The sequence below is a fragment of the Stenotrophomonas sp. Steno-Z4 genome (assembly GCF_056393145.1).
In genome coordinates this window covers 164,793-220,548 of record NZ_JBWJPC010000003.1, presented here as the reverse complement: position 1 = coordinate 220,548, position 55,756 = coordinate 164,793, and the positions used below count along the sequence as shown (strand labels likewise).

The 55,756-nt window shown below is 66.2% G+C and carries 55 protein-coding genes (1 of these 55 running past the window's edge); 33 read left to right on the top strand and 22 right to left on the bottom strand.

From position 1 onward, the window contains the following. Positions 1-129: 129 nt before the first annotated feature. From murD to AC06E7_RS09845, 3 genes are read right to left on the bottom strand one after another with little or no spacing between them, the layout of a single operon-like run. The gene (gene murD, locus AC06E7_RS09855) at positions 130-1,539 is read right to left on the bottom strand and encodes a UDP-N-acetylmuramoyl-L-alanine--D-glutamate ligase (protein ID WP_478064385.1); all 1,410 of its coding nucleotides are present in this window, start codon (positions 1,537-1,539) and stop codon (positions 130-132) included. After that, positions 1,520-2,872: a UDP-N-acetyl-alpha-D-muramoyl-L-alanyl-L-glutamate epimerase gene (murL, locus tag AC06E7_RS09850; protein ID WP_478064384.1), complete on the bottom strand. Its 1,353-nt coding sequence runs from the start codon at positions 2,870-2,872 to the stop codon at positions 1,520-1,522. The genes murD and murL overlap by 20 nt, the downstream gene beginning before the upstream one ends. A gap of 42 nt (positions 2,873-2,914) precedes the next feature. Next, positions 2,915-5,518, bottom strand: a complete 2,604-nt coding sequence (locus AC06E7_RS09845) for a bifunctional aspartate kinase/diaminopimelate decarboxylase (protein ID WP_068849933.1) — start codon at positions 5,516-5,518, stop codon at positions 2,915-2,917. 128 nt (positions 5,519-5,646) lie between these two features. On the opposite strand from AC06E7_RS09845, the gene AC06E7_RS09840 reads away from it, so the two are divergent. Beyond that, the gene (locus AC06E7_RS09840; protein ID WP_478064382.1) at positions 5,647-6,522 is read left to right on the top strand and encodes a PhzF family phenazine biosynthesis protein; all 876 of its coding nucleotides are present in this window, start codon (positions 5,647-5,649) and stop codon (positions 6,520-6,522) included. A 109-nt stretch (positions 6,523-6,631) separates the two neighbouring features. Here the strand turns inward: AC06E7_RS09840 and AC06E7_RS09835 are convergent, their stop codons facing one another. Continuing rightward, positions 6,632-7,066 carry an OsmC family protein gene (locus tag AC06E7_RS09835; RefSeq protein ID WP_068849927.1) on the bottom strand — a complete coding sequence of 145 codons (435 nt, stop codon included), beginning with the start codon at positions 7,064-7,066 and terminating at the stop codon, positions 6,632-6,634. Positions 7,067-7,450: 384 nt separating this feature from the next. On the opposite strand from AC06E7_RS09835, the gene AC06E7_RS09830 reads away from it, so the two are divergent. The 4 genes from AC06E7_RS09830 (at position 7,451) to AC06E7_RS09815 (ending at position 9,707) form a co-directional block, all read left to right on the top strand. Next, positions 7,451-7,849, top strand: a complete 399-nt coding sequence (locus AC06E7_RS09830) for an HU family DNA-binding protein (protein WP_068854576.1) — start codon at positions 7,451-7,453, stop codon at positions 7,847-7,849. A gap of 260 nt (positions 7,850-8,109) precedes the next feature. Next, positions 8,110-8,418, top strand: coding sequence for a DUF3861 family protein (locus AC06E7_RS09825; RefSeq protein WP_068849924.1), 309 nt, complete (start codon positions 8,110-8,112; stop codon positions 8,416-8,418). Positions 8,419-8,457: 39 nt separating this feature from the next. Then, positions 8,458-8,988 carry a hypothetical protein gene (locus AC06E7_RS09820; RefSeq protein WP_478064381.1) on the top strand — a complete coding sequence of 177 codons (531 nt, stop codon included), beginning with the start codon at positions 8,458-8,460 and terminating at the stop codon, positions 8,986-8,988. 122 nt (positions 8,989-9,110) lie between these two features. Continuing rightward, positions 9,111-9,707 (top strand): YceB family lipoprotein, encoded by a 597-nt coding sequence (locus AC06E7_RS09815; RefSeq protein ID WP_449325059.1) that lies wholly within the window; start codon positions 9,111-9,113, stop codon positions 9,705-9,707. 56 nt (positions 9,708-9,763) lie between these two features. On the opposite strand, the gene AC06E7_RS09810 is transcribed toward AC06E7_RS09815, so the two are convergent. Continuing rightward, positions 9,764-10,306 carry a type 1 glutamine amidotransferase domain-containing protein gene (locus AC06E7_RS09810; RefSeq protein ID WP_449325060.1) on the bottom strand — a complete coding sequence of 181 codons (543 nt, stop codon included), beginning with the start codon at positions 10,304-10,306 and terminating at the stop codon, positions 9,764-9,766. Positions 10,307-10,473: 167 nt separating this feature from the next. Then, positions 10,474-10,941 carry an SET domain-containing protein gene (locus AC06E7_RS09805; protein WP_068854575.1) on the bottom strand — a complete coding sequence of 156 codons (468 nt, stop codon included), beginning with the start codon at positions 10,939-10,941 and terminating at the stop codon, positions 10,474-10,476. Positions 10,942-11,114: 173 nt separating this feature from the next. Between AC06E7_RS09805 and AC06E7_RS09800 the strand changes: the two genes are divergently transcribed. The 5 genes from AC06E7_RS09800 (at position 11,115) to AC06E7_RS09780 (ending at position 16,400) form a co-directional block, all read left to right on the top strand. Then, complete coding sequence (locus AC06E7_RS09800) at positions 11,115-11,567, top strand: SUF system Fe-S cluster assembly regulator (protein WP_068849911.1); 453 nt, start codon at positions 11,115-11,117, stop codon at positions 11,565-11,567. A gap of 16 nt (positions 11,568-11,583) precedes the next feature. Then, positions 11,584-13,059: a Fe-S cluster assembly protein SufB gene (sufB, locus tag AC06E7_RS09795; RefSeq protein ID WP_478064378.1), complete on the top strand. Its 1,476-nt coding sequence runs from the start codon at positions 11,584-11,586 to the stop codon at positions 13,057-13,059. Between the two features lie 61 nt (positions 13,060-13,120). Further along, on the top strand, positions 13,121-13,885 hold the full coding sequence (gene sufC / locus AC06E7_RS09790; RefSeq protein ID WP_068854574.1) for a Fe-S cluster assembly ATPase SufC: 765 nt from the start codon (positions 13,121-13,123) through the stop codon (positions 13,883-13,885). Then, on the top strand, positions 13,885-15,147 hold the full coding sequence (sufD, locus tag AC06E7_RS09785) for a Fe-S cluster assembly protein SufD (RefSeq protein ID WP_478064376.1): 1,263 nt from the start codon (positions 13,885-13,887) through the stop codon (positions 15,145-15,147). The genes sufC and sufD overlap by 1 nt, the downstream gene beginning before the upstream one ends. Further along, positions 15,144-16,400, top strand: a complete 1,257-nt coding sequence (locus tag AC06E7_RS09780) for a cysteine desulfurase (protein ID WP_478064374.1) — start codon at positions 15,144-15,146, stop codon at positions 16,398-16,400. The genes sufD and AC06E7_RS09780 overlap by 4 nt, the downstream gene beginning before the upstream one ends. 189 nt (positions 16,401-16,589) lie before the next feature. On the opposite strand, the gene AC06E7_RS09775 is transcribed toward AC06E7_RS09780, so the two are convergent. The 8 genes from AC06E7_RS09775 to AC06E7_RS09740 all read right to left on the bottom strand — a co-directional run bounded on the left by AC06E7_RS09775 (position 16,590) and on the right by AC06E7_RS09740 (position 27,317). Then, complete coding sequence (locus tag AC06E7_RS09775; protein WP_478064373.1) at positions 16,590-17,141, bottom strand: hypothetical protein; 552 nt, start codon at positions 17,139-17,141, stop codon at positions 16,590-16,592. Positions 17,142-17,166: 25 nt separating this feature from the next. Then, positions 17,167-17,532 carry a hypothetical protein gene (locus AC06E7_RS09770; protein ID WP_478064372.1) on the bottom strand — a complete coding sequence of 122 codons (366 nt, stop codon included), beginning with the start codon at positions 17,530-17,532 and terminating at the stop codon, positions 17,167-17,169. Positions 17,533-17,801: 269 nt separating this feature from the next. Next, on the bottom strand, positions 17,802-18,353 hold the full coding sequence (locus AC06E7_RS09765) for a hypothetical protein (RefSeq protein ID WP_478064371.1): 552 nt from the start codon (positions 18,351-18,353) through the stop codon (positions 17,802-17,804). A gap of 11 nt (positions 18,354-18,364) precedes the next feature. Next, positions 18,365-18,850 carry a hypothetical protein gene (locus AC06E7_RS09760; RefSeq protein ID WP_478064369.1) on the bottom strand — a complete coding sequence of 162 codons (486 nt, stop codon included), beginning with the start codon at positions 18,848-18,850 and terminating at the stop codon, positions 18,365-18,367. Between the two features lie 914 nt (positions 18,851-19,764). Next, positions 19,765-20,055: an immunity 53 family protein gene (locus AC06E7_RS09755; protein ID WP_478064367.1), complete on the bottom strand. Its 291-nt coding sequence runs from the start codon at positions 20,053-20,055 to the stop codon at positions 19,765-19,767. A 613-nt stretch (positions 20,056-20,668) separates the two neighbouring features. Next, on the bottom strand, positions 20,669-21,040 hold the full coding sequence (locus AC06E7_RS09750; RefSeq protein WP_478064365.1) for a DUF7668 domain-containing protein: 372 nt from the start codon (positions 21,038-21,040) through the stop codon (positions 20,669-20,671). A gap of 2 nt (positions 21,041-21,042) precedes the next feature. Next, a complete protein-coding gene (locus tag AC06E7_RS09745; RefSeq protein ID WP_478064363.1) occupies positions 21,043-21,975 on the bottom strand; it encodes an RHS repeat-associated core domain-containing protein in 933 nt (310 codons plus the stop codon). 11 nt (positions 21,976-21,986) lie between these two features. Continuing rightward, a complete protein-coding gene (locus AC06E7_RS09740; protein ID WP_478064361.1) occupies positions 21,987-27,317 on the bottom strand; it encodes a wall-associated protein in 5,331 nt (1,776 codons plus the stop codon). A gap of 403 nt (positions 27,318-27,720) precedes the next feature. Here AC06E7_RS09740 and AC06E7_RS09735 point away from each other — a divergent pair, with 403 nt between their 5' ends. Next, complete coding sequence (locus AC06E7_RS09735) at positions 27,721-28,515, top strand: energy transducer TonB (RefSeq protein WP_478064360.1); 795 nt, start codon at positions 27,721-27,723, stop codon at positions 28,513-28,515. A 17-nt stretch (positions 28,516-28,532) separates the two neighbouring features. Here AC06E7_RS09735 and AC06E7_RS09730 read toward each other — a convergent pair whose 3' ends face one another. Then, positions 28,533-28,958 carry a hypothetical protein gene (locus tag AC06E7_RS09730; protein ID WP_478064358.1) on the bottom strand — a complete coding sequence of 142 codons (426 nt, stop codon included), beginning with the start codon at positions 28,956-28,958 and terminating at the stop codon, positions 28,533-28,535. A 121-nt stretch (positions 28,959-29,079) separates the two neighbouring features. On the opposite strand from AC06E7_RS09730, the gene AC06E7_RS09725 reads away from it, so the two are divergent. From AC06E7_RS09725 to AC06E7_RS09670, 12 genes are all read left to right on the top strand, one after another. After that, on the top strand, positions 29,080-29,616 hold the full coding sequence (locus AC06E7_RS09725) for a GNAT family N-acetyltransferase (protein WP_095363751.1): 537 nt from the start codon (positions 29,080-29,082) through the stop codon (positions 29,614-29,616). Beyond that, complete coding sequence (locus tag AC06E7_RS09720; protein WP_068849893.1) at positions 29,613-29,945, top strand: non-heme iron oxygenase ferredoxin subunit; 333 nt, start codon at positions 29,613-29,615, stop codon at positions 29,943-29,945. Before AC06E7_RS09725 ends, AC06E7_RS09720 begins: the two co-directional genes overlap by 4 nt. Before the next feature lie 139 nt (positions 29,946-30,084). Beyond that, positions 30,085-30,483 carry a hypothetical protein gene (locus AC06E7_RS09715; protein WP_478064356.1) on the top strand — a complete coding sequence of 133 codons (399 nt, stop codon included), beginning with the start codon at positions 30,085-30,087 and terminating at the stop codon, positions 30,481-30,483. Between the two features lie 142 nt (positions 30,484-30,625). Next, a complete protein-coding gene (locus tag AC06E7_RS09710; RefSeq protein WP_478064615.1) occupies positions 30,626-32,956 on the top strand; it encodes a catecholate siderophore receptor Fiu in 2,331 nt (776 codons plus the stop codon). An 18-nt stretch (positions 32,957-32,974) separates the two neighbouring features. Then, positions 32,975-33,661, top strand: coding sequence for a Fe2+-dependent dioxygenase (locus AC06E7_RS09705; RefSeq protein ID WP_095363750.1), 687 nt, complete (start codon positions 32,975-32,977; stop codon positions 33,659-33,661). Between the two features lie 94 nt (positions 33,662-33,755). Further along, a complete protein-coding gene (locus AC06E7_RS09700; protein WP_478064354.1) occupies positions 33,756-34,184 on the top strand; it encodes a hypothetical protein in 429 nt (142 codons plus the stop codon). A 148-nt stretch (positions 34,185-34,332) separates the two neighbouring features. Next, a complete protein-coding gene (locus AC06E7_RS09695) occupies positions 34,333-36,759 on the top strand; it encodes a TonB-dependent receptor domain-containing protein (protein WP_478064352.1) in 2,427 nt (808 codons plus the stop codon). A 300-nt stretch (positions 36,760-37,059) separates the two neighbouring features. Then, positions 37,060-37,701 carry a PepSY-associated TM helix domain-containing protein gene (locus AC06E7_RS09690; RefSeq protein WP_478064613.1) on the top strand — a complete coding sequence of 214 codons (642 nt, stop codon included), beginning with the start codon at positions 37,060-37,062 and terminating at the stop codon, positions 37,699-37,701. A gap of 36 nt (positions 37,702-37,737) precedes the next feature. Next, positions 37,738-38,256 (top strand): DUF2271 domain-containing protein, encoded by a 519-nt coding sequence (locus AC06E7_RS09685; RefSeq protein ID WP_068849877.1) that lies wholly within the window; start codon positions 37,738-37,740, stop codon positions 38,254-38,256. A 54-nt stretch (positions 38,257-38,310) separates the two neighbouring features. Then, a complete protein-coding gene (locus AC06E7_RS09680; protein ID WP_307107337.1) occupies positions 38,311-39,117 on the top strand; it encodes a DUF4198 domain-containing protein in 807 nt (268 codons plus the stop codon). Further along, the gene (locus AC06E7_RS09675) at positions 39,117-40,094 is read left to right on the top strand and encodes an FAD:protein FMN transferase (RefSeq protein WP_478064611.1); all 978 of its coding nucleotides are present in this window, start codon (positions 39,117-39,119) and stop codon (positions 40,092-40,094) included. The genes AC06E7_RS09680 and AC06E7_RS09675 overlap by 1 nt, the downstream gene beginning before the upstream one ends. Then, positions 40,091-41,701, top strand: a complete 1,611-nt coding sequence (locus tag AC06E7_RS09670; RefSeq protein ID WP_478064349.1) for a sulfite reductase subunit alpha — start codon at positions 40,091-40,093, stop codon at positions 41,699-41,701. The genes AC06E7_RS09675 and AC06E7_RS09670 overlap by 4 nt, the downstream gene beginning before the upstream one ends. Here AC06E7_RS09670 and AC06E7_RS09665 read toward each other — a convergent pair. The 4 genes from AC06E7_RS09665 to AC06E7_RS09650 all read right to left on the bottom strand — a co-directional run bounded on the left by AC06E7_RS09665 (position 41,695) and on the right by AC06E7_RS09650 (position 44,795). Next, entirely contained in the window at positions 41,695-42,300 is a 606-nt protein-coding gene (locus AC06E7_RS09665; RefSeq protein WP_478064347.1) for a HutD/Ves family protein, read from the bottom strand. The two genes, AC06E7_RS09670 and AC06E7_RS09665, sit on opposite strands and share 7 nt — an antisense overlap. A gap of 14 nt (positions 42,301-42,314) precedes the next feature. Continuing rightward, positions 42,315-43,040, bottom strand: coding sequence for a murein L,D-transpeptidase catalytic domain family protein (locus tag AC06E7_RS09660; RefSeq protein ID WP_217538045.1), 726 nt, complete (start codon positions 43,038-43,040; stop codon positions 42,315-42,317). A gap of 24 nt (positions 43,041-43,064) precedes the next feature. Next, positions 43,065-44,120 (bottom strand): L,D-transpeptidase, encoded by a 1,056-nt coding sequence (locus AC06E7_RS09655; protein ID WP_478064345.1) that lies wholly within the window; start codon positions 44,118-44,120, stop codon positions 43,065-43,067. 345 nt (positions 44,121-44,465) lie between these two features. After that, complete coding sequence (locus AC06E7_RS09650; protein ID WP_419403619.1) at positions 44,466-44,795, bottom strand: ComEA family DNA-binding protein; 330 nt, start codon at positions 44,793-44,795, stop codon at positions 44,466-44,468. Positions 44,796-44,994: 199 nt separating this feature from the next. Between AC06E7_RS09650 and AC06E7_RS09645 the strand changes: the two genes are divergently transcribed. The 4 genes from AC06E7_RS09645 (at position 44,995) to murU (ending at position 48,605) form a co-directional block, all read left to right on the top strand. Then, on the top strand, positions 44,995-46,488 hold the full coding sequence (locus AC06E7_RS09645) for a M20 family metallopeptidase (protein WP_478064344.1): 1,494 nt from the start codon (positions 44,995-44,997) through the stop codon (positions 46,486-46,488). A 66-nt stretch (positions 46,489-46,554) separates the two neighbouring features. Then, positions 46,555-46,824: a GlsB/YeaQ/YmgE family stress response membrane protein gene (locus AC06E7_RS09640; RefSeq protein ID WP_068849858.1), complete on the top strand. Its 270-nt coding sequence runs from the start codon at positions 46,555-46,557 to the stop codon at positions 46,822-46,824. A 57-nt stretch (positions 46,825-46,881) separates the two neighbouring features. Further along, entirely contained in the window at positions 46,882-47,907 is a 1,026-nt protein-coding gene (locus tag AC06E7_RS09635) for an aminoglycoside phosphotransferase family protein (protein WP_478064342.1), read from the top strand. Next, positions 47,904-48,605 (top strand): N-acetylmuramate alpha-1-phosphate uridylyltransferase MurU, encoded by a 702-nt coding sequence (murU, locus tag AC06E7_RS09630; RefSeq protein ID WP_478064340.1) that lies wholly within the window; start codon positions 47,904-47,906, stop codon positions 48,603-48,605. The genes AC06E7_RS09635 and murU overlap by 4 nt, the downstream gene beginning before the upstream one ends. A gap of 74 nt (positions 48,606-48,679) precedes the next feature. On the opposite strand, the gene hda is transcribed toward murU, so the two are convergent. From hda to AC06E7_RS09615, 3 genes are read right to left on the bottom strand one after another with little or no spacing between them, the layout of a single operon-like run. Then, positions 48,680-49,390 carry a DnaA regulatory inactivator Hda gene (gene hda, locus AC06E7_RS09625; protein ID WP_068849849.1) on the bottom strand — a complete coding sequence of 237 codons (711 nt, stop codon included), beginning with the start codon at positions 49,388-49,390 and terminating at the stop codon, positions 48,680-48,682. Then, positions 49,387-50,556: an AI-2E family transporter gene (locus AC06E7_RS09620; RefSeq protein WP_095363738.1), complete on the bottom strand. Its 1,170-nt coding sequence runs from the start codon at positions 50,554-50,556 to the stop codon at positions 49,387-49,389. Before AC06E7_RS09620 ends, hda begins: the two co-directional genes overlap by 4 nt. Beyond that, positions 50,553-51,677 (bottom strand): DUF2066 domain-containing protein, encoded by a 1,125-nt coding sequence (locus tag AC06E7_RS09615; protein ID WP_179197325.1) that lies wholly within the window; start codon positions 51,675-51,677, stop codon positions 50,553-50,555. The genes AC06E7_RS09620 and AC06E7_RS09615 overlap by 4 nt, the downstream gene beginning before the upstream one ends. A gap of 138 nt (positions 51,678-51,815) precedes the next feature. Here AC06E7_RS09615 and purM point away from each other — a divergent pair, with 138 nt between their 5' ends. The 6 genes from purM to AC06E7_RS09585 all read left to right on the top strand — a co-directional run. Next, positions 51,816-52,841: a phosphoribosylformylglycinamidine cyclo-ligase gene (gene purM, locus AC06E7_RS09610; protein WP_208856136.1), complete on the top strand. Its 1,026-nt coding sequence runs from the start codon at positions 51,816-51,818 to the stop codon at positions 52,839-52,841. An 18-nt stretch (positions 52,842-52,859) separates the two neighbouring features. Continuing rightward, on the top strand, positions 52,860-53,318 hold the full coding sequence (locus tag AC06E7_RS09605; RefSeq protein WP_068849838.1) for a hypothetical protein: 459 nt from the start codon (positions 52,860-52,862) through the stop codon (positions 53,316-53,318). A 9-nt stretch (positions 53,319-53,327) separates the two neighbouring features. After that, the gene (locus AC06E7_RS09600; RefSeq protein ID WP_068849836.1) at positions 53,328-53,765 is read left to right on the top strand and encodes a hypothetical protein; all 438 of its coding nucleotides are present in this window, start codon (positions 53,328-53,330) and stop codon (positions 53,763-53,765) included. 47 nt (positions 53,766-53,812) lie between these two features. Further along, positions 53,813-54,424 carry a DUF2238 domain-containing protein gene (locus AC06E7_RS09595; RefSeq protein WP_478064610.1) on the top strand — a complete coding sequence of 204 codons (612 nt, stop codon included), beginning with the start codon at positions 53,813-53,815 and terminating at the stop codon, positions 54,422-54,424. Further along, a complete protein-coding gene (purN, locus tag AC06E7_RS09590; RefSeq protein WP_210131800.1) occupies positions 54,421-55,080 on the top strand; it encodes a phosphoribosylglycinamide formyltransferase in 660 nt (219 codons plus the stop codon). Before AC06E7_RS09595 ends, purN begins: the two co-directional genes overlap by 4 nt. A 67-nt stretch (positions 55,081-55,147) precedes the next feature. Beyond that, on the top strand, positions 55,148-55,756 hold the 5' portion of the coding sequence (locus AC06E7_RS09585; RefSeq protein WP_478064338.1) for a DUF3108 domain-containing protein. 171 nt of this gene lie beyond the right edge of the window; the window shows 609 of its 780 coding nt (coding positions 1-609); its start codon is at positions 55,148-55,150; its stop codon lies off the right edge, out of view.

Below are 55,756 nucleotides of genomic sequence, written 5' to 3'. Positions count from 1 at the left end.
AGCGGACTGACAGTCCGCTCTACCTTCGGCTGCGCCGTTGGCGCTTTGCCAGGGTGGGCCGCGAAGAGCAGCGGACTAACAGTCCGCTCTACCGTCCGCTCTACCGTCCGCTGCGCCTTTGGCGAAATGTCAGGCGATGCCGATGCCCGGGATCGCGGTGATCTGGTCCGGGTCGAACCCGGCCAGCTCGGCGAAATGGCGGCCGCGGGCGACGTAATCGCGGTACACGCCGTAGCTCGGTGCGCCCGGGGACATCAACACCACCCCACCCTGTTCGCCGAGCGCCGTGCGGGCGAGGCGCACCGCCTCCTCCAGGTCGCGGGCGGCATGCAGACCGAACCTCCCTGCATCAGCCAGCGGCTGCAGCAACGCATGGATGCGCGGGCCGTTGGCGCCCATGGTGACGATCTCCACCGGCGGCACGTCGTGCGCCATGTGGTCCACGAAATCGTGCCAGTCCAGCCCCCGGTCATGCCCGCCCACCAGCAGCGCGATGCGCTGGCCGGCGAAGCATTCCAGCGCCGCCAGGCTGGCGTGCGGGGTGGTGCTGATCGAATCGTTGACGAAGCGCAGCCCGTCGCGGATGCCGATGGTCTGCAGGCGGTTGGGCAGCGGCCGGAAATCCTGCACGGCAGGCGCCAGCGCCACCGCATCCAGGCCCAGCGCTTCGATCGCCGCCAGCACCGCGCACAGGTTGCCGCGGTTGTGCCGGCCCGGCAGCGGCGTGTTCGCGGTATCGAACACCCGCTGCTCGCCGCGATACACCCACTCGCCGCGCATGTGCCAGCCCTGCGGCTGGTTGAACCACACTACTTCGCTGTCCGGCAGCGAGAGCGCGGCCAGGTGCGGGTCGGCCGCGTTGAGCACCGCGATACGCGGTGCCGCGCCGGTCACCAGCGCCAGCTTGTCCTGGATGTAGCGCGCTTCGCTGCCATGCCAGTCCAGGTGCTCGGGAAACAGGTTCAGCACTACCGCCACCTGCGGATGCGCGCCACTGCGCGCCACCTCGCCGGTCTGGTAGCTGGACAGCTCCACCGCCCAGTACGCCGGCGCCGGCTGCGGGTCCAGCACCTCCAGCAGCGGCAGGCCGATGTTGCCGACCAGGCCGGTGCGCGCGCCGGAGGCGCGCAGCAGATGCGCCAGCAACGCGGTGGTGGTGCTCTTGCCCTTGGTGCCGGTCACGCACACGGTGTCGCGCACGGTGCCTTCGGCATCGGCATGCTCGGCAAACCAAAGCGAGGTTCCGCCGATGAACTGCGTGCCTTGCGCCGCCGCCAACACCGCGGCTTCCCCGTAGGGGCTGATCCCCGGCGACTTGATCACCACCTCGAAGGCGGCCAGGGATTCACCGTTGACATCCGACCGCACCTGCAGCGCATTGCCGGCCTCGGCCCGCGCAGCGGCAGCCTCGGCCTCGGGGCAGAACAGGGTCAGGGCTAGCGCCGGCAGGCGCTGGCGCAGGACGGCGAATGCCGCACGCCCCTCACGCCCCCAGCCCCACAGCGCTACGCGCTTGCCTTCAAGCTGCGAAATTCGCACGCAGGCGCTCCCAGATCGCCGCCGGAATCCGGTGCTCGCCTTCCAGCACCAGCAACGGTTCGATCTGCAGTTCGGCGCCGTCCAGCTGCGGCTGGATCTCCTGGATGAAACGCTTCACCAGCGCATCCTCGTTCCATTCCGGACGTGCCGCCAGGGTGGCCATCGCCGCACGCGATTCGCGGCCTTCGCCCACGCATTCGAACGGTTTGTGGTCCTGGAATTCCAGCAGCGCGTCGAAGCCGCCGGCCTGCTCCATGTCGTCCAGCAGGTTGCGGCCGAAGATGCGCACCAGCCGGGTCTTGGGCATGAACGGGGCCAGCGCCAGGAACACGAAGTGGCACTTCGGGCAGACCCCGCACCAGCGGTTCACCGGGCGCTCGCCCAGGATGTGGAAGTTGCGGTTGCAGCTGGAGAAATGCGCGTCGTAGAAATCGGTCCTGGCGAACTGGCGCGCCACGGCCAGCTCCGACAGCGGGCGCAGCAGCGAGTAGTAGTGCAGGTCCGCCGCCACGTGCTTCTCAAGGTGTTCGCCAAAGGCCTGCTCGAAGGCCCAGCCCTTGGACCACTGGTGGTTCACTTCACCGGTACCCGGAATCTGGCTGCCGTAGCTGGCCGAACGCTCGTTGGAGAACACGACCTGGTCCACGCCCTGCAGCAGCGCGGCCAGCACCATGATCGCCGAGTTCACGGCAGTGACCGGGATATGCCCGTTCCACGCGCCCTGGCGGTTGAGCTCGAACAGCTCGGGGGCCAGCGTGCGGCCGATGTTGAGCATCGGCAGGCCGGTGCGTTCGGCGCAGGCACGGATCAGCTGCGAACCGCCAATCCAGGTCACCGTTTCGGCGATGCCCAGCGTGCGCAGCGCTTCAATGCTGACCAGCGAATCCTTGCCGCCGCCGATGGCCACCAGTGCATGCTCGCGCAGGCCCACCGCCGGCGCGTTGAACGCCTCGCCGTCCACCGGCAGGCGGAACCGCCCGCGCAGGTTCAGCCCGTTGCGGTAGGCGAACTCGCCCAGCCCGTTGAGGTACACCGTTTCCACCAGCGCGGCGGTATCGGCATCGATGCTGTAGCTGTCGATCCGCACCTGCTCCGGCACCGCAGCCTTGTAATAGCTGACGCCCGCGAACAGGTGCAGCAGGCGCAGCGCCCGCTGCACGGCCTCGGCGCGGGCAGCGTCCAGCACGAACGGCGCGCCGGGAATGCTGACCGTCTCGACCAGCTCCGGACCATTGTCGAAGGCGTAGACCAGCTGCGCCACGCCGGTATCCGCGGCGAGGTCGCAGCGGACGAAGCGGAAGCAGGCAACCTGGTGTTTATCGAAAGCAGTCATGGCGTATCCGGTGAGGCAATAAGGGAAACCAACGGGAGGCGCTCAGGGCACATCGTCGATGATGTCCTCGCGCGGCAGCTCGCGCTGGTTGTAGGTGTTGGCCATGACGTACCCGTAGGCACCGGCATCGGCGATCAGCATCACATCGTCCGGCGCGGTGGATACCGGCAGCCGGCGGCGCTTGCCGAACACATCGCTGGATTCGCAGATCGGCCCGACCACGTCGAACAGTGCCTCGGCATACCCGCCCAGCCGGCTGAGGTTCTCGATGTCGTGCCAAGCGTCGTACAGCGCCGGGCGCATCAGGGTGTTCATGCCCGCATCCAGGCCCACGCGGCGGATGCCGTCCTTCTCCACCACCTGGGTGGCGGTAGTGAGCAGCACGCCCGATTCGGCCACCAGGTAGCGGCCCGGTTCAATCGCCAGGCGGAACGCCGGGTGCACCGCCTTGACCTCGGCCAGGCCGACGGCCCAGGCGTCCAGGTCGAACGGTTCATCGTCATCGCTGTAGGGAATGGGCAACCCGCCGCCGATATCGATGGTTTCCACGCTGCCGATCCGGCGCGCGAACCCGGCCAGTTCGTCGCACATCAGGCGCCAGTGCTGCGCCGTTTCCACGCCGCTGCCCAGGTGGGCGTGCAGGCCGACCACGCGGGTGCCGAGGTCTTCGGCCAGGCGCACGAACTCGTCCACGCGGGCGATCGGCAGGCCGAACTTGGAGTCCTTGCCGCCGGTACGGACCTTGGCGTGGTGGCCTTCGCCGCGGCCCAGGTCCACGCGCAGCCAGAGCTCGCGGTTGCGGAACAGGTCCGGCCACCGCTGCAGCGCTTCCACGTTGTCCACGGTGACGGTCACGCCAAGCGCGAACGCCGCTTCATATTCGGTGCGCGGCGCGAAGCTGGGGGTGAACAGCACCCGGCGCGGCGACAGCGTCGGCAGCACGTTGAACACATGCTTCAGTTCACCGTGTGACACGCACTCCAGGCCAAAGCCTTCCTGCTCCAGCAGCTCCAGGATGGCCGGGTGGCTGTTGGCCTTGATCGCGTAATACCGCTGGTCGATCGGCCTGATCGCGGCCAGCGCGCGGGCGCGGGCGCGCACCGTGGCCAGGTTGTACACATAGCGCGGCGTACCGGCCTGGGCCAGGTGCAGCAGGTGCTCGCGCTGGCCCCGCCACCACGCGGTTTCGCGCGGGCGGATGGTGCCGGCGATCTCGCGCCAGCGCGGGCCGAACACCTCGCCCTCTTCCACCGGCATCGCGCCGCTGTCGATCAGCTCGGCATGCAGGATCGGCAGCAGGCCGTCGGCGTCGGCTTCATCGATGACGAAGGTCAGGTTGAGGTCATTGGACGACTGCGAAATCATGTGCACGCGCTCGCGCCCGAAGGTCGCCCACACGTCCGACAACTTGTGCAGCAGCGAACGCATGCCGCGGCCGACCAGGGTGATCGCCGCGCACGGCACGATGATCTTGACCTTGCAGATCTGCGACAGGTCGGCCGACAGCGCGGCCAGCACATCGGTATTGACCAGGTTTTCGGACGGGTCCAGCGACACCGTGACGTTGGTTTCGGCCGAACCGATCAGGTCCACCGACAGTCCGTGCTTCTTGAACAGCCCGAACACGTCGGCCAGGAAGCCGACCTGTTGCCACATGCCGATGCCTTCCATCGACACCAGCACGATGCCGTTGCGGCGGCTGATCGCCTTCACCCCCGGCACCGGTGCGGCATTGCCGTCGATGCTGGTGCCCGGCAGTTCCGGGCGTTCGGTGTCCAGGATCGCCATCGGCACGCCGGCATCGCGGCACGGCTTGATCGAACGCGGGTGCAGCACTTTGGCGCCGGTGGTGGCGATTTCCTGTGCTTCGTAATAATCCAGGCGGGTCAGCAGGCGCGCATCGGGTACGTCCTTCGGGTTGGCGCTGAACATGCCCGGCACGTCGGTCCAGATTTCCACGCGGCTGGCGCCCAGCAGCGCGCCAAAGTAGGCGGCAGAGGTATCCGAGCCGCCGCGGCCGAGGATGGCGGTACCGCCATCGGCGTGGCGCGAGATGAAGCCCTGGGTGATCAGCATGCGGGTCGGCTGGGCGCGGAACGCCGCAGCCCACTCGGCATCCGAACGCCACTGGCAGTTCACCGACAGGCGCTGCGACCAGTCGCTCTGGTTGGGCTGCGGCGGCAGCGCCTGCAGCCACTCACGGGCGTCCATCCAGCCGAAATCCAGGCCGCTGGCGCGCAGGTAGGCCGCGCCGATGGTGGAGGACAGCAGTTCGCCCTGGCCCAGCACGTCGGCCTGCCACTCCAGCGGGCGGGCGGCCGCGCGCGGCTCGTCCAGAAGGCCCTGCAGCGCGGCCAGGCGCACATCCAGCGCACTGGCGTCGAGCTCGAGCTCGGCCAGGAACTCGCGGTGGCGGGCCACCAGCGCATCCACGCGGGCGCGGCTGTCGGCGGCGCCATCGGCGATCGCGGTCAGTTCATTGGTCACCCCGGACAGGGCCGACACCACCACCAGCACGCGCGCACCGGTTTCTTCCGCACGTTTTTTCGCCAGCTTCCCGATCGTGTCCCAACGGTGACGACGCGACACGGAGGTGCCGCCGAACTTCAGTACGATCCAGCGATCGACAAGGGGGGAAGCTGACATGGAGGTAAGAATGGGTAGGTAGTGGGGGGGTCGACCCGGCACGCCGGGCCGAACCTCTGATTCTATGCCAAGCCACGCCCCGGCAGGGCTTGTTAAGCTGCCCGACCGTTCCGCCAGACCGATCCGCCATGACCGCCCGCCGTTTCCTGCAGCTTGACGTGTTTTCCCCTTATCCCGGCGCCGGCAACCCGCTGGCCGTGGTGCTGGACGCGGAGGGCCTGGACGACGCGCGCATGCAGGCCATCGCCCGCTGGACCCGCCTGCCGGAAACCACGTTCGTTTTTGCCCCACAGGTGCCGGGCGCCAGCTACCGCATCCGCATGTTCAGCCCGCAGAAGGAAGTGCCGTTCGCCGGCCACCCCAGCGTGGGCACCGCGCACGCGGTGCTGGACGCCGGCCTGGCCGCGCCGGTCGACGGCGTCCTGGTCCAGGACGGCATCGCCGGCGCCCTGCCGCTGCGGGTGGTAGGCGAAGGGGCCGCGCGCAGCATCGCCATCCGCACCCCGCGCGCGGCGGTCGCCGAGGTGACCACGGCGGACGATCCGCGCCTGCAGGCGGCGCTGGCCGGCTGGACACTGGGCGGACTGCCGCCGGCACGCATGTCCGGCGGGCGCAGCTGGTGGGTGGTGGAACTGGCCGATGAAGCCACGTTGCGCGCCCTGTCACCGGACTGGGACGCGGTGGCTGCGCTGGCCGAAAGCACCGACAGCATGGGCGTGTTCGCGTATGCGCGGAGCTCGGCAGACGATTACCAGCTGGCCGTGCGCGCGTTCGTGGGCAACGGCCGGCGGTTCGAGGATGCCGCTTCAGGCGCGGCCAATGCGGTGTTGGCTGCGTGGCTGGACAGCCGCAACGCCCTGCCCGGCGTGGACGGGAGTTATGTCGTCAGCCAAGGCCGCGAGGTCGGCCACGATGCACGACTGACCCTGCATGTGGATGCGGAGGGCGAAGTCTGGTCCGGCGGCCAGGTGCAGACGGTCATCCAGGGCACGATCATCTGGTAGGGACACGCCACGCGTGTCCTGCGTGGAATCCGGGCCTACGTGGGACACGCATGGCGTGTCTCTACGGGTCACCCCAGGGTGCCGACTTTGCGTCGGCACCCTGAACATTTCAGCCAGCCAGCTCGGCTTCCATGCTGATCGGCACCGCGCTCAGCGCCTTGGATACCGGGCAGTTCTGCTTGGCATCATCGGCAATGGCACGGAACTGGGCCGCGTCGATGTTGGGGACCACCGCTTTGACCGTGAGCGTGATCTGCGACAGCTGCGGGCCACCTTCCATCGACAGGTCGACCTTGGCTTCAGTGTCCAGCGAGGTGGGCACGAAACCGGCCTCGGTGAGCTTGGCCGACAGCGCCATGGTGAAGCAGCCGGCGTGCGCGGCGGCGATCAGTTCTTCCGGGTTGGTGCCCTTCTCATCGCCGAAGCGGCTGCTGAAGGCATAGCGGGTTTTGTCCAGCAGGCCGCTCTGCGGCGTGCTCAATTGTCCCTTGCCTGTCTTGAGGTCACCTTCCCAGTGCGCAGTGGCGTGACGCGAAATGCCCATCGTTGGATCCTTAGTGGGTGAATGGCAGCACCAGCGTAGACCGGCAGGCGTTAGCACCGTGTCTGGCCGTACCGGCCTGCGGCTTCCGGCCGCAGCCGCCCGCCCCCTTGCCAGGCATGCGTGAGCCTGGCCTCGTTGCAAAGTGCTGTTTTCAAGGCATTTCCGCACAATCCCTGCCCGCCCGCCTGGCCCGGCAAACCGCTTCCACCCCGCCGAACGGACCGTTTTTTTGGGCATGTCCTGATGCACTGCAGTAACCGCAAACGCAGAAAAGCCGAATATTTATGCGTTTGCCTATTGGCGGCGCCGCATTGTTGCCCTACATTTCGCTTGCCGATGGGTTCGGCGCGACCACACAACCAACCGATCACGGAACAGGAAACCATGGCAAAGACCGCTAAGAAGGCTGCCCCGAAGAAGGCAGTGAAGAAAGTCGCTACGAAGGCCGCCGCAAAGCCGGCAGCTCCGAAGCCGATCAAGGAAGTGCTGACCAAGTCCGGCCTGGTTGCACACATCGTCGAAGCCTCTGGCGTTGTCGCCAAGGACGTCCGCGCTGTGCTGGCCTCGCTGGAAACCGCCGTGGCTTCCTCGGTGCACAAGAAGGGCGCAGGCAGCTTCACCCTGCCGGGCCTGCTGAAGATCACCACCGTCAGCGTCGCGGCCAAGCCGAAGCGCAAGGGCATCAACCCGTTCACCAAGGAAGAGCAGTGGTTCGCCGCCAAGCCGGCCACCACCAAGCTGAAGGTGCGTCCGCTCAAGAAGCTCAAGGACGCCGCGCTGTAATCTGCGCGCTTCCTGCAGCACCCGAACGGGACGGCCTTGGCCGTCCCGTTCTTTTTTGGGGGCTCTCACGCGCAGCGAAACACAGCGTTGCCAAACCCTGCCTGCGCCCGGCAGGATCGCGCAGAGCCAGCCGCCACGGCCCTCGCGGCCACTACGTGCAACCCCGGAACGTACAAGGTGGAACACTGCGTGCGGCCGCGCCTGTCGTCCGGCCCGCCGGCCACGCCTAAGGTGGACCCACTCCCCCACAGTGCAGCGCCATGGCCAGCCCCTCGCAACGCTATCGCATCACCATCACCCCGATCGAAAAGGACGGGCTGCAGTGCAGCGGACGCTGCACCATCGAACTGGAACATCGCGCGCAGCAGGACTGGATGCGCCTGCTGGAGGTCGCCCGCCGGCAGACCGGGCTCGCCGGTGACGAGCGCGCCGCAGCCATCGTCGCGACCCAGCTGCTGCAGGACCTGGCCGCGCGCTACGCCGAACAGCCCGCGCATCCACTCACAACCCTGCAGCCGCAGCTGGGTCAGGTGCTCGACGCCCTGGATGCAATCCAACGCGCGCCCTGAAGGTGGTTACACTCACCCTTCCTCTGGGGAGAGTGAATCATGCGTCGAGCCTTGATCCTGTTACCGCTGCTGCTGGGAAGCTGTTCCTGCCAGCGCGATGCTGAGCCTGAGCACGCGCTGGCGGCCAGCGCCTCGGCGCCGGCCCCGGCGCCCATTGATGTCAGCGCAGCCGCGTCGCAGGGGATGACGGCCACAACCCCGCCGGCCCTCAGCGCGGTGGCACCCGACGCGCCGAGTGAGTCGATCACGGTTCGCAACTACATCTATGCCCTGCTGGGCAAGGACCGCAGCGCGTCCGATGCCTACTGGACGGGCGGACGAACCTCGTCGCGCCCGGACGATGCCGTGCTGCGCTCGATCCCGCAGCTGCGCAGCCTGCGCGTGGATACCGAAAGCCCCATCGCCCGCGACACCGCGCAGCCCTCGCGCCTGCGCGAGGTACCTGTGCGCGTCCGTGCCATCACCGCTGATGGCACGTTCAGATACGAGGGCTGGTACCGGCTGCAACCGCGCCCGGATGGGAGCGGCTGGGAAATCCTGAGCGCTTCATTGCAGCCCAGCCTGCAGTGACACGCCGACCAGAGCGCTGCGCTCCGGGGGAGGCACCATCGGTCCGGGTGTCCACGCTCATGAAGCGCTGATTCAGGCCGACGCGCTATGGTGTCACCACCTCCCTGCCGCGCCTGCCGATCATGACGCTACGCCCCCTGTTGACCCGCTTCGCCGCCTGCACCGTCCTCATTGCTGCCGCCGTCGCCGCACAGGCCGCGCCGAGCATTTCCGGCCGCGAACTGTCTGTCGGTGCCACGGATGTCCAGCAGTATCTGGACGGCAGCTTCCCGCGCACCCAGGACGCTCTCGGTGGCCTGATCGCGATGACCATGAGCCACCCCAAGCTGACCCTCCCGCAGGGCAACCGCCTCGACCTGGGCTTTGACGTGGCGCTGGCGACTGCCGGCGGTGCGCCCGCGCCACTTGGCAAGGTCAAGTTGAGCAGCGGCCTGCGCTACGACGCGCAGACCCAAGGTTTCCACCTGGACCAGCCGACCGTGGACGACTTCACCCCCGCCAACAACGGCGGCAGGCTCGACTCGCGCACCCGCGAGCTGCTGAACGCGTTCCTGGTCGATTACGCCCGCCGTGAGCCGATCTACAAGATCGACCCGACGGTCGGCGCGATGCTTGGCGCGCTGCAGGTGCAGTCGGCCCAGGTGCAGAACGGCAAGCTGGTGGTCACCTTCAACCAGGACCTCGGCACGCTGGTCCCCGCTGGCGTCCTCGGCCGGTAAACCGGACCCTGCCCGGCTGGCGTGGAACCGGGCACGGCCCGGCTCCACCCCTTCGTTCATCCAACCAGCGCCTTCGCCACGGCCTCGGAAAACGCCGGAATATCGTCCGGCTTCCGGCTGGTGATCACCCCGTTGTCCACCACCACTTCCGCATCGGTCCACTGCGCGCCGGCATTGGCGAGATCGCTTTTCAGCGACGGCCACGAGGTCACGTTGCGACCCTTGGCCAAGCCGGATTCCACCAGCAGCCAGGGGCCGTGGCAGATCGCCGCGACCGGCTTGCCGGCCGCCGCAAACGCCTTGATGAACGCCACTGCCGGCGCCTGGGTGCGCAGCTTGTCGGGGTTGATCACCCCGCCCGGCAGCACCAGCGCGTCGTAGCTGGCGGCGTCGGCGCCTTCCAGCGACTGGTCCACCGGCACGCTGTCGCCCCAGTCCTTGTCCTTCCAACCCCGGATCTGGCTGGCGTCACCCGGTGCGATGACCGAGACCTTGGCGCCCCAGGATTCCAGCAGGCGCTTGGGTTCCTGCAGCTCGGACTGTTCGAATCCATCGGTGGCGAGCAGGGCGACGCGCTTGCCGTTGAGATCATGTGCCATGTGGGGGCTCCTTCGAAAAGTGAGCCCCTACCATGCAGATCCGCGCATTGGCGGAGAGTGACTGGCATGTGGACGTAGCGTGGCCGGTGGGTACCGACCGTTGGTAGGTACGCAATGTCACCCGACCAACGGTCGGGTGCTACCGCGGTAAAGCGCCTGCGGGCGCTTTACCGCTTGGGCTGCAACATCGTCCCGGTGCACTTCTTCGAGCCGCAGCGGCATTCCCAGATCTTCTTCAACCGTGCGGTGTGACGCTCGGCCAGGGTGATGCCGTAGTTGTAGGTCAGCTCGTCGCCCGGCTTGATGTCCTTGATCGCCTCGATGAACACCTTGTCCTCGCGGCGGTTGTCGCCCTCCGCTTCCTCGATCACGGCCTCGCAGTTGGGGTCGCAGCTGTGATTCAGCCAGCGCGCATCGTTGCCCTTGTAGTTGGCATCGATGACGTAATCGTCGTTCAGGGTGAACAGGAAGGTGTGACCGCTCTCCACATCCCCGGTATCATCGGCATCCACATCGGCGTGGCTGCGCAGCAGCCCCTTGTACTGGATCACCCGCTCGCCCTTCTTGAGCGGCGCCAGCGCGAACACGCCATTGCCGTGAATGGTCGACTTGCGGGCTTGGATCTTCTTGGGCATGTGGCTGGCCATTACGTTGGGATGGTCGATTCTCGCTTAATCTTTGTGATTGCCCAACCACGTCTGCACCGCGCCCCTGCTGGCGCCCCGCGTCGAGCAGCTGAACAGGACGGGTTGGATGCCCGGGCATAAAAGCGTACAATTTCAGTCCGCTTTATGGTTCTGCCCTCCCCATGCTCCGCGTCACCAAGCTTACCGATTACGCCACCGTCGTCCTGACCGTCCTTGCCGCTCGCCCGGGCGAGGTCCTCAGTGCGACCGAACTGGCCGAATTCGCCAGCCTCGAACCGCCCACCGTCAGCAAGCTGCTCAAGCCCCTGGCCCAGGCCGGGCTGGTGGAAGGCCTGCGCGGCGTGCGCGGCGGCTACCGGCTGACCCGCCGCCCCGACCAGATCAGCCTGTTCGAGGTCGTCGAAGCCATGGAAGGCCCGTTGGGCCTGACCGAGTGCGCGCACGACCACAGCCAGTGCGGACGCGAGCTGCAGTGCGGCGCGCGCAGCAGCTGGCGGATGATCAACGACGTGGTGTCCGACGCACTGCGCAAGGTCACCCTGGCGCAGATCCTGCCCCCTCTTCCCCTTGTTGACGCCCCCCGCCGCGTGATCGCGGCGGATGTCGTCTCCTGATCCACAGGCAGCCCCCATGGCCACCGATATCCTCGACACCGTCGCCCCCGGCGACACCCCCAACCGCGAGATCCACGAGCAGCTCGGCCGCAAGTATTCGGCCGGCTTCATCACGGACATCGAATCGGATTCGCTGCCGCCCGGCCTGGACGAGGACACCATCCGTGCCCTGTCGGCCAAGAAGGACGAGCCGGAATGGATGACGCAGTGGCGCCTGGACGCCTACCGCCACTTCCTGACCATGCCGATGCCGAACTGGGCCAAGCTGCAGATCGCCGCGATCGACCTGCAGGCGCTCAGCTACTACTCCGCGCCCAAGGGCCCGAAGTACGCCTCGCTGGATGAGGTGCCCAAGGAACTGCTGGACACCTACGACAAGCTGGGCGTGCCGCTGCACGAGCGCGCCAAGCTGGCAGGCGTGGCCGTGGACGCAGTGTTCGACTCGGTCTCGGTCGGCACCACCTTCCGCAAGGAACTGGCCGAAAAAGGCGTGATCTTCTGCTCCATGTCCGAAGCCATCAAGGAACACCCGGAACTGGTGAAGCAGTACCTGGGCAGCGTGGTGCCGGTGGGCGACAACTACTTCGCCGCGCTGAACTCGGCGGTGTTCTCCGATGGCAGCTTCGTGTTCATCCCCAAGGGCGTGCGCTGCCCCATGGAACTGAGCACCTACTTCCGCATCAACGCCGGCCATACCGGCCAGTTCGAGCGCACCCTGATCATCTGCGAGGACAAGGCGTACGTGTCCTACCTGGAAGGCTGCACCGCGCCGATGCGCGATGAGAACCAGCTGCACGCCGCGGTGGTCGAACTGGTGGCGCTGGAAGACGCCGAGATCAAGTATTCGACCGTGCAGAACTGGTACCCGGGCGACGAGAACGGCGTGGGCGGCATCTACAACTTCGTCACCAAGCGTGCCGAATGCCGAGGCGCGCGCAGCAAGGTCACCTGGACCCAGGTCGAAACCGGTTCGGCGATCACCTGGAAGTACCCGTCCTGCGTGCTGCTGGGCGATGACTCGGTGGGCGAGTTCCACTCCGTGGCGCTGACCCACCACCGCCAGCAGGCCGACACCGGCACCAAGATGATCCACATCGGCAAGCGCACCAAGAGCAAGATCGTCAGTAAGGGCATCAGCGCCGGCCGTGGCCAGAACACCTACCGTGGCCTGGTCAAGGTGGACCGCAATGCCGATGGCGCGCGCAACTACACCCAGTGCGATTCGCTGCTGATCGGCAAGACCTCCTGCGCGCACACCTTCCCGTACATCGAGGTGAAGAACCCGAGCGCGACGGTGGAGCACGAAGCCACCACGTCGAAGATTTCCGATGACCAGATGTTCTATTGCCGCGCGCGTGGCATCGACCAGGAAAACGCGGTCTCGATGATCGTGGATGGCTTCTGCAAGCAGGTGTTCCGCGAGCTGCCGATGGAGTTCGCGGTGGAAGCCAAGAAGCTGTTGGAAGTCTCCCTTGAAGGTTCCGTGGGCTGACCGGTCGCGCCTTCGTTTGATTTTTTTGCCACGCATGGCGTGGCACTACTGGATTCGTATCATGCTGAAGATTGACAACCTCCACGCCCGCATCGGCGACAAGGAAATCCTCAAGGGCCTGTCGCTGGACGTGAAGCCGGGCCAGGTGCACGCCATCATGGGCCCCAACGGCGCGGGCAAGTCCACGCTGGGCAACGTGCTGGCCGGCCGCGAAGGCTATGACGTCAGCGAAGGCGGCGTGCAGTTCGAAGGCCGCGACCTGCTGGAGCTGGCGCCGGAAGAACGCGCCGCCGCCGGCCTGTTCCTGGCCTTCCAGTACCCGGTGGAAATCCCCGGCGTGAACAACACCTACTTCCTGCGCGCCGCGCTCAACGCCCAGCGCAAGGCGCGCGGCGAGGAAGAGCTCGATTCCATGCAGTTCCTCAAGCTGGTGCGCCAGAAGCTGGCCGTGCTGCACCTGAAGGATGAGCTGCTGCACCGTGGCGTCAACGAAGGCTTCTCCGGTGGCGAGAAGAAGCGCAACGAGATCTTCCAGCTGGCCGTGCTCGAGCCGAAGCTGGCGATCCTGGACGAGACCGACAGCGGCCTGGACATCGACGCGCTCAAGAGCGTGGCCGACGGCGTCAATGCGCTGCGCTCGCCGGACCGTTCCTTCCTGGTCATCACCCACTACCAGCGCCTGCTCGATTACATCAAGCCGGACGTGGTGCACGTGTTGGCTGACGGCAAGATCGTGCAGAGCGGCGGCCCCGAACTGGCCCTGGAACTGGAAGCCCATGGCTACCACTTCCTGAAGGACCGCGTGGTGCCGGAGGCAGCGGTCTGATGAGCGCCCTGCTCGATTCCCTCGCCGCCGGCTTCTGCGGCAGCGACGCCCGCCGCGCCGAGCTCGACGCCGCCCTGCAGGCCGGCCTGCCCGGCCCGCGCAGCGAAGCCTGGAAATACACCTCGCTGCGCCAGCTCGAACGCCGTTCCTTCCAGCCCGCGCCGCTGGCCGCGCCCGAGATCGACCCTGCCCTGCTGGCCGACATTCCGTCGCCGCGGCTGGTGTTCGTCAACGGCCGCCCGTCCGCCGCGCACAGCGATGTGTCGGCGCTGCCGGCCGGCGTGCAGGTGCAGACCCTGTCCTCGGCGCTGGCTGCCGGCGAGGAAGCCCTGCGCTTCCTGGGCCGCCGCTTCGAGCGCAGCGAAGAAGTCTTCGCCCGCCTCAACGCCGCCCTCGCCGACGAAGGCGTGCTGGTGCGCGTGGACGACGGCGTGCAGGTTGAAGCCCCGCTGCAGCTGGTCTTCATCAGCGCCGCCGGTGGCAGCGACCTGGCCTGGCATCACCGCCATCTGATCGAACTGCGCGCCGGCGCCGCGCTCGGCGTGGTCGAGCATCACCTGGATGCCGGCGACGCCGCGCATTTGGGCAACACCCTGGTGCACGTGCACCTGGCCCAGGACGCCGTGCTCTCGCACGCCCGCGTGCAGGCCGATGGCAGCCGCGCCACCGCCCTGCTGCGCACCGATGCCGTGCTGGCCCGCAACGCGCAGTACCGCCGCGTGGACCTGGAGCTGGGCGCCGCGCTCAGCCGCCACGAACTCAACGTGCGCCTGGAAGGCGACAACGCCCAGCTGACCGCCAACGGCGTGCTGCTCGGCAACGGCCGCCGCCATGTCGATACCCGCCTGGGCATCGAACACATCGCGCGCGATACCGCCTCGGAAATGGTGTGGCGCGGCGTGGCCGCCAACCGCAGCCGCGTGGTCTTCCACGGCGGCATCCACATCCGTGCCGGCGCCGATGGCACCGACGCCAACCTCTCCAACAAGAACCTGCTGCTCTCGGCCGACGCCGAAATCGATACCCAGCCCACGCTGGTGATCGACGCCGATGAGGTGAAGGCCGCACACGGCGCCACCGTCGGCCAGCTCGATGCCAACGCCCTGTTCTACCTGCGCTCGCGCGGCCTGCCGGCCCAGCAGGCGCAGCAGCTGCTCAGCGCCGCGTTCTGCCACGAGCCGCTGAACGTACTCGACGCGCGCCTGACCGAACAGCTGCGCCGCCAGCTGGACCTCGCGCTGGCCAAGGCAGGCGTGGCATGAACCTCTCCACCCCGCGCCCGGTGGCCGACACGGCCGCCGCTCCCGACTGGGACCGCGTGCGCCTGGACTTCCCGCTGCTGATGCGGGAAGTGCACGGCAAGCCGCTGGTGTACTTCGACAACGCCAACACCGGCCAGAAGCCGGTGCAGGTGATCGGCGCGGTGGATGAGTTCTACCGCCGCTACAACGCCAACGTCAGCCGCGCCGTGCACGCGCTGGGCACCGAGGCCACCGACGCCTACGAAGGCGCACGCAGCAAGCTGGCGCGCTTCCTCAACGTGCGCGCCAGCGAACTCATCCTGTGCAGCGGCACCACCTTCGCCATCAACCTGGTGGCCTATTCGTGGGCCCTGCCGCGGCTGAAGGCCGGCGATGTCATCCTCGTCTCGCGCATGGAACACCACGCCAACATCGTGCCGTGGCAACTGGTCGCCCAGCGCACCGGCGCCACCATCCGTGTGGCCGAGATCACGCCGGAGGGTGCGCTGGACCTGGACGCCCTGCGCAAGGCCATGACTCCCGAGGTCAAGCTGCTTGCCGTGGCCCACGTCTCCAACGTGCTGGGCACGGTCAACCCGATGCGCGAGATCTGCCGGGAAGCGCGCAAGCGCGGCATCATCACCGTGGTGGACGGCTCACAGGCCGTGCCGCACCGCAAGGTCGACATTGCCGCCATCGGCTGCGATTTCTACGCCATCACCGGCCACAAGATGTGCGGTCCTACCGGCACCGGCGCACTGTGGGCGAAGCGCGAGCATCTCGATGCCATGCCGCCGTTCCTCGGTGGCGGCGAGATGATCAAGGAAGTGAGCTTCGAAGGCACCGTGTTCAACGACGCCCCGCACAAGTTCGAGGCCGGCACCCCCAACATCGCCGGCTTCATCGGCCTCGGCGTGGCGGTGGACTACCTCGAATCACTCGGTCTGGAACACGTGGAAGCGCGTGAAAGCGAGCTGCTGGCGCACTTCACCGAAGAACTGAACAAGATCGACGGCCTGCGTATCTTCGGCACCACCCCGGACAAGGCGGCAGTGGTTTCTTTCCTGATCGAAGGCGCGCATGCGCACGACCTGGCCACCCTGCTGGATCTGGAAGGCGTCGCCATCCGCTCCGGCCAGCACTGCGCGCACCCGCTGCTGCAGTACTACGGCGTGGCGGCCACCTGCCGCGCGTCTCTCGCGTTCTACAACACGCATGCGGAGATCGAGCGGTTCATTGCGGCGTTGAACAAGGTGCGCAAGTTGCTGGGCTGACGCCTGCCTCCTACGCTGACAACAAGACGCCGCGGACAACCGCGGCGTTTTGCATGGCGCGGACCCTTTACATCGAGCCGGTAGCGCACGACCGTTGGTCGTGCGCCACATACGTAAACCTTCGAAGCTCAATGCCCTCCAAGCCGCGCGCATTCACCTTTATGATTGGCTGAGCGCCATTCAGCTGAGCTACGGACGGGATGCAGATTCAACGAGTTCCTTGATCAATGAATCGACACCCAAAGAATCCGCAGCTCCATAGGCAACCGCAGTACTGGTCTTGCCACGCACGAACACCGTAAGAAAATAGCACTCACCATCGTCCATCTCACCTCCCGTGTGCTGCTTCGGCAACTCAGCCGCGTCGGCATACAAGCTGATGAGATGTCGACCGAGCGGTGTGGCCCCCAGGTCACGCTCAGGCCCGAAACTACTCTTCATCAGAGTGCCATCCACACGAACGTAACCATAGTTCGGGAACCCAGCACTCCCGATCTCAAGGAGCACGGCACCGGAATTACGCGCAGAACGGTCGGACAACTCTACCCGGTGCACGCGCGTCTCTTCCCAGTGTCGAATGCATCTCCTGAATTCAGGAACGAAAGCGTTCGAAGAGTGAGAACCGCTGACCAAGCCTGCATAGTTGGCAACCTCTGCAGCTGGCGCGCGACCCATCGAAAACATCAGGGCGATGCAGGTAGCGAGAGGAGCAATAGAACTGAAAACGTGCTTCCAATTCATGACTTAGTGTCCAAGCCGTGACCGGTCAACAGCGAACCCTTACCTCGACACTGGAGGTGAGCGTGAGTGATGCGTAGCCTGGAAGTTCAGCGAGCACAGTGTATACCTCCAAGAAGGAGAGAAAGCCACCTCGCACGAACAGAATGAACTCGACTCCAAAACCATCTGCCCCTGTAGCCGACAGACCCTCAATCTCAAAGTCCGCCTCACCTGAAAGCGGGATCGCGTCGTCCCCCAGAATAAAGTCGACGTACACGCCCACTCGACTTTCCGTTCGCACAGTAGCAATGACGCGGCCCAATTGAGCACTGAGTTCTTCCGGTATACCCTCAGCCTCAAGCAGATACTTGATTGCCGCTTGTTCCAGATCGGGAATATCAGAGAGCTTCATCAACGCTGCCCTCAATTGCAGCTGCCGCTGGCGACACTTTCATGCGCCGCGACGTTCGCACATCGGACAGTCCGGTGAGGCCCGAGCATAGACCACCGTCTTCGAAGACCAAGACACGACACGAGTACCCGTCGTGGCGATCCATCTCGTCTTCGGATCTGACCAGTTCCTTTGCAAGCGCAAGCGCCTGAGCCATATGTCCTTCCTCAAAGAGGCGAACCCCGATCATGAATTTTTGATGGACCTTTCTCATTGGTCGTCCCTGACTATCACAGCGGCGCAAGCAGCCCATCAATGTAGGTACCGAGACCGACCACATCGTCTGCATCACCGATGAAATCGTCGTCCATCATCTTCCTGACTTCCGCCACCCCGCCCAACCTGTCCACCACGGATCGCATGAAGTCCAATTTTCCCAGGAACAGTGTCGTATCCTGATCCAGTCGAATGATCCATTGCTGGTCGAGAGAGAAGACATAGTGGTCGCGCAGGAAACTGTAATTCTCATCCCAGTACGTGCGAATGGATTCCATATCCGGCTTGATGTGGACGCCGCTCAACAGATCAGAGGCGTTCCTGTATCTGACTGCACCGAGTCCCGAAGGATACCCGGCCGCCTGGTTGTGCACCGCCATCCAGCATTCCCACACGTTATCCGGTGCCAGATCCTCATAGGAAGTTCGGTCAAAGGCCATTCCAGCCCAGCCCTGGATCGCGAAGGGCAGATCAGGGGGCATCGTCGGCAATACGATGGACTCGATGAAGTTCAGCCAAGCAGCCGTCGGGGAGAGCCAAAGGGCTTCCGGGAAGTGATAAGCCATTCCGTCCAAGGTCATCGGTCGGGCTCTAGGTTAAGGTCTGGCGGCACCCCTGCTCCCTGGATCACCACGCTGAACTGTTCTTCGGCATTGTATCCATAGCAGTCCACGAGTATCACGACCCCAGCAGCTTCAGAGTGGAACAGGGCCGAATCACCAGTGGAGGCCGCAACCGCCACCATGGAGGTGACGGCAAACCCGCTCACGGGCGCGAATCCAAGATAGTCCTTCTCATGAAAGCCAATCTCGCCCTCAAGGGGACCCAGCCTGCGCTCGACGCAGCGCATGATCCTGAGTGCTTCGGCCAGGCCGACATAGGCTCGAACGAGACCCGGGGCATCGCGAATATCCTGCGGCCACACAATGTCCCGGTCAAATGACCTGGGCCGGAAGTCCTCGATACGCAGGCTACATGAGGCCGCTTCATTGATAGCCTGGACCAGAGCAGCGCCGTGGCGTAGCCGCAGATGCGCACGCTCCCTCTCATCGGCCAGCAACATTCGCCGCTTACGCACCTCATCCCAGCTTTTTCTCTCCACGCGTAGCGTCCTCGAATCAAGCTGATGTGACATCAACGTAGAGCGAGGTCAATAAGCCACCGGTCGCTGCTTGTTCAGAGTGTAACTAGAAGTCGGCTACTCCACCCTCTGCATCACATTGAGCTTCTTACGGCGCCCTCAGTCAGTTACGTCGACCACCCGACAGACTCCGCCTCCAATCTCAGCTTCCACACGCACGCGGAGATTGTTGGTGAAATACACATCCCCATCGCAAACTGCATCCTCGTTACTGTCTCTGTAATGGATTCGCAGAGACGAGTCACCCTTGATCTCCGGCCTCACCGACACTTTTTCACCGGCATCGAGAGACTTGATCTCGACATTTCCACCTCCTGCTTCCAATCGAATCTGATCCAACCGATGAGCTCCAACGTTTTCGACGGTAACCACAGCGCCAGTTAGCCAGCCACACGCGCTGGCACTGAATGCGAGCACCGCTACAATGCATGCTCGGTGGGCGCCGCGCCTCAGCAAACACTCACTCGCCCATATAGACTCCCAACTGATCATTTCTTGCGGCCTCCGCACAGTTCGCAAAGCAAGTACCTGGCAGGGTTGATAAGGCTCAGACGCTTCGTATCCAGACGGCCTTCGACGCCGCGCCCCTTTGAAATCACTCACCTTGAATCTTAGATCCTCCAGCGCTGCTACGACCTGAAACGAAATCCCTAAGGCTTTTCCTTAGGGGCCAAACGCCGGCCGAAACACGTGCCGAATCGCCACAACTTCATATTCACCCACCCAACCCTAGCCTTTCATCGCCGCGTTGACAGGGTGCGCAATCGTCTAAGCCGCATTCTTACGCCCTCTTCCCAAACCAACGCGGCGGAGGGAACCGCGGGCCTTTACGGGCATCATTCCTCGCCGGCGAATTCCAGAAACTGACGAATCATTTCCTGAAGGTTGAACACACCCCCACAGGCAATGTACGTATCACTCGAAACTTCGCACTGTATCCAATCGATATCGGACCGATCAATTCGTGACCTTGGCCAGGATCTTCCACTCAGCTCGGTGTCGACCAGGTCAACCGTCAACATCCACCCCGGATTATCCAGCGTATCTATTTTAACGCCGTAAGAATGCTCCCAATCTTCGTCGCATTGCCGCGCATACCATTTCTGCAACAACAGAAGCTCAGACATCACACTTGTACCTCATCTTGTTCTTGGAAGGTCCTCCGGCAATGCCGGACGGACGCCCTTCTGCCCAGCATCCTTTACGTGGGGTGTCGGCACAATTGACCCGTCAGGATTCGCGTGCGCCTTTCCAGCCACATCAACACGCTTGACCTCTTGAAATCCACTGGGGTTGTTTGAGTTTGGCTCATACGTCGCGGTACTGCTGATGTTCCCGTCTTCTCCGCGCTTGAAGGTGGAGTGCGCCCCAGCTGCATATGGATCTGCAGGTAGCTTGTTTGTATTTCGGCCTAGGCGTGTCCCCTCGACTGCCTTGTCCGTCTCGAGCGCTTCATCGCAGCGCTTAACAAAGTCCGCAAACTCCTCGGCTGAAACCGCCCCCCCCGCGGTAGCGCACGACCGTTGGGCGTGCGCCAACCCAACCCCATCCCGCACCCCATCATCAACCGACGTCCGGTAAAGCCGGCCGTCGGCCGTCCCTCGAGATGGCTGCCGCCCCGACCATCACAAAGAGCATCGTTAGCCCGCACTCCACTCAACTCGGGGCGACGGGCCGCCTATGGTACCTTAAGCACCTTTGACTCCTAATCGGCGCCGAAGAACCGGACGAGCTCATCCATTAAGGAACATAGACGAGAATGACCTCGTACATGAAACCGTTTTGGTCTCCCCGGACATGCACTTGAAGGACAAGATCGCTCCGCCCCTCCTCCTCGGTGTATAGATCCACCAATACCTCCCAAAACTCTCCGACCCAAATGCATACGGATGAATCCCACGACTCTTCCGGCAGCCCAATCAGATGGGCACCATAGTCTTGAAGATTTGACTTGATATGACCCCAAGTATCTGCCGTGCGAAATGAAACGTGAGGCAGCTGAGGCTCATCTCCTTTGACCAACGCGTCAACAATTGAGGAAAGGGTCGCGCGCCATACGCTTGGGACGCGCGACTCTCTCTCTCCATCCTTCACAACCTGCACTTCGTTCATGATCAATCCTTGTAATGCAATCGTGCATGACAATCCAGACATACTTCAGAGTGGTTGTCTGACGTTGTAGCGCCACCATCGGCATGTCGTTTGATATGGTGCCCCGCAGAGTTGCTCTTATCAATCGACGTTCCGCAGTTCGTCCCGCATTGCCCACCTTGTTCTGCACGTTTCGATTCTCGCGCCGATTCGGAGAACCTTCGCTGAGGGTCTCGCTGAGCCACTGGAACCGCCCCCGGTCCGGTCGGTGGCTTGGGAAGCTCGCCAACCATCGCCTGCGGATTAGCATCGGGCGATTTCACCACCTTACCGACGGGGCCTACGACCACCGAGGGCGTCTTGGGTGGCTGCATCCTCATCGCGGGCACACGCAACCCACCATGTGATTGTCCTCCGCGAACGATCCCCGCACCGGCAGCATATCCAAGCTGCTCGCTCCAGTTCGCATGCAGAGGAAAACCATGCTCATACCTTGATGCGTTGAGCGTGCCGTTTTCAAACCCCGTCTGAAATTCGTCCCAACTCTGCCTCCCGTCAGGATCAGTGAAGCGGTAGGGACTCCCATTCGCATACCGGTATCGGTTGAACTGATCCCCACCTCCATTTGCTGCCGACACGGGGTCAACCGACAGGAAAGCACCGATCTCCGGGTCCATGTATCGCTGCTGCATGTAACTCAGGCCAGTAGAAGCATCCAAGACGTGCCCGGCATAGCCAGGACCATCTTTCAGCGGCCGATCAATCACCGCCCCGTATGGCTCGTATATCGTCCGCTTAATCACATTCGCGCTAGCATCCGTCACAGCAACCGGCGACCCAAGCGCATCGGTATGGATGTATTCGACCGTCTCTACCGCAATAGCCGGCTGGCTCACCATCAGTGTTGAAAGTACGGCCAGGACACTGGCCCGGCATGCTTTTTTAAGTTCGTTCATGACTGTCATCCTCAGTCGTCACTCAGCACGCCACGAGTCACCGGATACGCGCCAGACCACCCCGAGCAGCCACCAGCGTTGCACGAGCGAACGCGATAGCTGTTCTTGCAATAGGTGCTGTTGCTCGAGGAAATGTAGGTCTGGGCACCGTTGTAGAACACAGCGGTGCCTTCCCCCGAATCCACCTCATACCGTGCGGCATCGGCAACACTTGTCCAGCCGACATCACATTGAACCCGGATGGGAGCCTTCTTTGTGGAGAGCCAGGTTGCCGTGTGGAATGCCGGCGTAGCGGGTGGCAACACGACCGTTACGGTTGCGATACCTGAGAACGGACTGCAGCCGACGAAGTTGCATGCCTGCACCCTGTAAGCATAACTGCCGTTGCCTCGATTGGCGCCAAACGAGTTGCTCCCGCCGCCCTGGACCGTAATCCAACCACCGCCATTGGCGCTTTCCTGAAGCACGAAGCTCTCTGTGTTGGCCGGCACGCTCCAGCTGATGCTGTACGTAGATACGTTCACCAGCCCTGGGGCACTGATCACAGGTTCCAGGGATGGCGCCGCAATGACCGACACACTTACCGTACCAGACCAACCGCCACAACCGGCGCCGTTGCACGCCGCAACACGGTATGCGTAGGTGCCTACCCCGCGTGCGGAGGTAGCGTATGACGTCGCATTGCCGTCCAGCAGGGTGACCCACCCGGCACCATTGGCGCTTTCCTGCAGCGTGTAGCGGTCTGCCCCACCGATGCCATTCCAGCCAATACCAATGCTGCCCGGCCCCGAGCGGGCAGGCAAGCTCAGCCCCGGCGCGGCGCCGGGCGGGTACACGACCGATACAGATGCAGTTGCGCTGTATCCCGTACATCCGATTGGATTGCAGGCGCGCACTCGATAGCTGTACGTACCTGCCGCCTTGCCGCCTATGCTTACCGAGAGCGGCGCAGCGTTGTGGATCAGGGCCCAGCCCCCGCCGTTGGCACTTTCCTCAAGCTGATAAGCCGTAGTGCCTGCCGACGCGGACCAGCTGACAGAATAGCTCCCGTTGTAAGCGACACCCGGAAGGCTCAACGCAGGTGCTGACGCGGGCGGAAGGTCGACCGCGACACTGGCGATATTGCTCCAGCTACCGCAGACCTCACGGCACCCCTGCACGCGGAACTGATAGGTTCCGGTCTGGAGTCCGCTCGCGGTATAGGCAAGAGCGCTGCCGCTGTAAACCGCGACCCAGTTGCCGGCTGTCGCCTGCTGCAGTATGTATCGGTTCGCACCACCGGAAGCCGTCCACGTGAGGCTCACGCTTCCCTGCGTGATGTAGCCCGGCGCGCTGAGCACCGGAACGCTGGGCGTGGCATCTCCGTTGACCTGTGCGACCAGGCTGCCAGACAGATACATGTAGTCAGTCTGCTTGCCGGTCCGCTCGTTGCGCTGGAAGCGCAGGACGCCGGCATTGTCGTAGAACGAATAGATGGCACCGCTCGATGCGGAGAGCGACTTGACCCGGCGTCCGTGGGCGTCGTACTCGTAGCTTTCCGCCTCTGCCACGCTGCGAAGGCGGTTGCCGTAGTCGAACGCAAATGCCTGACCGTTGCGGACAGACAGGTTGCCCTGCACGTCATAACCCAAGCCGGTCACCGTGCTGCCGTTGGCCGTATCCATCACATTGACCAGCCGGTTGGCGGGATCGAAGTAATGCGTGCGGTCGCGACTACCGACCTTGGCTCTGCGCAGGTTATCCAGCGCATCGTATTCGTACAGCGCGTTGCCAAAGCTCGGGGCAGTTACGTTCCGCAGGCGATCCAGGCCGTCGTAGGTCATGTCCCGGTTGCCGGGCGCGCCGGGCAGTCCGTCCGAGATGGCCACCACGTTGCCGCTTGCGTCGTAGTCGTAGCTGTCATCGTGGACGGCACCAGCAGCGTTTGCGTCGCGGCTTCGCTCAGGGAGTCCGCGTGCATTCTGGACCATGGTGTGGGCAATGCCATTGCCATAGGTGAAGCCCGCCAGCGCGCCGTTGGCGTGGTAGGTGGCTTGCTGCGCGTACGTACCCACCTGGGTGGTGCGCCCCATGGCGTCGGGCGAGTAGGCAACGTCGCGCCAGTCGGGATAGGTGTGCCCTTCCAGGTTGCCGTTCGCGTCGTACCGGTAGAAGAAGCTGAGCGCTCCGAGACTGGAGTGCTCCATGCTCTCCCCTATCAGCAGGCGCCGCCGGTTGTAGTAGTACCGGTTGATCACCGGCAACATCGCGGGATCGTTTCGGGTGTACACCTCCACAGGCAGGCCATCTGGCGTGTAGTACCAGCTCTGGTTGCCGCGGCCGTCGGGAAACTTGAGCTCGAACAGACGGTTCACCGCGTCATAGCTGCGCGTCACCGCCCGGCCGCTGGCCAATGCCTCGGTCCGGCTGCAGTCGGTCGTGCTGGTCAACCCCGTGCCTGAGGCCGACCAGGCCACGTTGCCAGCTGCGTCGTAGTTCTGCACGGTCGCCCCTGTCTCCGGTTCGATCGTCTTGCACAGCTGCTGATAGCCGTCATAGACGTAGCGCCGGGTCAGGGTCTGGCTGCCGTCTGCGTTGCGCCGGGTAATTGCCAAGGGCTTACCCAGTGAATCCCTCTGGATCTCGGTAACCACGCCCTCAGGGTGCTGGATGGTCAGCGGCATCTCATAGGTCGGCTGGTCATAGGTCAGGTGCCGCGTCACGGTGGCAAGGCCGCGAGGATTGGTCGTCCTCACGGACAGGTTGCCGATGTAGTCCGTCGCGCTTACCAGGTCTCCAAGTTCAGAAGACTGCCGCGCGATCGTCGGGCGGCCGAGCGCGTCGTACTGCGTGCTGGTACCGGTAAGCGACTGGGTGATGTTCGAAAGCTGGCGCGTCGGGTACGAGGCGAACACCGCGCGGCCACTGCTGTCGTATCGCGTCACCACGGCGCTGTCCAACGCGTTGTTAACATTCTGCGTAACTAGTACGGGACGGAACATCGCGTCCAGGTAGGTATCCGTTCGCTGCCCTCCCAAGGTCCTGGAATGCTTCCACGCCCCGGCTGGCACGCCGAACTGTGCGGCTGCCAGCCGCTGCAGACTGAAACCTGCCGAGTTCCATGCGACCGTATCGTTCTCTGGGAACTGCTGCGAAAGCAGCCTGCCCATGCTGTCGTAACCGTAGCGGGTAGTGGCACCCGTTTCGTCGGTGAGTGCGGTGATCCAGCCGTTGTCGTCGACTTCAACCAGCCGGGTGGCACCATTGGGCGCCTCCTGGGTGGAGGGGAAGCGCAGCGACTGAGGCACGCCGCGCTTCCAGTTCGACAGGAAACTTACATTGCCACGTCCGTCCGCTGACGTCGCGGCAGTGCCATCGGCCGCATAGCTGACCGTCTGCTTCAGCTGACCAAAGGAGTAAGCGCGGAGTGGCAACCCAGTGGCAGCATCGAACTCGGTACGCGCCTGCTCAACACCGTTCAGCAGTGTGCGGGCAGTCTGGCCGCGCAACCACAGCTGCGGATTGTCGTAGTACTGGGTAGTGGTGCTGCGACTGAATCCAGCCGAGTTGGACTCGACCACGTCCACTTCGCGCACCGATGAATCGAACGCCTGGACCTGACGAGTGAACTTCACGCCATCCTGGCTGATCGCCGTGCTCTGCACCGGTCGGTTCAGGTGTTCACCCAGCTCGGTGGCGCCATACTTCAGGTTGCGTCCCGCCTCGCGTGGAAATGGTGCCGTTGCCAGCAGGGCATCCGGATAATAGTTGTTACGATCCACCCGCACGACCGTGCCGCCAATGGTCGTGGTGGTCGCCAACAGCAAGCCGTCGTTGTACGCGACCTCCTTGCCGAACTCATGGGTTCGGATCACGCCATCGGGCAGCGTTTCGATGGTGATCTTCGGCTCCGACTGACCGGCGGGGAGCAACGGCCAGTCCGCCAGCGTGATGTCGCGGTTATAGCGGCCCGCCAGGTTGGTGTACTGGTAGGTCCATTGCGCGGTCGGCATGCCGGGACCGCTGATGGTCTTGGTCACCAGCGACATGGCATCTCGGAAGATGGGGGTCATGTTCCAACCATCTGCCAGCAACTGTTCGTCGCCGGATGTCTGACAGTCGAACGGTACGTTCTTGCGCCCATGTCGGAAGGGGCGGAATGCAAACGTCCCGACTGCGCCCGAAGGGTGCGTGATGCTGACGGCCACTTCCGTCTGCACGATCTTGTTGACCTTGGCGCACAGCTCAGGGTTGTCCATGTACTCGGCTGGATTCTGCCCGGTGTACTCAGGACGTTTATGGGTGACCACCACGCCCGGCAGGTTGTAGGCCCACGAAGTGCCGTCCGGAAGCGTGACGCTCTGCAGCTTGCCTGCTGCCGAATAGCCATATGTCCAGGTGCGGTTCGCGGTGGCGGCGGTTGCAATGCGGCCTGCGGAATCGAAGGTCAGACTGATGCTGCGTCCGTCACTCGACGAGATCCGTTCCAGTCTCCCGCCGTTCCATTCGTAGCGCACCCAGTTCCCGAAGCGGTCCACCACCTGGGAGGGGTACAGATAGACCTTCTTGCGATCAAGGATGGCATGCGTGACCGTATCAAAGGGCTGCAGCGACGCCGACTTGTTGCTTCGTACGACCATCCAGTCAAAGTAGTACTTCGTACCGTCGGGCGCGTGGCCAAGAAAGCCTTCGCCCGGCTGGCCACTTTTCAGCGCGCTCAAGCATGAAAAGAACCAACCGCCCTTGGTGTTCCACGGAGTGGCTTGGCCCAACTGAGGCACCGGCTGCCGAGCGTCGCCGCTGCCGGCCAGTACTGTTTCACCATTGCCGCCGGGGATGGTCAGGCGGACGCCTTCCCAATAGGTATGCGGGTCAAAATTGATCTTCTGCGTACCCAGGTAGTTCCAGACCTTGAGTGTCGGCGGCGCGCTTACCGTTGAACAGCGTGCACTCGGTGTCCAGTAGCCGCCTTGCGCCGTCTCTGGAAGGTCACCGTAAACGCCGGACAACGAGGGCACATCCAGCAACCAGTCGCCAAACTGGTTCTCGGTCACGTTACCGGAGAAATCCTCCAGGTTCCTGCCAAGGGATACCGACAGCCCATTGTTGCCGGGCACTGAGATGTCAGTGGACGCCAGGCTGACGGAACCGTCATACAGGTTCACCTTCTCACCGAAGATGTCGCCCTTCAGCGGCTCCACCAGATCTCCGTACTTCAGGCGCTTCTCGTACTCCTCTCGCCACGTAGGCACGATCTGCGCCTGTGCGGCCAACGGTACCAGCACGCTCGCCGCAACAATCAAATGCGCCAGTCGGGCCATTGGCCCACGCAGGCAGGAACGGTCGTTCGCAGTCAATTGCATTCCCCAGTCCAAGGTTGTCGGTACGCTTACGCGTAACGCAGGTACAACCGAGTGACGCGAACGCGCAGCTCCGGCCCTCCCCATGGGCAGGGAAAGGAAAAGGTTTCCGGAGTGTCACGCCTTCGAATCCCCGAAGCGTCGACACGTCTTGCAGGCAGCTGTTATGCGGTACCCGCCGATTGCCAGTCAATAGGTCACTCAGAATTAATCGGGACGTTGAAGAAACCCTTAAAGAATCAAGGACGTCTCTCGGAGATGCTGTAAGACTTCCCCTACACATTAGCCCTGCGACAGAGGTACCGACTGACGCAAACGACACCAAGTGCGCAGAAGGCGCGCTCTTACCGTCCATGCGGCGGATCGCGCATGCCATAATGAGAACCCTTCTCATTAATGCCACTGGATGTCGTCGGTCGCCCCCAGTGCCGCGAGCACCCCACCACTGCACGCTTACCTGCAGGGCCCGCACCAGGGTGCCCCGGGCCGTGCGCGGGCACGCGCCTCGTTCACCGAACGCCATGCGCGCACGCTCGCTGGCAGCCTGACCGCGCTGGCCCACGCTGCCGTCATCGCGCTGCTGCTCTGGACCCACGTTGCCAGCGCGCCGGTATTGCCGCCCCCGCCGGCCGACCGCACCCAGCTGGTGCTGCTGCCGCCGCGAGCACCGGAAGTGCCGCTGGAAGACATCGTGGCGCCTACCCCCAGCAAGGCGGCCACGCTCCAACGGCAAAAGCCCGAACCCCCGCGCGACCTGCCCAGGACGCCGCCGCGCGAGACGGCCCACTTGGTTATCCCGCCACCGACCCCGCCGCAGCCCAAGCCGGATTCGCCGGCGCCCCTGCAGCAGCAGGCCTCCGTTGCCGCCTCGCCGCCCAGCCCACCGCTGCCGCCCGGCCCCAGCGAGACCACGCCCGGCCGCGACAGCTGGGAAGGCCGGGTCATGGCGCGGCTGGAACGCTTCCGTCGTTACCCCCACGCCGCGCGGGCGCGCCGCCATGAGGGCGTCGTGCAGGTGCGGGTGAGCCTGGCCCGCGATGGCCAGCTGCTTGCGCTGGCGGTGGAGCAGAGCTCGGGCTACGCGATGTTGGACCAGGCTGCGCTTGATACCTTCCGCCGGGCCGCGCCGTTGCCGGCCGTGCCCGACGACCGGCCGGCACCGGTGGAACTGTCGTTCCCGGTGGAGTTCTTCATCCGCTGAGCGCCCGCGCAGGCGTGCTATTCGGTCAGCGCCGTGCGCATCTCGCGCTCGATCTGTTCGACCAGCAGCAGGTTGGCATGCTCCGGCGCGCGCTCATAGGCGCGCTTGGCCGCGTCCCGGGCTTCGGCCAGCAGACGGAAGCGCACCTCGGCACTGTCCGCCACCCGCGCGGAAGCGAAACGCGACGCCGCCTGGTAGTAGAGCTCCTGGACATCGCCCAGGTCGCGCGCGCGCTGCCGCCAGCGCGCGGCCGGCACGTCATTGCCGGGGGTGGCTTCGTAGTGCGCGATGAGCCGCTTGATCGCCACCAGGTTGTCATCCTTGGCGGCGGCGGTCACCACGGCCAACTGGCGGGGCGACAGGTAACGGTCGTCCGTCGGGGGCCCTTCGCCGCAGCCGGGCAGCGCCAACAGAAACACGCAGGACAGGAGAGTGGACTTCATAGCCGCACGATCCTGCCAGTGCCCGATCCGCACGGCCAACGCACCGTTCCTATCAAAAAGCGGCATTACATAGGCAACGTCACTGCTACCCGCCACCGGCGCCCCGCTCTAGAATGACGGCATGAGCACCCTGACCTTCCGTGCGGCCACGCTGGCCGACATTCCCGCCCTGATCACCCTGGTCACCTCGGCCTACCGCGGCGACGCCAGCCGCGCCGGCTGGACCACCGAAGCGGACATGCTGGACGGCGCGCGCATTGACGCAACCGGCCTGCAAGCCGATATCGAGCGCCCGCGCAGCACCGTCCTGCTGGCCGAACGCGACGGCCAACTGCTGGCCTGCGCGCATGTGGCCGACGACCACGGCAAGGGCTACTTCGGCATGTTTTCGGTGGACCCGGCCCAGCAGGGCGGCGGCATCGGCAAGCAGGTGATGGACGCGGCCGAAGCCCACGCCGCGCGCGAATGGGGCGTGCCGGTGATGCAGATGACGGTGATCGACATCCGCGATGAGCTGATCGCCTTCTACGAGCGCCGTGGCTACCAGCGCACCGGCATCAAGAAGCCGTTCCCGTACGGGGACGAGCGCTTCGGCATTCCCAAGCGCGACGACCTGCGCTTCGAGATCCTGGAAAAGCCGCTGGCGGCCCACGCATGAGCGAGACCTGGACCTTCGTCTGCGCCACGGCCGAACTGCTGCCGGGCGAGATGAAGAGCACCTTCGACGAGGTTACCGGGACGCCGATCGTGGTGTTCAACCTGGACGGGGAGCTGTTCGCCCTGGAAGACCAGTGCACCCACGAGGAATTCGAACTGTCCTCGGGCACGTTCGATACCGAGGAAGGCAGCATCGAATGCGTGCTCCACAGCGCACGTTTTGACGTGCGCGATGGCCGTGCCCTGTGCGCCCCGGCCTATACGGCGGTGCCGAAGTTCCCGGTGAAGCGCGAGTTCGACGGCGTCTGGACCCGCGACGACCGCGACTGAGTCTCACCGAGCCGATAGAAAACTTGAATCGGCCCCTGGCCGGTTCTGTGACTCCCGCCGCACGGCGGCGGATGCGAATCATTATCGTTTCTGTTAATTTATCGGTATTCGCCTTCCCGGCCTGACCGACTACCGCCTCATGGCTGCCGCCAGTGATGCCACCGCCAACCGCTGCTGGACCCCATTGCTGGTGACCGCAGCGGTGCTGCTCTGCCTGCTGGCCGTGGTGGGTGGCCTGGGCAGTTCGCCGGGTTCGATGGATCGTGCGGGAACGGTGGCCGCGATGGCCGCTGCCGAATCGCTGCAGGTGTCCGGCATACCTGCACCAGACCGCGCCCCGGTCGCCGTCCACGCCTGCGCCGCAGCGGAAAAGGAAGCCGAGAACGGCCGACCCGACCCTGCCGAACGTGCCACGTCGCTTCCGTCGTGCATGGCAGGCACGCGCACCGCAGCGTCACCCGCCGCGTGGGCCATGCCGGCCATCCGATCGCGCCCACTGCGTTCGCATCTGTCGCAGGCGCCGCCCGCGCGCGCCTGACCGCTGCTGCCCAGGCACCTCGCCACGCAGGGCGCCCAACGCCCCCTGCACATCGCATCTCTTTCGCTCGACCGTCCATGCCCCTGCGTGCGCGCCCCACCCGTGCGCGCTCGATGGCATTCCTCTTCTCGTTTCCAGGTCCATCACCACCATGATCAAGAGCCGCAAGCATTCCTCCCCCGCCCGCAGTGCCGCCAGCCTGGCCACCGCCAGCCTCGTCACCGGCCTCAGCCTGGCCATCCTGCCGGTGGCCGCCCAGGCCGAGTCGGCCAGTGACTCCCCGCGCACGCTGGACCAGGTGCAGGTGCAGGCCGCCCGCGGCTTCAAGGTCGACAAGGTCGCCTCGCCCAAGTTCACCCAGTCCCTGCAGGACACGCCGCAGACCATCCAGATCATCAGCCGCGACCTGTTCACCCAGCAGGGCGCGACCACGCTGACCGATGCGCTGCGCAACAGCCCGGGCGTGGGTACGTTCTATGTCGGCGAGAACGGCAACACCAACACCGGCGACAGCATCTTCATGCGCGGGTTCGATACCTCCAGCAACATCTTCGTGGACGGCGTGCGCGATGTCGGCTCGATCTCGCGCGATGTGTTCAACACCGAGCAGGTGGAGGTGTCCAAGGGCCCGGCCGGCACCGACAACGGCCGCTCCGCGCCCACCGGTTCGATCAACATGGTGAGCAAGCAGGCCAACCTGCATGACGCGGTGAGCGGCACCGTGTCGGTCGGCAGCGACAGCCAGCAGCGCGCGTCGGCCGACTGGAACCAGTCCCTCGGCGCCACCAGCGCGCTGCGCCTGAATGCCATGTGGCAGGACAGCGACCAGCCCGGCCGCGACCACGTGAACAACTCGCGCTGGGGCATCGCGCCGTCGCTGGCGTTCGGGCTGGGCACCAACACCCGCTACATCCTCAACCTGCTCTATGTGGACCAGCAGAACGTGCCCGATGGCGGCGTGCCGACGCTGGGCCTGCCCGGCTGGACCCCGCAGCCCACGCTGGAACCGCTGGCTGGCCATCCGGTGAACCCGGAGAACTTCTACGGCACCCGCGCCGACCATGACGACGTCACCGCGAAGATGGCCACCTTCCGCATCGAACATGACTTCAGCGACAGCGTGCGCCTGACCAACACGGCCCGCTGGGGCCGTACCGACCAGGACTACATGCTCACCGCCTTCATGGGCACCGGCACGCGCGGCGCCAACGGTGCGCCGACCGGCAACATCCGCTACACCGACCGCAACAACCTGGACACCTACACCATCGCGCGCAGCCTGCCGACCTTCAAGGACCAGCAGAACACCATCCTCACCGACCAGCTCAACCTGCGCGCGGACGTCAGCACCGGCGCCATCGTGCACAACCTGAGCACCGGCGTGGAGTTCACCCGCGAAGAACTCAAGAGCTTCGGCCAGGCCGCCACCAACGGCACCACCTGGTCGCCGGCCAACCTGTACAACCCGGACTGGAACGCCACCGGCCTGACCTGGGCACACAACGGTGCCGACAGCCGTGGCAAGACCACCACCTCGTCGGTGTACCTGTTCGATACGCTGAACTTCACCGACAGCTTCCTGGTCACCGCCGGCCTGCGTGCGGACCATTACAAGACCGAGTATCAGAGCGCGGTGGTGTGCGGCGGGCGCGGCCCGGCGTGCGGCAGCAACCCGGTGGGCACGGTGATTCCCAATCCGTCGCTGGAGCATTCCGACACCCTGCTCAACTGGAAACTGGGCGCCGTGTACAAGGTCGGCGACATCGTCAGCCTGTACGGCAACTACGCGCTGTCCCAGCAGCCCCCGGGCGGCAGCAACTTCCAGCTGAGCAGCTCGGCCAGCAGCGCCGACAACCCCAGCCTGGACCCGCAGAAGGCCAAGACGCTTGAAGTGGGCACCAAGTGGGCCTTCCTCGACGATGCACTGGCCTTCAACGTCGCGCTGTTCAAGACCGAAGTCAGCAACGAGATCAACACCCAGGTGCTCGACGATGCCGGCAACCCGACCCAGACCGGCAAGAAGTCGGTGCAGGGCATCGAGGTGTCCACGGTGGGCCGCATCACCGACAACTGGTCGGTGTCGGCCGGCTACAGCCACCTGGACACCGAAGTCGAGGAAGGCGCCAACGTGGCCGCCGACGGCACCCGCAACCTGACCTACACCCCGGGCGCGACCTTCACCAGCTGGACCAGCTACACCTTCCCGTTCGGCCTGACCGTGGGCGGTGGCGTGCGTTACGCCGGCCGCATGCACCGCGGTACCGATGGCGCGGTGGGCACGCCGGCGTTCACCAAGTCGTACACGGTGTACGACGCAGTGGCCTCGTATGAAATCAACGAGCACCTGGTGCTGCGATTGAACGCCTACAACCTGTTCGACAAGGACTATGTGGCCGCGATCAACAAGAGCGGCTACCGTTACACCCCGGGCGCCCCGCGCAGCGTGCTGTTCAGCGCGGACTTCCGCTTCTGATCCACCAAGGACCCTGCCATGCTCCTGCACGTTCCCGATGTCCTCACCGCCGACGAACTGGCCCACCTGCAGCGCGCGCTTGCCGCGGCAGACTGGGCCGACGGCCGCGAGACCGTGGGCGTGCAGGGCGCGCAGGTCAAGCGCAACCAGCAGTTGCCTGACGCCTCACCGCTGAAGGCCGAGCTGGGCAGGATCGTGCTGGCGGCGCTGGAACGGCACCCGCTGTTCTTCGCCGCCGCACTGCCGCTGCGCATCCTTCCGCCGCGTTTCAACCGTTACCAGGGCGGTGGCGAGTATGGCTTCCATGTGGATGGCGCGGTGATGATCACCGACAGCCAGGGCGTGCGCAGCCACCTGCGCTCGGACGTGTCATGCACGTTGTTCCTCAATGCGCCGGAGGACTACGAAGGGGGCGAACTGGTCATCAGTGATACCTACGGCGAGCATGAGGTGAAACTGCCGGCCGGCGACCTGGTGCTGTACCCGTCCAGCAGCCTGCACAAGGTCAACCCGGTCACGCAGGGCGCACGGCTGGCGTCGTTCTTCTGGGTACAGAGCATGGTCCGCGACGATGGCGCACGGCGGATGCTGCTGGAGATGGATGGCGCGATCGAGACGCTGCGCGTGACCGGCGGCGATCCGGGGGCGGTGCTGCAGTTGACCGGCGTGTATCACAACCTGTTGCGTCGCTGGAGTGAGACCTGACGCTGTAAATCATTCCCATTTGCGTTTGTTACAACCGCTCTCTACAATCCCCGCGGCGCCAGACCTGCTGGCGTGCTCCGACAGGGATATCACCTTGCGCCACCCCCACCGCCACCGCCGCTTTGCCCCCGCCATGCGCGGGCAGCGCCCGGCGTTGGCGATGGTGTTGGCGTGGCTGGCCCTGCTCTCGATGTTGCTGGGCACGCTGCCGCTGCTGGAACAGCGCCTGCCCGGCACCGCCGCGCTGGTGCTGCAGCAGCCCGCCGAAGAACGTCCCGGCGGCGAGAATCGCCTGCAGGAAGAAGCACCGGCCAAGCCACGCCGGATGGCCAGTGCGCGCCCGGCGGCCACACCGCCGCGCCTGCCACCGCCGCCGCTGACCGAGTCGCTGGATGTACTGATGGCCACCCTGGCCGAGCTGCCGCCGCAGGTCGTCCCCACCATCGATTCCGCCCCGGCAACACCGCTGCCGGCGGCCCCCGGGTTGCGCGTCCAGCGCGGCCAGGCGCCCCCGCAGGGCTGATCCCGCCCGCGTCCGCGTCGCTGCGCCTGCACGACCGCCGCCGAGCGCCGCTGCTGCCTGCACTGCAGGCCCCCTGACGATTTTTCGATTGCGCTGCGGCCGCCGGCCACGGCGTTCCCGCGTTCGCATCCTTTTCGAGGTACTTCCCATGGCCCAGCGCCATCTTCGTCGCACGTCCCTGTCCCGCTGCTCGTTGAGCGTTGCCCTGCTGGGCGCGCTCAGCGGCCACGCCTTCGCCGCCGGCGATGTCGCGGGCGCCCCCAAGACCCTGGACCAGGTGGTGGTCACCGCCTCGGGCTTCGAACAGAAGATCACCGACGCCCCGGCCAGCATCAGCGTGGTCAGCCGCGAGGAGCTGGCCAAGCGCCCGTACACCAGCCTGGTCGATGCGCTGCGCGACGTGGAAGGCATCGACGTGGGCATGGAAACCACCGACAAGAACGGCCGCGCCACCATCTCCATGCGCGGCATGCCGTCCGAGTACACGCTGGTGCTGATCGACGGCCGCCGCCAGAGCAATGTGGGCCAGCTGTACCCGAACAACTTCGGCGGCGGCCAGTTCGCCTACCTGCCGCCGCTGGATGCGATCGAGCGCATCGAAGTGGTGCGCGGCCCGATGTCCACGCTGTACGGCTCCGATGCCATGGGCGGCGTCATCAACATCATCACCCGGCGCAACCAGGACAGCTGGCACGGCTCGGTCACCCAGGGCTTCACCGTGCAGCAGGACGACCAGTTCGGCGATGCACGCACCACCGACGTGTACCTCACCGGCCCGCTGGTGAAGGACCGCGTGGCGCTGGCCGTGCGGGGCAGCTACTACGACGCCAAGGCATCGAACCCGGAGTGGGACGACCTGCCACTGCCCGACGGCACCCTGTGGGAGCGCAGCATCGGCTTCGGTGGCGGCGGCAAGGCGGTGGCCAACACCAACTGGAACACCGGCGTGCGCCTTGGCTTCACGATCAATGACGACCATGACCTCTCGCTGGATTACGACGTGTCGCGGCAGAAGTACGACAACAGCGAAGGCCAGACCGGCACGCTGGACAGCGCTGCCAGCCTGTGGCGCGTGGGCAATGCCACCATTCCGAACCCGAACGGCACCGGCACCATCACCCGCCGCGTGGTGCAGCCGCGCGTGGGCTATACCGCCTACCAGCGCTATGAGCGCGACCAGCTGGCACTGACCCACCAGGGCCGTTATGCATTCGGTACCTGGCAGACCACGCTGACCCACACCAGGAGCAACAACCTGGGGCGTTCGCTGCCGCTGACCCTGGACGAACGGGCCGACCTGCAGACGCTGTGGAACGACGTGTGCCGCCGCACCGGCGCGGCCAACAACTGCGCCGCCGGCGCCCGTAACGGTCTCGCCGCGCTGAACCCCGCCGAGATGGCACGCCTGGAAGCATTCCTGCCACGCCCGCTGCGCACCATGGAGCTGGAAGGCTACGTGCTGGACACCATGCTGGACATGAGTTTCGACGCGCACAAGCTGACCTTGGGCGGCCAGTACACCGACACCGACATGATCGACGGCGTGTTCGGCATGGACGGCGCCGGCTACCGCGACAACGTCAAGCAGAAGCACCGCATGTGGTCGGTGTTCGCCGAGGACAACTGGGCACTCACCGACGCGCTCACCGCCACCTTGGGCGTGCGTTATGACGACCACAACATCTTCGGCAGCCACGTCAGCCCGCGTGCCTACCTGGTGTGGAACGCCAGCGATGCCTGGACCTTCAAGGGCGGGGTCAGCACCGGCTACAAGACCCCGCGCCCGGACCAGCTGTTCCCCGGCGTCACCGGCTTCGGCGGCCAGGGCGTGCTGCCGCTGGTGGGTTCGCCGAACCTGCAGCCCGAGACCAGCACCAACTATGAAATCGCCTCGTACTACGAGGGCGAGCGCTGGGGCTTCAACGTCACCGGTTTCCTCAACAAGTTCGACGACAAGATCGCCAGCGGCGGCACCTTCCCGAACTGCGAAGTGGCACCGGTTGGCGGCGGCTACTGCGTGGACGTGGGCCCGGGCTGGGCGGCGCTGGGCTACAGCACCTTCAGCCAGAGCGTGAACATCGATACTGCCGAGACGCGTGGTATCGAGGCGGCAGCGCATGTGGACCTGCTGCAGAACCTGCAGCTGCGAGGCAACTACACGTATACGAAGTCCGAGCAGACCAGCGGCGCCGCGAACGGCCAACCGATCGCCGGCAATCCCGCCAAGCACATGGCCAATGCCAGCCTGAACTGGCAGGTCAGTGAGGCGGTGAGCCTGTCGTTGATCGGCGAAGGACGCTATGACCGGTACCGCGACACGCTGGTGAGCAACGTGGCCGGTGTGAGTTCGTCGCAGGTGCGGTATTACGACGATTACACCATCTTCCACCTGGGTGGCAGCTGGAACATCAACGAGTGGCTGACGGTGAATGCGCGGGTCAACAACCTGTTCGACAAGGACTTCGTCTCGCAGTCGTGCGTGTTGATCAGCGACAGTGAGTACAACTGCGTGGATGATTACGCGACGAAGGACCAGCGTCGGAGTTACTGGATTTCGTTGAACGCGGCGTTCTGAAGTCCCGGCGCTGCGCGCCGCCGCCCGACCAACGGTCGGGCGCTACCGGCGCCCACGCACACCGGGCGCCCCACGCACACCGGGCGCCCCACGCACACCGCGCACTCCACGCACACCGGGCGCCCCAGGCACACCGGCCACCCCACGCACACCGGGCGCCCAGGCACACCGGGCACCCCACGCACACCGGTAGGTGCCGACCGTTGGTCGGCACACGCCGCAGACCGGCGTCGCGCGACCAATAATTGCGAACCATTCTCATCAATGGTGTAATTGGCTATTCGTCTTCCTGCCGTGACCGTGGCCACCAGCGCTCCCCCTTCCGCCGTGCAGCAGCAACAGAGCCGTGGCTTCTGGCTGCGCACCCTGCACCAGTGGCACTGGATCAGCTCGGCGGTGTGCCTGATCGGCATGCTGCTGTTCGCCACCACGGGAATCACGCTGAACCATGCGGCGAAGATCGAGGCCACCCCGCAGGTGGTGAACCGCCAGCTGGAACTGCCGTCCGAGCTGCTGGGCCAGCTCGGCGACCGCACCGACGGCAACGCCCCGGTGCCGCGCCCGGCCGTGCGCTGGCTGGACCGCGAACTGGGCATTTCCATCGGCCGTCGCCCGGCCGAATGGTCCGCCGAGGAGATCTATCTCTCCATGCCCAGCCCCGGCGGCGACGCCTGGTTGAGCATCGACCGCGAAAGCGGCGCGGTGGAATACGAAGCCACCTCGCGCGGCTGGGTGTCCTACTTCAACGACCTGCACAAGGGCCGCAATGCTGGCCCGGCCTGGGGCTGGTTCCTGGATGTGTTCGCCGTGGCCTGCCTGGTGTTCTGCATCACCGGCCTGTTCCTGCTGCACCTGCATGCGCGCCAGCGCCGCATGACCTGGCCGCTGGTGGGCCTGGGCCTGATGGTGCCGCTGCTGATCGCCCTGATCCTGATCCACTGACTTTCCTTCGCCCTTTCCCTTCCCGGAGCCGCACCCATGCGCGTCACCCTCACCATCGCCCTGAGCGGCCTGCTGGCCACCTCGCCGGCCTATGCCACCACCCTGGACATCAACGTCGAGGTGCCCAAGCTCAACGTGGCAGAGTATCACCGCCCGTATGTGGCGGTGTGGCTGGAAGGGGCCGACCAGAAGGTCGCCGCCAACCTGGCGGTCTGGTACCAGCAGACCGGCAACAGCGAAGGCCATGGCACCAAGTGGCTGCCCGACCTGCGCCAGTGGTGGCGCAAGAGCGGCCGCGAGCTGAAGGTGCCGGTGGACGGCGTGACCGGGCCGACCAAGCCGGCCGGCACCCACGCGCTGTCGTTCACCGACAGGCAGCCGGCGCTGAAGGCGCTGGCACCGGGCAACTACACGCTGGTGGTGGAAGCGGTGCGCGAAGTCGGCGGTCGCGAGCTGGTCAAGATTCCCTTCACCTGGCCGGCCACCGCGCCGCAGACCGGCAAGGCCCAGGGCAGCACCGAGCTGGGCCTGGTCACGCTGTCGTCCAAGCCCTGATGTTCCACTGCCCTCCCCGTCGAGGGCACCCTTAACCTGTACATGGAGTTGTTGATGAAGCGCTCGCTCGTCCTAGCCGCCGCCCTGGCCGCCGCCCTTCCGTTCTCCGCCCTGGCCCACAAGGCCTGGCTGCAGCCCTCGCAGACCGTGATCGCCGGTGACCATCCGTGGATCACCGTCGATGCGGCGGTGTCCAACGACCTGTTCTACTTCAACCACGTGCCGCTGCGCCTGGAAAGCCTGGTCATCACCGCACCGGACGGCAGCACCGTGCAGCCGCAGAACGCCTCCACCGGCAAGTTCCGCAGCGTGTTCGATGTCGAGCTGACCCAGCAGGGCACCTACCGCCTGGCCTCGGTCAACAACGGCCTGTCGGCCAGCTGGGAAGAAGACGGCAAGCCCAAGCGCTGGCGCGGCACCGTGGCGACCTTCGCCACCGAAGTGCCGAAGAAGGCCAGGAAGCTGCAGGTAAGCCAGTCGGTCAACCGCATCGAAACCTTCGTCACCAACGGCACCCCGAACAGCACCGCGCTGGCGCCGACGAAGTCGGGCATCGAGCTGGTCGCCGTGGGCCACCCCAACGACCTGGCCGCCGGCGAAGAAGCCAGGTTCCGCGTGCTGGTCGACGGCAAGCCGCGCGCCGGCCTGGCCTTCGAGATCACCCGTGGCGGCACGCGCTACCGCAACGCCCAGGAAGAGATCAAGGTCACCAGCGACAAGAAGGGCGAGTTCTCGGTCACCTGGCCCGAAGCCGGCATGTACTGGCTGGAAACCAGCAGCGAAGACAAGAAGACCACGCTCAAGCAGGCCAAGACCCGCCGCCTGAACTACGTCGCCACGCTGGAAGTGCTGCCGCTGTAATCATGTCCACCCTGCACGACATCGCCAGCCTCGGTGGCCACACCATGGGCACCACCTGGCAGGTCAAACTGACCACCACGCCCGGCCGCGATCTGCACCCGCTGCATGCGGGGATCCAGGCGCAGCTGGATGCGGTGGTCGCGCAGATGAGCACCTGGGAAGCGGCCAGCGACATCGCCGCGTTCAACCGCGCAGCGGCCGGCACGTCGCTGCCGCTGCCCGGCCTGTTCGCCGAGGTGATCGACTGCGCGCTCGATATCGCCCGGCGCAGCGAAGGGGCGTTCGATCCCACGGTCGGCCCGCTGGTCGCGCTGTGGGGGTTCGGTGCGCACGCACACGCGCAACGCGTTCCCGATGCTGCCCGGCTGGCGGCCACGCAGGCACGCTGCGGTTGGCAGCGGCTGCACTGGCACGACGGCAACCTGCTGCAGCCGGGTGGACTGGAACTGGATCTTTCGGCCATCGCCAAGGGCTTTGCGGTGGACCTGGTGAGCCGTTGGCTGCGCAGCCAGGGCATTGCGGCGGCACTGGTGGAGGTGGGCGGTGAGCTGCACGGCTATGGGCGCAAGCCCGATGGGCAGCCGTGGCGGGTTCTGGTCGAAGCAGGTCCCGAAGAAGAAGCAGAACTCGCGCATCCGCCGCGCGTGCTGGCATTGGACGACCTGGCCGTTGCCACCTCCGGTGATCGCTGGCACCAGTTCGTCGAGGATGGCACGCACTACAGCCATACGCTGGATCCACGCGCGGGCGCGCCGGTCAGCCGCACGGCGGCCGCGGTGACCGTGGTCGCCCAGCACGCCATGCACGCCGATGGATGGGCCACCGCGTTGACGGTGATGGGCGCGCAGGAAGGGCTTGCGTTCGCCAATGCCAACGCGCTCGCCGCACGCTTCATCACCCGCACTGCGCAGGGCATCGAAGAACACTTGAGCACGGCGTTTACCGCGCTGCTCACCGAACAGGATGCCGCTGCATGAAAGGCAGCCCGTCGCGCGCGGTAGTGGGCAATGTGCTGGTGGTGGCCCTGCTGGCCGTACTGGCGTGGTTGCTGTTGCGCCTGCATCTGCAGGAAGACTGGTGGTTGGCCGCGCCACTGGCCTCGCATTGGCGTTGGGCGGCAGGCACCCTCACCGCCTACGCCGCGCTGTGCGCGCTGCTGTGGTGGCGCGGCCGAACCCGCGACGATGCTGGCAGCGCCGCCGGCGAAGCACCGACGCTGCTGGTCTGGGCCAGCCAGACCGGGTTCGCCCAGCAGCTGTGCGAGCGCAGCGCCGAGGTCCTGCGCGCGGCCGGGGTGCCGGTGCGCGTGCGCGGCCTGCACCAGGTGGACGCCGCATTGCTGCTGCAGACCACCCGGGTGCTGCTGATCGCGAGCACCACCGGCGAAGGCGATCCACCCGACCACACCCTGCCCTTCCTGCGCCGCGTGATGCCGCAGGACATGGCACTGCCGCAGTTGCACTACGGTGTGCTGGCACTGGGCGACCGCAGCTACGGGCACTTCTGCGCGTTCGGCCACCAGCTCGATGCGTGGCTGCGCCAGCACGGCGCGCATCCCCTGTTCGACACGGTGGAAGTGGACAACGCCGACCCGGCCGCCCTGCGCCACTGGCAGCAGCTGCTGGGCCAGCTGGGCGGGAACGCCACCGAGCTGCCCGACTGGGCGCCGGCGCAGTACCAGCCCTGGCAGCTGCAGTCGCGCCGCCAGGAAAACCCCGGCAGCCCCGGCGCGGCGACGTGGCGGGTGAGCCTGGTGCCGGCCGATGGCGTGCTGCCGGCGTGGCAGGCCGGTGATGTGGCGGAGATTGGTCCGCAGCACAGTCCGGTCGAGGTCGATGCCTGGCTGGCCACGCATGCACGCGATGGCGCGGCGATGGTCGAGGGGCAGCCGCTGCGCGATTGGCTGGCGCGCTCGCACCTGCCGGTGCTGCCCGATGCGGTACCGGCCGAGGACACGGCACTGGTGGCCACGCTCAAGCCGTTGCCGCACCGCGAGTATTCCATTGCCAGCATGCCGGGCGAAGGCCACGTGCTGCTGCTGTTGCGCCGGCTGCTGCGCCCGGATGGCACGCCAGGGCTGGGCAGCGGCTGGCTGTGCGATCACGCGGCGCTGGGTGGGCGCATCGACCTGCGCTTCCGCGGCAACCCGAATTTCCACGCACCCGCGCCGGACACACCGCTGATCCTGATCGGCAACGGCACCGGCATTGCCGGGCTGCGCGCGCACCTTCGTGCACGGGTGGACCTTGGCGCCGGGCGCAACTGGCTGCTGTTCGGCGAGCGTACCGCCGCGCACGATTTCTACTTCAAGGAAGACCTGCAGCGCTGGCAGCGTGACGGCATGATCGCGCGGCTGGATACGGTGTTCAGCCGCGACGGCGGCGAGCACCGTTACGTGCAGGACCGCCTGCTCGCGCAGCTGGACACCCTGCGCCAGTGGGTCCGCGACGGCGCCACGATCCTGGTCTGCGGCAGCCTGCAGGGCATGGCCCCGGCAGTGGACGCGGTGATCGAACAGGCGCTGGGCCGCGAAGGCAAGGAAGCCCTGATCGTCGCCGGCCGCTACCGCCGCGACGTTTATTGACCGCGCTGGTCCAGGCGGATGGCGAGCAGCTCACCGCCACCGCACAATGCGTAGCGCCTATGCGGCCCTGCCGCCAGCCACGCGGTGTCGCCCTGCTGCAGCGGCGGCAGGTCCGGCTCGCCCTCGAACTCCGCCTGCCCCGCCAACAGGTGGATCGCCCACGCCGTGCCCGGCTCGGCGAAGAAGAACATGCTGCCCACCAGCGGCCGGTGCAGCAGTTCGGCATCCACCTGGTCACGCCGCCACATCAGGTTGAAATCATGGGTGAGCCCATCCACCAGCTCGCCATGGACCTCCGCTTCGCCGGCAAAGCGCAGGCGATCGTGGGGTGGCAGCAACGTATGCAGCGCGCCATCGGCAAAGCGCAGGCGCAGCCCTTCGCCGCGCAGCAGGACCAGTTCGCGGTCGATGCCGGGGAACGACGAGAACGCCGCATCCTGTTCGATCTCGGCAATCGACAAACGTACCAGCCACTCTTCGCTGTCGGGCACGCGCAGGATTTCACGGGTCCAGCCAAGACCATTCCGCCAGCGTTCGCGGCGGTATTCAAAGCTGGGAATGACGCGCGTGGCAGCGCTCAATGCGGTGGCGGTCGACATGCCGCCATTGTGCCTCAGCCGGGCTTGCCGCCGCAGTCCGCTTCCAGCAGCTGCGAGCGCGCCAGCCACTCCTTGTCCGGGTAGTAGGCGAACACCATCGCGCCGCCGCGCAGGCTGTCGATCAGCGGCCGCGCCACGGTCAGGCGTACCGCCGGGCAGCCCAGGCTGCGGCCGAGCCGGCCCTGCAGCCGGGCGATGGTGGGGTTCACGTACGGCGCACCGTGGATGACGATGGCGCGGTCGCGCGCCTTGTCGTTGAAGCCCGGCTCCAGACCTTCCAGGCGCAGCGAATAGCCATTGCCGCCCATGTAGGTTTCCTTGGCGGTGAACGCGCCCAGGCTGGACATGAAACTGCCATCGCGGTTGGAGAAGCGTTCGGTGGCGTTGCCGCCGCTGTTGCGGCCATGGGCGACCCACTCCTCGAACAGCAGCTTCTGGTGGGCCAGGTCGAACACCCACATGCGCTGTTCGGTGGACGGGCGCGAGTAATCGATCACGCTCAAGCGGCCCGGATCCACGCCCAGCTCCGGCCGGCGCAGGGCGCAGGTCATCGCGTTGGCGGCCAGCTGCAGCACCTTGCGGTCCGCATTGGGCGCCGCGCGCGCCAGCATGTCGGCCAGCTGGGCCGGCGGCAGCGTGCGGGGTGGCGGCGTGGTCGCCGCACGGGCGCTGCCTGCCGGCGCGGTCAGCGCCAGCCCGCACAGGGCAACGGTGGCAATCAGAACGGGAAAGGAACGCATCAACGCGATACCGGCAGGGCCTCCCTACAAGGTGGCCCCGCCCGCGTCGGATTCCAAGACCGGCTGCAGGTTCTGTTCATCCGCCACCGGGCGAACCGCCGGCAGGCTGGTCACCAGCAGCGTGGTGCCCGGCACCAGCACCTTGTACAGCTGCGCGGCGAAGGACGGCGGCAACGCCATGGGCAGGCTGGGCGTGGCCAGCAGGTCCGGGCTGGCGTTGCCGGCGCTCTGCCCCAGCAGCGGGTAGGCGGTCCACTTGTGCAGCTTCTGGGTTGCATCCAGCGGGCTGGCGGCATCCGAATAACCGTCCTGCATCACGAACAGCGTGGTGCCCTCGAACGCCGGCAGCGCCTTGGCTTCCAGCCGCGATTCGCCGATCAGCACGCCGTCGCGCAGCACGTACAGGCGCTGGTCGTGCAGGCTGACCAGGATGCCCACCTGGCCCGACGGTGCGGCGCTGTCATTCCAGTACTGGTCCGGCGCACCGGTGGTTTCCAGCAGGGTCTTGCCCACGCTGTTCACCGGGGCCAGCACCGCCGGGTAGGCCAGCGTCATCGGCGCGCTCTTGGCGTCGGCCACCACCACGGTATCGCCACGCTTGGTTTCGCCGAACAGCTTCTGCGCGAAGGCCTGCGGCAGGCGCACGCAGCCGTGCGAGGCGGGATGCCCGGGCAGGTTGCCGCCGTGCAGCGCGATGCCGTCCCAGGTCAGCCGCTGCATGTAGGGCATGGGCGCGCTGTTGTAGAGGTTGGATTTGTGGTCCTTGTCCTTCTGCAGGATGGTGAACACCCCGGTCGGCGTTTCATGCCCGGCCTTGCCCGCGCTGATCGTGCTCAGGCCGATGGCAATGCCGTTGCGGTACACGTAGGCACGCTGCTCATCCAGGCTGACCACCAGCACGATCGGGCCGGCCGGCGAGATTTCCGGATGCCAGAGGTACTGGCCGGGCTTGAGGTCGGTGGGGCCCGGCTCTGCCTGGGTTGCTGCGGGTGCAGGTGGAGTGGCGGCCAGCGCAGGAAATACAGCGGTGGCCAGCAGCGAAGCAAGTCCGAGGGTGAGCAGCGTGCGGCGTGGTGCCATGAAAAAGATCCCGGGGATTTGAGGGTGACGCTACACCCCCAGAAAAGAAATTGCCCGGTCACACATCCCTGTGCGGACCGGGCAATCGTCACGTCCTTGTCGGCATCCCGCCTTCCCCCTGTGCGTCCTGCCCAGTGTGGGTGCCGGCCATGCTCCATGCACTCGGCCGTATGTTGTTCCGCCATCCCTCCCCTTCCCGGGTATGGATGCCACCGTCCTGGTGGATCCGCGCCAATCCCTCCGCGCTGCGTCCCTGCGTGCCCCGTCCCTGCGGCTGTCGAGGTGGCCGGCTCCTGCCTGGCTACCGTGACCGGCGTCATGCCGGTCGCGACCCATCCTGTTGTGTCAGCGCCTTGGTACGGGTGCCGGCACTGCCCTCCTGGGCGGTGCCACGGTGGGCGCCGCCATGGCCCCCACCGTCATCCGTCGTCGATTCCGTTCGACCGTTGCTGTCCCTATCCCTTTCACCCGTGCCAGGTCCTCGACCCGGAGGAAAGGTCCGTGTTGTCGCCGGTACGCCACGATCGCCTGGGCCTTTTGGGGCCCTACGTTCGTCAATCCCTGCTGCAGCGTCGACGCATCTGCCGTATTGATGTTGATGCGGTCGGCCGCCGAAGCGGTTCCGGTCAACAGCAGTGCCAGCGCAAGCGCCTTCCACGAAAACCAAGGCCCCACCGTGTAGCTCCCTGTGACGTCGGACCGACCGCTGCCGGCATCCCGTCGGAGCAGTCAGTGTCCCTCGCCACATACACACAGCCTATCGTCCACATCACCTTCACACAGCCAGCTAAATACCTGACGTGGTGTAGGGAAATCCCTACCCCCTGCTCAGGCGTAGAATGGCGGGATCAGCCACATGCATTCGGAGTACCAGATGGACAGCGCCAAGCTCGGCCAATTCGTCAGTGAAAAGTGGGACAGCGAGATCGTCCCGCAATTGGTCGAATACATCCGCATTCCCAACAAATCGCCGATGTTCGACGCCAATTGGGTCGAGAACGGCTACATGGAGCAGGCCGTCACCCTGATGGAAACCTGGGCCAAGGCGCAGAAGCTGCCGGGCCTGACGGTTGAAGTGGTGCGCCTGGAAGGCCGCACGCCGCTGCTGCTGCTGGAAATTCCCGCCACCGGCGCCGAAACCGGCGACGACACCGTGCTGCTGTACGGCCACCTGGACAAGCAGCCGGAAATGACCGGCTGGGACGACGACCTCGGCCCGTGGGTGCCGGTGCTGCGCGGCGACAAGCTGTACGGCCGCGGCGGCGCCGATGACGGCTACGCCATCTTCGGCTCGCTGGCCGCGGTGCTGGCGCTGCAGGAACAGAACCTGCCGCACGCCCGCTGCGTGGTGCTGATCGAAGCCTGTGAGGAATCGGGCAGCTACGACCTGCCGGCTTACGTGGACCACCTGGCCGACCGCATCGGCAAGCCGTCGCTGGTGGTGTGCCTGGATTCGGGCTGCGCCAACTATGACCAGCTGTGGTGCACCACCTCGCTGCGCGGCCTGACCGGCGGCAACTTCTCGGTGAAGGTGCTCAACGAGGGCGTGCATTCGGGCGATGCCTCCGGCGTGGTGCCGTCCAGCTTCCGCCTGCTGCGCCAGCTGCTGTCGCGCATCGAAGACGAAAAGACCGGCCGCATCCTGCTCGACGGCATGCACGTGGAGATTCCGGAAGAGCGCCAGGCCCAGGCCAAGCGCGCTGCCGAGGTGGTGGATACCGAGATCTTCGAGAAATTCCCGATGGTCGACGGCCTCAAGCCGATGAACGACGACCTCACCGAACTGGTGCTCAACCGCACCTGGCGCCCGGCGCTGTCGGTGACCGGCGTGGACGGCATGCCGCCGTTGGCCTCGGCCGGCAACGTGCTGCGCCCGCATACCGCGGTGAAGCTGTCGCTGCGCCTGCCGCCGACCGCCGACGGCAAGGCCTGTGGCGAACTGCTGAAGGAAGCCCTGCTGCGCGACCCGCCGAACGGCGCGGAAGTGAAGCTGGACCTGGAAAAGGCCTCCTCGGGCTGGAACGCTCCGGCAATGGCGCCGTGGCTGACCCAGGCGATCGACGAGGCCAGCCAGACCTTCTTCGGCAAGCCGGCGATGTACATGGGCGAAGGCGGCTCGATTCCGTTCATGGGCATGCTGGGCGAGAAGTTCCCCGGCGCGCAGTTCATGATCACCGGCGTGCTCGGCCCGCATTCCAACGCGCACGGCCCGAACGAGTTCCTGCACATCCCGATGGGCAAGCGCGTCACCTCGTGCGTGTCCAAGGTGATCAGCGAGCACTACGCGGCCAGCCTGCGCGGTGAAACCAGCGGTTCGCCGGTGGCCGCCGACAGCGGCACCCGCCACGGCGGCCACGGCTGCTGCTGATAGCGACGATGACGGACGCAGCCTGCCCTTGGTAGGCTGCGTCAATCTTCTGCGGGAAACAGCGCAATGAATGGTCTGTTCGGCAGCACCAGCTGGCTCTACATCATCCTGGTCGGCTTCGTGGTGGGCCTGCTCGGGCGCTTCGTGATGCCCGGCAACAACCGCATGGGCTGCCTGCTGACCATCGTGCTGGGCATCGTCGGCGCACTGGTGGCCGGCTGGTTCGGCCAGTACATGGGCTGGTATGCGCGCGGCGAACCGGCCGGCTTCATCGGCGCGATCCTGGGCGCCATTGCGGTGCTGGCCCTGCTCCGCCTGTTCAGCAGCAAGCGCTGAACGCACTTCCCCCCTTCTTCCCGAGCGCCGCAGGGCGCCGCTTCGACGTACCTGTCCATGAACGATCCTGCTTCCGACCCGCTGCGCGCCGAGCTTCGCCGGCAGTGGACCTGCGCCGCGCTGGGCGACCCCGACCTGCACCTGGACCGCGCGTCGGTGGACGCCGGCTTCCGCAGCTACTGGCGCGCCACCAGCGCGCACGGCAGCCACATCGTGATGGATTCGCCGCCAGGGCTGGAGGATGTACGCCCGTGGCTGCGCATGCATGACCTGCTGGAACCCGCCGGCGTGCGCGTACCGCGCGTGCTGGCCCGCGACGAGGAACAGGGTTTCCTGCTGCTGGAAGACCTCGGCGGCCCGACCCTGGCCCGGCACATCGATGACGCCAACGCCGACGCGTGGTTCGATGCCGCCTTTACGCAACTGATCCGCCTGCAGCAGATTCCCGTTCCCGAGGGCATGGGGTCGTTCGGCGAGGCCCTGCTGCAGCGCGATGCCGGGCTGTTCGACGAGTGGTTCCTGCAGCGCCACCTGGGCCTGCAGCTGGACTGCGGTGAGCTTGAAACGCTGCAGCTGGCGCATCGCCGGCTGATGGACAACGCGCTGCAGCAGCCGCAGGTGCTGACCCACCGCGACTTCATGCCGCGCAACCTGATGCCGACCGAACCCGGCCCGGCCGTGCTGGATTTCCAGGACCTGGTACGCGGACCGATTGCCTACGACCCGGTGAGCCTGTTCAAGGATGCGTTCCTGAGCTGGCCGCTGGCGCGCGTGGATGCCTGGCTGGCGCGCTACCACGCGCAGGCGCTGGCGGCAGGCTTGCCAGTGCGGCCGTGGCCGCAGTTCCTGCGCGATGCCGACTGGATGGGCGTGCAGCGCCACCTGAAGATACTGGGCCTGTTCGTACGCCTGCGCGACCGCGACGGCAAGGGCCACTATTTCGCCGACGCGCCGCGTTTCATCCGCTACCTGGATGAAGTGCTGCCGCGCCATCCGGAACTGGCCGGGTTGAACACCCTGCTGCAGGAACGGATCAAGCCGGCGATGGCCGCGCTGGCATTGCCGGTGTCCAGCCGCGCATGAAGGCGATCATCTTCAGCGCCGGCAAGGGCGAGCGCATGCGCCCGCTCACGCTCACCACGCCCAAGCCGTTGCTGGTGGCAGGCGGCAAACCGCTGATCGTGTGGCACCTGGAGCGGTTGGCGGCGGCCGGTTTCAGCGAGGTGGTGATCAACACCTCGTGGCTGGGCGACCAGTTCGAACCCGCGCTGGGCAATGGGGATCGGTGGGGCCTGCGCCTGCACTTCATCGACGAAGGCGCGGTGCCGCTGGAGACCGGTGGCGGCATCCTCCATGCGCTGCCACTGCTGGGTGATGCGCCGTTCCTGGTGATCAACGGCGATGTCTGGACCGATGTGGATGTCGCTACGTTGCCTCGGCAACCGGAGGGCGATGCGCACCTGGTGCTGGTCGACAATCCGGTGCAGCACCCGCGCGGGGATTTCATCCTGCGCGCGGATGGCACGGTCAGTGATTACGGCGATGCATCGCGGCTGACGTACGCCGGCGTTGGCGTGTATCGCCCTTCGATTCTCGACGGATGGCGCGAGGTCATCGGCGCGACGGAGGGCGCCTCAGCGAACCCGCCGCAGTTCGGCCTTGCCCCGCTGATGCGCCACGCGATGGCAAACGGCCGGGTAACCGGGCAGCATCATCGCGGAAAATGGACCGACGTAGGCACGCCGGAACGCCTGGCAGATTTGGACGCAACCCTGCGGTAGGCTGGATTCCGATCAACCGCCTATACCGCCGATCGGTGCGACAAACGCATGACCACGGCCGAAGCCGCGCGTCATCACAGCCGGTGCGACCCTTCTTCCACCACCTGCCGCAGAAACGGCACGGTAATGCGACGCTGCGCGGCGAGCGACTCCCGGTCCAGCCAGTCCAGCAGGCTCACCAGGCTGCCCAGCTCGCGCCCGGTGCGGGTCAGCAGCCACTCGATGGCCGCCTCATCAATCGACAACCCCCGCCGCGCCGCACGCTCACGCAGCACGGCCGCGCGTCCTTCGTCATCCAGCGGCTGCAGTACGACGCGCACGCACTGCTGCAGGCGCGAGCGCAGGTCCGGCAGCACCAGGCCCAGCTGGTCCGGCGCGTGCTGCGCGGTGTACATCAAGGTGATGCCGGCACTACGCGCGCGGTTATGGAAATCGAACAGCGCCACTTCGTCGTCGCGGTTGCCGGCCACCGCATCCAGCCCATCCAGCGCCACCAGGTCGCGGCCTTCCAGCGATTCCAGCGCAGCGCGGGTGCGCCCCACCACCGCCTTCAGCGGCAGGTAGGTCGGCTGGCGCCCGGCCTGTTCGGCCAGCGAGCACATCGCCAGCGCCTGGTGGGTCTTGCCGGTGCCGGCCGCCCCTTCCAGATACACCCAGTGCGGGTCGTCGCCCACGGCAATGGCGCGCAGCTGCGCCAGCGCGCCATCGGGCGCGCCGATGAAGGTTTCCAGTCGCTCGTCCTGCGGGTAGCGCAGGGCAAGCGGCAGCTGCGGCACTACGCTCACTTCAGGTCCGGGCCCTTCGGCGCATCGACGATCAGGGTCGGCTTGTCGATGTACGAATCAAGCACGATCGCGGTCTTCTCGCCGGCATACAGTTCGCTCTCGCGATAGCGCAGGTGCGCATAGCGCAGCAGCACGTTGCTCACCGCCGCCACCGGCAGCGCCAGCAGCATGCCCAGGAAGCCGAACAGCTGGCCACCGGCCATCACCGCGAAGATCACCGCCACCGGGTGCAGGCCGATCTTGTCGCCCACGATGCGCGGGGTGAGCACGTAGCTTTCCAGCAGCTGGCCCACGGTGAACACCACGCCGACCAGGATCAGCAGCTTCAGGTCGAAGCCCTGCGCCTGCACCAGCGCGGCCAGCACCGCCATGACGATGCCGGTGGTGGCGCCCAGGTACGGAATGAAGCTGATCAGGCCGGCGATCAGGCCGATCAGCAGGCCCAGCTTCAGGCCCACCAGCGACAGGCCGATGGCGTAGATCAGGCCCAGCGCGACCATCACCAGGAACTGGCCGCGGATGAACGCACCCAGCACTTCGTTGGATTCACGCGCCAGCTTGGTGATGGTGCCCACATGGTTGCGCGGAATGGTCGAGGCCACCCGCTCGACCAGCTTGTCCCAGTCGCGCAGGAAATAGAACGCCAGGATCGGCAGCAGCAGGATGTTGACCACCCAGGTCACCATCGCAAAGCCGGAGCGCGAGACGTAGCCAAAGAAGGTCTTGGCGAAGCCGCCGGCCTGTTCCCAATGGCTGCGCACCCATTCGATCAGCCGGTCCGGTTCCAGCCACGGCATGATTTCCATGCCGGTCTTCTGCTCGAACCACGGAATGCCCTTCTCCATCAGCCACTGCTGGGCCTGCGGAATGGCCGCGATCAGGGTGGAAATCTGGCGTTCGATCATCGGCACCAGGATCAGCAGCGCGGCGGTGATCACCAGCACCATGGCCACGAACACCAGCACCACGCCGGTGTTGCGCGAGCGGCCGTTGGCCTCGATGCGGTCCACCAGCGGGTCGCCCAGCCAGGCCAGCGCCAGGGCAAGCACGAACGGGGTCAGGATCGGGGCCAGCAGCCACACCACCCAACCCACCGCGAGCGCGAACAGGATGTACTTGACGCGGCGCAGGAACTGCGCGATCTCGGCTTCCGGGGTAAGGATCATCGCAGGCGGTACTCATTGCTGGCGGGCGGCGGTGGGGTGCCCGGGGCCGCGTCTTCATCGATAGGCACGGGCAGCGGGGCCAGCGGCACGATCACGCCGTTCTCGCCCAGCATGCGGTTCAGCCCGGCCAGGCCGGCGGTCATCTCCAGCGACAGCTCCAGGCGGTTGCCCGAGGCGCGCAGCGGGGTGATGTTGCGCACCACCGGGTTCTCGCGCAGGCCGGCGGCCAGGCGCATGTAGTCCTCGGCGCTGTCCACCCCGGTCACGGCGATGGTGTAGGTGCCGGCCGCGCCGGTGGCCGCACCGGCCTTGGCGTAGCGCTTGACCAGCGCGTCAGCCGCGCCGTCGGCACCGCTGGACATCGCGCGACGGGCGTCGCTGTCCTTGACCGTCCACTTGTTCAGTTCCTTGCCGCCGTCCACGAACACCCAGTCCGCGACCCAACCACCGGTGCTGTCGCGGTAGAGCTTGCCGACCAGCTGCATCGGCGGGGCATAGCGCGAGGAGGCGCGGGCCACGGCCGCGGTGTCCTGGCGCCAGATCGAGCCGACCACGGCCTGCTCGGCGGCGCTGCCGGTCGGCAGGCCGAGCTTGAAGCCGCGCTCGATGGCCCGGTTCAGCAACGGGCGGGCCGCATTGGCCTGCTGCACCGTGACCAACCGCGGGCCGGAGCCGTCATCGATGGCCAGCCAGATCACCGGCTTGGGCCGCGGCTGCGGCCACAGCGGCAGGCCCAGCGCGGAAATCAGCCCGTCCACGTCGTCCTGGCGGAACCGGGCCACCAGCATGGTGCGGTAGCTGGGGGCGCCGCTGGCCGAGGTGCTCTGGTCCTGGCGGTAGTCATAGCTGGCCACGTAGTTCTTCGCATCGCGCAGGGCCTGCATCACGCCCGGGCGGGACAGCACGCTGCGGTCGCCCGACAGCTTGGTCAGCACGTTGCCCAGCGCGCGGGCCAGGGCCCCGTTGCGGTCGGACTCGCCTTGGCTGTTGACCGGCACTTCGGCCTCGTAGGCCCCGCTGGCCGTGGCCACGTCGCCTTCGGTACGCAGGCCGCTCTGGGCCATCGTGGCCACCGGCAGGCACAGCGCGAGGAACATCATTACAAAGAGGCTGCGGCGCATCAGGACTTCCATTGAGCGTATCCGGGGGGAATTGTTGCCCGAATAGGGCCTGCGCGCCAACGTGGCCTGTTAAAATCCCGCTTTCACCCCAGCGCAGCGCCGACGCCCGTGACCAATTCCCCGTCCAACCCCTCCCCCCTGACCTACCGCGACGCCGGCGTCGACATCGACGCGGGCAACGAACTGGTCGAGCGCATCAAACCGCTGGTGAAGCGCAGCTTCCGGCCCGAGGTGATGGGTGGCCTGGGCGGGTTCGGGGCGCTGTTCGACCTCTCCAGCAAGTACCGCGAGCCGGTGCTGGTGTCGGGTACGGATGGCGTTGGCACGAAGCTGAAGCTGGCACAACAGCTGGGCCGCCACGACACGATCGGCATCGACCTGGTCGCCATGTGCGTGAACGACGTGCTGGTGCAGGGCGCCGAGCCGCTGTTCTTCCTGGACTACTTCGCCACCGGCAAGCTGGACATCGACACCGCCGCGGCGGTCGTGGGCGGCATCGCCAACGGCTGCACCGAGGCCGGCTGCGCGCTGATCGGCGGCGAAACCGCGGAAATGCCCGACATGTATGCCCCGGGCGAGTACGACCTGGCCGGCTTCACCGTGGCCGGCGTGGAAAAGAGCGAGCTGAAGGACGGCGCCAGCGTCGCTGAGGGCGACGTGCTCATCGGCATCGCCTCGTCCGGCCCGCATTCCAACGGCTACTCGCTGGTGCGCCGCATCTACGACCGTGCCGGGCAGCCGGCCGACCTGGAACTGGAAGGCGGGGTCAAGCTGGTCGATGCGCTGATGGCGCCGACCCGCCTGTACGTGAAGCCGATCCTGGCCCTGCTCAAGACCCATGGCGCGGCCATCCACGGCATGGCCCACATCACCGGTGGCGGGCTGACCGAGAACATCATCCGCGTGGTGCCCGACGGCCTGGGCCTGGACATCGACGCCTCGTCCTGGACCCTGCCGCCGGTGTTCCAGTGGCTGCAGAAGGAAGGCGCGGTGGCCGACAGCGAAATGTGGCGCACCTTCAACTGCGGCATCGGCTTCGTGCTGATCGTCGCCGCGGACCAGGTGGCCAGCGTGACCGCCGCCGTCGAGGCCCAGGGCCTGGCGCAGTGGACCATCGGCAAGGTCACCACGGCCGACGGCGCCGAACGCGTGCGGATCGGCTGACCGGCCAAGGAGACCTGCATGGACGCACCGCTCCCTCCCGCCCCTGCGCTGTCACTGGAAGACGCCTCGCACCTGAGGCTGCTGTCGATCTTCCATTACGTCGTGGCCGGCCTGACCGCGCTGTTCTCGCTGTTTCCGCTGATCCATGTGGGCATCGGCATCGCTGCGCTTAGCGGCGCGATGCCCATTGAAAGCAATGGCGGGGCGGCGTCGCCTGATGAGACCCGGCTGTTCGGCTGGCTGTTCATCGTGATCGGCTCGGTGCTGATCCTGTGCGGGCTGACCCTGGCCGGCTTCATGGCGTATGCCGGGCGCTGCCTGGCCCGCCAGCAGCGGCATACGCTGTGCCTGGTCGTGGCCGCCTTGTCGTGCATGTTGATGCCGCTGGGCACGGTGCTGGGCGTGTTCACCCTGATCGTGCTGTTGCGGCCGGCGGTCAAGGCCGCCTTCGACGCTTCCCCCACTGCCCACGCCTGAGGCCTGCCGATGTCTTCCACACCCCCGCCGCTGAACTTCCCGCGCGGCTGGACACCGCATCAGGTCGCCTCGCACCTGCATACGCTGAAGATCCTGTTCTACATCCTGGGCGTGCTGGAACTGCTGCTGGTGCCGATCCTGCTGCTGGGCGCCGCCGGCGGCTACATCAGCGAAAGCAACAGCGCCAACCCCAACGCCCAGCCGGCCCTGCTGGCGGCGATCATGGTCGGCGCCGGCGCGATCTTCGCCGGTCTGGGTACCTTGAACATCCTCGGCGCGCGGCGCATGGCCGAGCGCCGTTCGCACAAGCTGTGCAAGATCGCCGCCGGCGCGGCCTGCCTGGCCGGCGCGCTCGGCATCGCGCTGGGCGTATATGCCCTGATCGTACTGATGCGCCCGGAAGTGGTGGCCAGCTTCAGCGCTTCCGACGGTACGGTCGCGGCATGAGCGACCGCAGTGCCCTGCCCGTGTCCGGCGTGACCCGTGCGGACCGCATGGCGCCGGGCAAGAAGGCGGCGTTCGTTGGCGTGTTCGCGGTGTTCGCGCTGACCTGGATCCAGCCGATGTGGCCGGTCGAACAAGGGCTGCACAGCAGCCTCACCGTGATCGGGCTGGTCGCCTTGTGGTGGGTGGACCGGCGCTGGACGCTGGGCAGCGGCGCGTTTGCCGCCATCTGCGGCTTCATCGCCATCCACTGCATCGCCGCGCGCTGGCTGTATTCCAACGTCCCGTACGACGCATGGCTGCAGGCAGTCGTGCACTGGTCGCCGAACACGGCCTTTGGCTGGAAGCGCAACCACTTCGACCGCCTGATCCACCTGCTGTACGGCGTCTGCTTCACCCCGGCGCTGACCCAGCTGGCACGGCATGCCTGGCCGGCACTGCGTATCGGCCAGGCCTTCGCGCTGGCGGTGGTGGCGGTGATGTGTTCGAGCCTGGTCTACGAATGGTTTGAATGGGGCATCGCCCTGTTGTTGTCTCCCGAGGCTGCCGAGTCGTACAACGGCCAGCAGGGCGACCTGTGGGATGCCCATGCGGACATGCTGCTGGCGACGGTGGGCGCGCTGCTCACCTGGCCCCTGCTCAAGCGGAACGTACTGAAATGAGTTCACCCAGCCGCATCGCGGTGCTGGCCTCCGGCCGTGGCAGCAACCTGCAGGCTATTGTCGATGCCATCGCCGCCGGCACCCTCGACGCCGAGGTGGTGGCGGTGCTGTCGGACAAGCCAGAGGCCACGGCACTGCAGAAGGTCGCGCAAGAGCGTCGCTGGGCGCGCTCGCCCAAGGACTTCGCCGACCGCGCCGCCTTCGACGCCGCGATGGGCGACGCGCTGGCCGCCTTCGCGCCGGACTGGGTGGTCTGCGCCGGTTACATGCGCATCCTCGGCGAAGCCTTCGTGCAGCGGTTTGCCGGCCGGCTGGTCAACATCCATCCGTCGCTGCTGCCGCTCTACAAGGGCCTGCACACCCACGCCCGCGCGCTGGAGGCCGGCGATGCCGAAGCCGGCGCCAGCGTGCACTTCGTGGTGCCCGAACTGGACGCCGGCACCGTGCTGGCCCAGGCGCGGGTGCCGGTACTGCCCGGCGATACCGCCGAACAGCTGGCCCAGCGCGTGCTGGCGGTGGAGCACCCGTTACTGATCGCCAGCCTGCAGTGGCTGGTGGCCGGCCGCGTAACTGAACGCGACGGTCAGCTGGAGGTTGACGGCCACCCCCTGTTCAGTCCCCTGCGCCTAGATTGCGCCGGACAGCTGTCCCCCTGACTGCGGCGCACACGCGCCGCTGACCCGGCCGCTGGCATCCTCCCTTATCCCCCGCATCCGCGCGCGCATGAAAACCACTCTGTCCAAACCGCTGGTGCTGCTCGCCTCTCTGCTGTGCACGGTGGCGATCGCGCAGGCGCAGGAACCCACCCCGCCGGAACTGCCGGTGCTGCCGCCATCCAGTAGCTGGGAGGCACCCGCGCTGGAGCCGTTCACCGCCACCTACCAGGCCCTGTACAAGGGCAAGGAAGCCGGCGATGCGACCATGCGCGTCACCCACACCGGTGGCGACCAGTGGCGCGTGGACATGCAGGTGGTGGGCCGGCGCGGCTTTGCCAGCGTGCTGGGCCTGAACATTGAACAGAGCACCGTATTCGAGAAGCACGGCGCCACCTATGTGCCGCTGAGCCAGGCGACCGTGCGCAAGGGCCTGTTCATGGGCAAGAAGGTCACCGGCACCTACGACTGGAAGGCCGGTACCGCACAGTGGGTGGGCGACCTGAAGAAGGAACGCACCCAGCCGGTTCCGCTGCAGCCGGGCGACCAGAGCGCACTGCTGCTGAATCTTGCGATCATGCGCGATGCGCGCCCGGGCGGGCAGATGCATTACCGTTATGCGGACATGGGCAGGGTGCGCCAGCATGACTACCAGGCCGCACCGGACACCGAGAACGTC

What these genes read in the sequence shown, in the direction of transcription:
- AC06E7_RS09750 (WP_478064365.1), bottom strand. Translation starts at nt 21,040, where the DNA reads ATGAACGAAGTGCAGGTTGTGAAGGATGGAGAGAGAGAGTCGCGCGTC.
- murL (WP_478064384.1), bottom strand. Translation starts at nt 2,872, where the DNA reads ATGACTGCTTTCGATAAACACCAGGTTGCCTGCTTCCGCTTCGTCCGC.
- AC06E7_RS09620 (WP_095363738.1), bottom strand. Translation starts at nt 50,556, where the DNA reads ATGATCCTTACCCCGGAAGCCGAGATCGCGCAGTTCCTGCGCCGCGTC.
- AC06E7_RS09670 (WP_478064349.1), top strand. Translation starts at nt 40,091, where the DNA reads ATGAAAGGCAGCCCGTCGCGCGCGGTAGTGGGCAATGTGCTGGTGGTG.
- AC06E7_RS09805 (WP_068854575.1), bottom strand. Translation starts at nt 10,941, where the DNA reads ATGCCCAAGAAGATCCAAGCCCGCAAGTCGACCATTCACGGCAATGGC.
- AC06E7_RS09600 (WP_068849836.1), top strand. Translation starts at nt 53,328, where the DNA reads ATGTCTTCCACACCCCCGCCGCTGAACTTCCCGCGCGGCTGGACACCG.
- AC06E7_RS09845 (WP_068849933.1), bottom strand. Translation starts at nt 5,518, where the DNA reads ATGTCAGCTTCCCCCCTTGTCGATCGCTGGATCGTACTGAAGTTCGGC.
- sufB (WP_478064378.1), top strand. Translation starts at nt 11,584, where the DNA reads ATGGCCACCGATATCCTCGACACCGTCGCCCCCGGCGACACCCCCAAC.
- AC06E7_RS09730 (WP_478064358.1), bottom strand. Translation starts at nt 28,958, where the DNA reads ATGAAGTCCACTCTCCTGTCCTGCGTGTTTCTGTTGGCGCTGCCCGGC.
- AC06E7_RS09655 (WP_478064345.1), bottom strand. Translation starts at nt 44,120, where the DNA reads ATGGCACCACGCCGCACGCTGCTCACCCTCGGACTTGCTTCGCTGCTG.
- AC06E7_RS09685 (WP_068849877.1), top strand. Translation starts at nt 37,738, where the DNA reads ATGCGCGTCACCCTCACCATCGCCCTGAGCGGCCTGCTGGCCACCTCG.
- AC06E7_RS09660 (WP_217538045.1), bottom strand. Translation starts at nt 43,040, where the DNA reads ATGCGTTCCTTTCCCGTTCTGATTGCCACCGTTGCCCTGTGCGGGCTG.
- AC06E7_RS09755 (WP_478064367.1), bottom strand. Translation starts at nt 20,055, where the DNA reads ATGTCTGAGCTTCTGTTGTTGCAGAAATGGTATGCGCGGCAATGCGAC.
- purN (WP_210131800.1), top strand. Translation starts at nt 54,421, where the DNA reads ATGAGTTCACCCAGCCGCATCGCGGTGCTGGCCTCCGGCCGTGGCAGC.
- AC06E7_RS09825 (WP_068849924.1), top strand. Translation starts at nt 8,110, where the DNA reads ATGGCCAGCCCCTCGCAACGCTATCGCATCACCATCACCCCGATCGAA.
- AC06E7_RS09810 (WP_449325060.1), bottom strand. Translation starts at nt 10,306, where the DNA reads ATGGCACATGATCTCAACGGCAAGCGCGTCGCCCTGCTCGCCACCGAT.
- AC06E7_RS09835 (WP_068849927.1), bottom strand. Translation starts at nt 7,066, where the DNA reads ATGGGCATTTCGCGTCACGCCACTGCGCACTGGGAAGGTGACCTCAAG.
- AC06E7_RS09705 (WP_095363750.1), top strand. Translation starts at nt 32,975, where the DNA reads ATGCTCCTGCACGTTCCCGATGTCCTCACCGCCGACGAACTGGCCCAC.
- sufD (WP_478064376.1), top strand. Translation starts at nt 13,885, where the DNA reads ATGAGCGCCCTGCTCGATTCCCTCGCCGCCGGCTTCTGCGGCAGCGAC.
- AC06E7_RS09740 (WP_478064361.1), bottom strand. Translation starts at nt 27,317, where the DNA reads ATGCAATTGACTGCGAACGACCGTTCCTGCCTGCGTGGGCCAATGGCC.
- AC06E7_RS09770 (WP_478064372.1), bottom strand. Translation starts at nt 17,532, where the DNA reads ATGAAGCTCTCTGATATTCCCGATCTGGAACAAGCGGCAATCAAGTAT.
- AC06E7_RS09665 (WP_478064347.1), bottom strand. Translation starts at nt 42,300, where the DNA reads ATGTCGACCGCCACCGCATTGAGCGCTGCCACGCGCGTCATTCCCAGC.
- AC06E7_RS09820 (WP_478064381.1), top strand. Translation starts at nt 8,458, where the DNA reads ATGCGTCGAGCCTTGATCCTGTTACCGCTGCTGCTGGGAAGCTGTTCC.
- AC06E7_RS09745 (WP_478064363.1), bottom strand. Translation starts at nt 21,975, where the DNA reads ATGAACGAACTTAAAAAAGCATGCCGGGCCAGTGTCCTGGCCGTACTT.
- AC06E7_RS09840 (WP_478064382.1), top strand. Translation starts at nt 5,647, where the DNA reads ATGACCGCCCGCCGTTTCCTGCAGCTTGACGTGTTTTCCCCTTATCCC.
- AC06E7_RS09615 (WP_179197325.1), bottom strand. Translation starts at nt 51,677, where the DNA reads ATGCGCCGCAGCCTCTTTGTAATGATGTTCCTCGCGCTGTGCCTGCCG.
- AC06E7_RS09640 (WP_068849858.1), top strand. Translation starts at nt 46,555, where the DNA reads ATGAATGGTCTGTTCGGCAGCACCAGCTGGCTCTACATCATCCTGGTC.
- AC06E7_RS09800 (WP_068849911.1), top strand. Translation starts at nt 11,115, where the DNA reads ATGCTCCGCGTCACCAAGCTTACCGATTACGCCACCGTCGTCCTGACC.
- AC06E7_RS09815 (WP_449325059.1), top strand. Translation starts at nt 9,111, where the DNA reads ATGACGCTACGCCCCCTGTTGACCCGCTTCGCCGCCTGCACCGTCCTC.
- AC06E7_RS09760 (WP_478064369.1), bottom strand. Translation starts at nt 18,850, where the DNA reads ATGTTGCTGGCCGATGAGAGGGAGCGTGCGCATCTGCGGCTACGCCAC.
- AC06E7_RS09645 (WP_478064344.1), top strand. Translation starts at nt 44,995, where the DNA reads ATGGACAGCGCCAAGCTCGGCCAATTCGTCAGTGAAAAGTGGGACAGC.
- AC06E7_RS09720 (WP_068849893.1), top strand. Translation starts at nt 29,613, where the DNA reads ATGAGCGAGACCTGGACCTTCGTCTGCGCCACGGCCGAACTGCTGCCG.
- AC06E7_RS09595 (WP_478064610.1), top strand. Translation starts at nt 53,813, where the DNA reads ATGGCGCCGGGCAAGAAGGCGGCGTTCGTTGGCGTGTTCGCGGTGTTC.
- AC06E7_RS09775 (WP_478064373.1), bottom strand. Translation starts at nt 17,141, where the DNA reads ATGAATTGGAAGCACGTTTTCAGTTCTATTGCTCCTCTCGCTACCTGC.
- AC06E7_RS09725 (WP_095363751.1), top strand. Translation starts at nt 29,080, where the DNA reads ATGAGCACCCTGACCTTCCGTGCGGCCACGCTGGCCGACATTCCCGCC.
- AC06E7_RS09635 (WP_478064342.1), top strand. Translation starts at nt 46,882, where the DNA reads ATGAACGATCCTGCTTCCGACCCGCTGCGCGCCGAGCTTCGCCGGCAG.
- AC06E7_RS09715 (WP_478064356.1), top strand. Translation starts at nt 30,085, where the DNA reads ATGGCTGCCGCCAGTGATGCCACCGCCAACCGCTGCTGGACCCCATTG.
- murU (WP_478064340.1), top strand. Translation starts at nt 47,904, where the DNA reads ATGAAGGCGATCATCTTCAGCGCCGGCAAGGGCGAGCGCATGCGCCCG.
- AC06E7_RS09780 (WP_478064374.1), top strand. Translation starts at nt 15,144, where the DNA reads ATGAACCTCTCCACCCCGCGCCCGGTGGCCGACACGGCCGCCGCTCCC.
- AC06E7_RS09830 (WP_068854576.1), top strand. Translation starts at nt 7,451, where the DNA reads ATGGCAAAGACCGCTAAGAAGGCTGCCCCGAAGAAGGCAGTGAAGAAA.
- AC06E7_RS09605 (WP_068849838.1), top strand. Translation starts at nt 52,860, where the DNA reads ATGGACGCACCGCTCCCTCCCGCCCCTGCGCTGTCACTGGAAGACGCC.
- AC06E7_RS09680 (WP_307107337.1), top strand. Translation starts at nt 38,311, where the DNA reads ATGAAGCGCTCGCTCGTCCTAGCCGCCGCCCTGGCCGCCGCCCTTCCG.
- sufC (WP_068854574.1), top strand. Translation starts at nt 13,121, where the DNA reads ATGCTGAAGATTGACAACCTCCACGCCCGCATCGGCGACAAGGAAATC.
- AC06E7_RS09695 (WP_478064352.1), top strand. Translation starts at nt 34,333, where the DNA reads ATGGCCCAGCGCCATCTTCGTCGCACGTCCCTGTCCCGCTGCTCGTTG.
- AC06E7_RS09735 (WP_478064360.1), top strand. Translation starts at nt 27,721, where the DNA reads ATGTCGTCGGTCGCCCCCAGTGCCGCGAGCACCCCACCACTGCACGCT.
- AC06E7_RS09765 (WP_478064371.1), bottom strand. Translation starts at nt 18,353, where the DNA reads ATGGCTTATCACTTCCCGGAAGCCCTTTGGCTCTCCCCGACGGCTGCT.